Here is a 55,247-nt window from a genome sequence, read left to right on the forward strand (position 1 = left end):
ATGCTGCAATCTTGAGTTCCATGTCCTCCTCCGTGTGTGTTTATATTCATGTCTGACAGCAAAAATATAACACATGCGGGGAAGCATGGTTTCTTCAAGAGTTACAGGTCATAACTTGGGTTAGTATTATATTGGACGGTACAAAGCGCAGGTACATGCTTGGTGCCGAAGGCAATAAAGATTATACAGTAAAAACAATAAAATACAAAACCCTGTTGGTTGCCGGAACGAATCCGACCTTCGGCAACATTTTTTCATCCAGCATCATCCATAGCAGTTCAATAAAGCCCGCAACCTTAACTGGTTGGTGGGTTTTTCTTTGCCTTTTCTTCCGTTTTCGTCCAAAAAAGTGCGTTAACTTCCGAGCGGGTATCTGAGTTCACCGCTGTAAAGAAAGCCAGCCACCGCGAACGTCAATACTTTTCCGATCAATCGCAACATAGCATAAAATCTATTAAAGAGTTATTTGCTGCACTTCGCAGCACGTGCAAGCGTAAGCACATCTGGCACGAGAATCTCTGGGAAAACTCTTCCAACGGCATCAGGAGCAGCCTTGATGTCCTGAGATGCGATGAAATGGGTGATCTCAAAATGAGTGCGTTCGATTGCTGCCATGCGGGCAGCGCCTTCGCAGAGTGTTTTAGAATCCGCTGATACCTTGACCCAAGCGTAGTACTTTGGGAAAGCAAGGCCAGATTGAGTTGGGGCATCCCGCAACAACTTGTACTCGACAGAAGTGGCCGATGGTCTGCTGGATGCCCGAAAATAGGCCAACAAGTCGCGTTCGAGCAAGGGCCGGAATTCACTGGCGATCGGCACGTTGCCGTCTATATGGGATTGCTGAATGCTGAGTTGCGCGTGTGCCTGCGAGCAGCTTAACTCGAACGCCAGCCAAAAGGCCACGCACAGCATGGCTGTTCCATAGGTCGCCAAATTAGCCAGCCAGCTCCACTTTATCGCCGTGGATTTGTCGCACTTAATGATTTTTATGAAGATAAAACGTTCAATAAATACAGAAGCAATGCCAAAGAAAGGCAACATAAAAAGAATAGATGACGGAATCATCCAATACATATCTTCCTCAATTGGCATAAGCCATGCTTCCTTCATCGTCACCGCCAAAATTTTTCCCGACAATTGATTGAAATCGCCAATCATTCCGCCATCTGTCGCAAGCGCATCAAAGAGAACCAGCACAATCCATGTGACAGGAATGCCTATGAGCGTTGACCCAATATTTGCACAAATGGATGCAACAAGAGACTGCTGCCAAGATAGCGACGCAATACGCCGGGCAATGACCGTCTCTGCGCCTACAATGGGGATGAATGCGAACCACGAAAGAGGCCATACAACTGCCAGCATGGGAAGCCCCATGTCAGCGAGCGCGTTCGTGGCAAACAAGAGGCACAATACCGCTATGACGGCAGCCAAGCCGTATGATCTGATGTTTCTGTTCATATTTTCAGTACCGCATTTTCATTCCCAGAGACCGTTACCATGCCCCGCTCTCTTATATTTTTTGCCGTCAAATTTCAGAATAATGTATGTTACACCGTAAAAAGATCGCAGGCACTTTTTCCTGTAACTCGATGTTTGCATAATCTCAACAAAATCGCTCATTCCTTTATATAGCATCCTGTATTTATTTGAGGTATCCTCTGATACAATCCAATATGCCACAGCATGGGCACCAAAAAATGCGCCGCAGTCCCGGCTCGGAAAAACTAAAAATGACCGTCTGTTATGCGTATCAAGAGGAATTGTGACAGATGAAAAATACATATTTCGCTGTCTTTTAGTCAAATGAAGCTCAGAGCTGCAATCTTGCAGATCACGCTTGACAGCATTTTGCATGAAAATTTGAAGATTTATTGAAGCAACATTCTTGTCAGCATTTTCAGTCAATTCTTCAAGTCCATAAACTTGAGCCATTGCTGTTGAAACTGAAAGAATAGCAATTACAACGACACAGATTAATTTAATCATAAATGGAAAAAGATGCTCCGCAATGTCTACCCTGCAATTATCGCAGGGTAAATAGCACCTTCGTACCCTCAGCCTTTAAATGCCGTAAGAATATCACATCACTGATCGAAGGCGAATCGGTCAGCAGCATAACCAATGCCGGTCTCTGCGTCCATATCTTCGGACGCAGGCTTGGAACGTGCCAGATGAGGCATCGTAACGGCGCAGGGCGTTTTCTGTCAACAGGAAAACATGTTGGCCAGGCATGAGCATGAGCGCAACAGCTTCATGCTCATGATGCTGAGAGACTCATGTGCATGAGTGTCAGACGGCCATGTGCTGCGGCATGTTTTGCAGGCGGCCAAGGTAAAGAAACTGGATCGTGCTTGTGAGTTCAAGTCACAAGCACGATCCAGTTTGAGCCGCAAGCGCGGTTGAGCTGGGCGGCGGCAGAGGGAGTGAATCCTGTGAGTTACGTGTCCTTTGTTTCCTTACCTAAAAGATAACCAGCGATAGTGCCGAGCAGACCCATTACAGGCGCAATCTGAGTATCGGTATATCCAGCCACGACGAGAAACACAGCCATCACTACGATAAGTATCGTGCCAAAGATTCTGAGAACCGCCTCAGTATTCTTGCCTGAGCGAATCAAATATGTTGCGAGAAAAATAACCAACAAACCAAATAGCAAAACGATGCTGCTCATCGTCATGGCGTTGGTTGCGGACCACCATGATGCCCCTGTATCATTGTATTTGCTGGTTGTAGATACAGAAAGGGAGTTAATCTGCGCATCAGCTTGCTGAAGGCGTTGATTAACTTCTTCGAGTGTCACTTCTTAACCTCCTTCAGTTTATCTTCCAGCACCTTGATTTTCTCATTAAGGAGGTCTATTTTTTCATCCTGAGCCTTAACTAAGGAGTTCAGTCGAGATATTTCTTTTTGCAGTAAATATTCTGGTGTAAATTTAGGCTCGATTACTCTGTAAGTTAATGCCTTTTCTGCTGTAGCAGATTGTACCGATTCTGCTTCTGTCACATGAGTTCCAGAAGCGTCCTGTCCATAAATTCTTAAAGGAAGGAGAGTCCATACCAGTAGTGCAAATGCTATCCTATAGTACATGATAGTTTTCCTTTATCTTTAACAAGATATTTTTTATACCCTATTGTCTATCCCGCATCTCTGTAGGATAGACAAAGGGCTGACTGGCGTTATTTTACTGCAAACGTAGGTGTTATACAACCTACCTCCCTTCCGCCTTCAAATGCGGGAAGAGTATCACATCCCGGATAGACGGCGAATCTGTCAGCAGCATCACCAGCCGGTCTATGCCGATGCCTTCGCCAGCGGCTGAGGGCATCCCGTACTCCAAGGCGCGGACAAAGTCCTCGTCCATCTCCGGGTGTATCTCCTCGTCCTCGCCGCGCTCCTCGATCTGCTTGACGAAGCGTTCACGCTGATCAATCGGGTCGTTCAGCTCGGAGAAGGAGTTGGCGATCTCCCTGCCGGTGATGAACAGCTCGAAGCGGTCGGTGATGCTGGGGTCTGCCTCGTTACGGCGGGCCAGCGGCGATATCTCCGCCGGATAGGAGGTGATGAAGGTCGGGTTGATCAGCTTCTCCTCCACCAGCAGCTCGAAGAGGCCAGTGCGCGCCTTGCCCGGCCCGGAATCCGGCTGCAACTCCACCTTGTACTTCTTGGCCAGCTCCATCACCGCCACGTCATCAGCCACCACTGCCGCATCCAAGCCCGCCACTTCGCTCAGGGCCTCAGTCATGGTCATGCGCCGCCACGGCGGAGCCAGGTTGATCGGCGTGCCCTGATACGTGATCTGCATCGAGCCGTTGACCTGCTGGCAGATGGAGGAAATCATCTCCTCGGTGCAGTCCATCATGTCCTCGTAGGTGGCGTAGGCCTGATAGAACTCCAGCATGGTGAACTCCGGGTTGTGCCGGGTGGACAAGCCCTCGTTGCGGAAGTTGCGGTTGATCTCAAAGACGCGCTCGAAGCCGCCCACCAGCAGCCGCTTCAGGTACAGCTCCGGGGCGATGCGCAGGTACAGCTCCATGTCCAGCGCGTTGTGGTGGGTGACAAAGGGCTTGGCCGCCGCGCCACCAGGGATAGGATGCAGCATCGGCGTTTCCACTTCCAGGAAGCCACGATTGCTGAGGAAGGCGCGGATCAGGCGGATGATCTCCATGCGCTTGCGGAAGGTGCTGCGCACCTCCGGGTTGACGATCAGGTCAACGTAACGCTGGCGGTAGCGCGTCTCCACGTCGGTCAGGCCGTGAAACTTCTCCGGCAGCGGCCGCAGCGACTTGCAGATCAGATGCAGCTTGGTGGCCTCGATGGACGGCTCGCCGGTCTTGGTCTTGAACGGCCTGCCTACTACGCCGACAATGTCGCCAGCGTCCCACTTCTTGAAGTGGCTGAACTGCTCTTCGCCGAGCACATCCAGGCGGGCATAGACCTGAATGCGGGAGGACTCGTCCTGCAAATGAAAGAAGGCCGCCTTGCCGAACTTGCGCAGTATCATGACGCGGCCCGCGATGCGGCAGGACACGCCTTCCGGGGCGTGCGTCTCCGGCTCCAAGGCTTCGGCCTGCGGGAGAATGTCAGCAATATGCTGCGGGTGCTTGAAGTCGTTGCTGAACAGCTTCACGCCGTCATCGGCGAGGCTCTGCGCCTTTTCCCGGCGCTGCTTGAGGAGGTTGTTGAGATTGTCCATGATGATGAAAAGTGATGATCGTCGGGCAAAAGTGCTGCACCCTTTCCGTGAAAGGCTTCAGGAGCCTGCCGAAGGGCGTATTCAGATTGTATACTGCTTTGGCTCTGTAATTGCTTCGCCAATAATATTACCAAGCTTTACTAAAGCCCAGGAATCTTCAGGCCGCCGGTGAGTCTGGAGATTTCGCTGCGGCCCAGCTCGGAGGCCTTGCGCGCTCCGTCGGCCACAGCGGCCACGATCAGGTCTTGCAGCATCTCCGCGTCTTCCGGGCGGATGATCTCCTTTTCAATGGTCAGGCCGATCAGCTCGCCCTTGCCGTTCATTTTCGCAGTGACCATGCCGCCGCCTGCTGAACCGGTGACGCTCTTGGAAGCCAGATCTGACTGCACCGCGCCGATCTTTTCCTGAAACTCCTTGGCCTGCTTCATCATGTCGGACAAATTCATCATCGCTCTCCTTTGTTGGGTTTACGCCTCGTCGCCCTCGTCGGCTGCATGTTCAGCCGCTACCAGTGTTTTTTTATACTGCGGCCCGATGCGGATTTCACTGACTTGGCCTCGAAAAATCTCCGCCGCCATCAGCACCACCGGATCGTTGGCCAAGCCCTGCCGCTCCTTGCGCACCGTCTCCGCGCCGCCAGACTCCGTCGGCAGGACGCAGGCTTTTGGCTCATCGAAAACAATGCGCAGGCTTTCTTGAAAAAAATCCGCAGCCAGCGCGGTCAGCTCGGCCAGCGTTTCCTTGATTTTCAGGATGCTGCAATCCGCTGAATCATGGTAATTGAGGATCAGCTTGCCGTTTTCCCGTTTGGGCGAGGCGGCCCGCTCCAAGGCTGAAGCAATCCACGGCTTTTTGACCGATTTGATGAATTCCGGCCAGTCCTTGCGGATGTCCCGCTCTCCTGCCGCAGCTTTTGACGCAGGCTGAAATTGCTCCGCCGGATGCGGCGGCGATTCCGGCAGAGGCGGCGCATCCGGCAATTCCGCTGTTGTCTGCGTTGGCGCAGATTCAGGCTGCTTATTCTCAACAGCTACAGTTTTTTTTTTCTCGGAGAGCTGCGGCACTGCCGCCTGCGGCAGCGGCGTTCCGGCCAAAATACTATCCAAGCGGCCCAGCAGCTCCGTCACCGGCACGACATCTTCCGCCTGCACCGCGCGGATGAAGGCCATCTCCACAGCAAAGCGGGGCCGCGACGACCACGCCGCTTTCTCCAAGCTGTCCATCAGCAGATTGAAGAGCAGGAAAAGCGACTGTGGCGAATGGCTGGCGGCAGTTTCTTGCAGTGCCGCCAGCTCATCCGCAGGCAGATCAAGCAGTTGGGCAGGCTCTTTGCTCACCGAGCAAACCACGAGACTGCGGAACCAGGCCAGCAGCTCGTTGATGAACCGCTTAATATCCATGCCAGAACGGGTCACGGTCTCCAGCCGCTCCAAGGCTGCGGCGAGATCGTGGGCCAGCAGTGCTTTCGCAGTTCCGGCAATCACCTCGCTGCCAACCGTGCCCAGCACCTCAGCGGCATCAGCAGCCGTAACCTGCTCGCCGCAATACGAAAAGAGCTGGTCAAGCAGGCTGAGACCGTCGCGCACCGAGCCGCCAGCGGCCCGCACCACCATGTTCAGGGCGGCTGGCTCCATCGTGATGCCCTCGCTCTCCGCCAAACGGGCGAAATGCGCGGCCAGCTCTTTACTAGCCACCCGTTTCAGCTCATAACGCTGGCAGCGGGAAAGGATCGTCACCGGCACCTTGTGCAGCTCGGTGGTGGCGAACATGAAATAAACGTGAGCTGGCGGCTCCTCAAGCGTTTTCAGCAGGGCGTTGAAGGCCTCGGTGGTCAGCATGTGCACTTCGTCAATGATGATGATCTTGAAGCGCGACATCACCGGCATGAAGCGGATGTTCTCTTTCAGCTCGCGGATTTCCTGAATGCCCCGGTTGGACGCGCCATCAATCTCGTGCAGGTCAACCGAGCTGCCTGCGGCGATTTCCTTGCAGGAGCGGCAGGCGCAGCACGGCTCCGGCGGCTGGCCGCTTTCACAGTTGAGGGCTTTGGCCATGATCCGGGCCAAAGTGGTTTTGCCGGTGCCGCGCACTCCGCTGAAAATCAGGGCGTGCGGCACCCGGCTGCGCAGCAGGGCGTTCTGGAGTGTGCGGACGATGTGCTGCTGCCCGACAACCTGGGCGAAATTCTGAGGCCGGGATTTGCGGGCAAGGACGAGGTAGGACAAAATATTTCAGAGGGATTACAATTCAATATGCTTAGGAAATGCAGGAACAAGATTTGAATGTGCGATTTCTCCTGCGGCGGCAAAAAACTGCATCGTTCCATCTTGATCGCAAATCCAGACTTCTTCCGCGCCGCGCATGAAATATAGCCTTCTCTTTTCCAGCATTTCTTCCGCCGTGTTTGCTGCGGACAGCACTTCCACGCATATTTCCGGGGCAACGGAGCTTTCCGCCAGATTTTTGATCTGCTGCCACAGCGTATCAGAGCACCAGACCACATCAGCAACTTTGGTGCCTTTTGCTGTGGCGATGGCGAATTCAGGGAAGGCTTTTCCTCCGTCTATGAGCTGGGTTAAGTATCGGATGATTTCCCCCTGAAAGGCGGAATGATATAGGCGGACTGGACTCATCAGAATTTGTCCCCGTTCGTTGAGTTCAATTCTATACGGCAAATCATGCAAACACGGATCAGCGCAGATTTCCTGCCAGTTCATGTTTGTCTCCTCGTGAAGGTTGCTGAAATCATGCCGCTTCCCAATCCACGCCTGCCATCAGCCCGGCAACGGAAATATCTTCGTCAATCTCCGGCCAATGCAGACTGAGGCCGCCTCCGCCTATTTCATAATGCCTGCGCTGCTCAGGCTCGGCTTGATGGAGCAGCGGAAACCAGATGATCGGCACGCTGATGATCCGCCCGTCAGTCAGAGCAACGTGCATCATATCCGCATCAAAGCTGACTTCTTTGGCAAGGGCGGATGTTGGTCGGTATGCTTTCCGAAATTTGCCTTGCCGCTGTTTTGATTGCCGCTCAACCGAGATGCTCATGCCATGCCTCCAGCAGTTCTGTCTTATGTTCTTGAATGATTTTTTTCAGCTCGTTCAGCTCATAGCGGCCTATTTTGAATATGATCGGCATTATTTATGGCAGCAGCTTCGCCATAGACACCATGCTCTGGGCAAGCTGCTCTCTGGCAACCTTTGCGGAAAGCTCTTTTCTCGTGGCAATTTCCTCAAGAAACTGCCTGTCGGCATCATCAGTGCCGATGGTCATGATGTCAATCTGCGCCTGTTTGGCCTTATTTGCCGCAGCAAGCGCAGCTTCCCTGCTGTCAGGCATACCATCTGTCACAAGGCAGATAATTTTTTCGCCGGGACGATCGGTAAATTTCTCTGCTGCCAAATTTAGTGCGGCAGCCATATTGGTTGAACCGCCGGAATTCATGCGTTCAACAGCGGCGTTTAGACTACCAAGCTCTCTCTGTGGTTCGGAGATGTGTTCAGCATAAGAGGAAAACTGAATCAGGCCGACAGAATAGCCTTTTCGCTGCGATTCATTGGCAAAGCCAGAAGCTCCTCGCTTTGCCTGATTCATTTTGTCATAGTCCATGCTGGATGAACAATCAATGACAAGATACACAGTGCCGCCAAAAGATGGTTTGGCAGGAACTATCGGTTTTCCTGAAGCGGCCTCAAGTTTTTTAACCCAATCTTTTTGCCCAAACTGAGCCGCAATATTCTTCTTTCCTGAAGAGACAACGGATTTTTTCTGATCGCTCATCGCCTTTTCCTGTTCACTTGCGCAGTTTCATGAGGACCTCGTAGGCCCAGTTGATTTCTTTCATCCTGGTGTCGTCGTTGACAATGTTGCAGTCAGGATGATAGATTGCAGAAAGTTTTTTATATACTTTCTTGATTTGATCGGCAGTTGCGTTGAGAGGAACACCTAAGATGTGGCAGGATTTTTCTTCTTCGTTTTCTGTCGGTTCAAATGTTTCTTCTTCTTGCTGACTCTCCCAATCGTTATAGTTAGCCGCTGCTTCCTTGATTACCATCAGCTCTTCAAGGATGGCATTCACTGCATCATGAAAATTGCTCCAATCCTTATTTTGAAGGAGCATTTTCAGGTTTTCAGAGTTCAGATACACATGGAGAGCATCTAATTGTGTCAACAAGGCTGGACTGCCGATTCTGGTCACGTCCCGGACTGTTTTGGTGTAAAAATTTTTCGCAAGACTGTACAGGTCACTCGCCTTTTCGAGTTGCACCAAGTCTTCTTTTGCTCTGCGGATAATATCCGCAATTTTATCGTTCAGCGGCGTGACATCTCTAAGTAATGTCTGTGTGTTGCTATCAACGAACTTCTGAATTTCTGTTTTAAAGTCAGCAGGAAACGAGATGTTCAGTTTGGCATTGATCGCCTTGATTGAAGATTCAAGCGAATCAAGTTCATGCGTTCTTTCCAAAGAGGTGTTGATTCGGCTGATTAGCTCATTTACTCTTTCCTTAAGCAAAGTTTCCGAAGTCTTTTTGGGATGCAGAAAAAAAGCAATTGCTGCGACAATAGCCACAGAAGCAATCAAACCCACAAAAGAACCGGTATCAGGATGAACTATGCTTTTATTATCCCCAAACCAAAAAATCATACCTGAAAATGACATTTTGTCCTTCAGGAGGTTCAGCATGAGAATGGCTACAGTCCATCCTGCCGTAGGAATAATGATCGCTATATTTGAATGTTCAGAATTTGTGTATGACGCTACATTATTGTCAGTTATTGACCAGCTTAATGCGCCTCCGCTGAATCTAGCCTTAATATTCTTTAGAATATACAAATCTCTGCGTTCATTTTTGCGAAATTGATGTAGCTGTAAAATGGTAACCATCACTGCGCCAGCAGTCGCCCAAGCAGGCCAAGTAACCCATGCTGCTTGCAACAATACACCAATAACCCCTATCAATAAACCGATTATAACGATTGCAAGAATAAGTACAATCCACCCAGCCATATATTTCTCCTCTTGCACTCATAATCGCTTACGATTTAAACCGTTCCCTTTCCCTTGCACACAGGGCATTTAAATATTCCTGTGCCGCCGCAGTTCTCGCATTTCTTCGGAGTGGCAAACGGATAAGGACGGTATTCGCCCTTTCCTTTGCACTTTGGACAATCAACCATTCCCTTGCCGTCACATGGTTTGCATTTTGCCGCCATGATTGCTCCTCGTCTGCTGAATTAAAAGTTTCCGCCGCTGAATGGCGGCAAGCATCAAAACACGGCGTTTTTTTCGCGCCATAGATTACTTCTCATACCGAAAACTGCAACAAAAATTCAATGCTATTTTTCTCCTTCAAGCCGCTCAGGAATCACATACATGATTGACCCGCCAGTACACCAAAACATCAGCCTCTTTTTTTTCACCAGCCCATCAGCAATTTTTTTAATATCACGCCGCGAACGATCAGGATCGCATTCGTAAAAATTCATCAGGTAAAGCTGCGGCTTATGCCATTTTGCAGCCTTTTCAAGTATTGCTGCCTCAACTTCTTCAACACTCAGGGGCATAATAAAGAGGAGGATGAATGTCAGTAAAAATGTAAAAAAGCAGAGACCTTGCGGCCCCTGCCTTCTTTTCCTGCGCTTGACGAAAAAAACTCAGTTCACGCCTTCGGCGTTCTCTTCATTTTTAATCCGCTCAGGAATCGCGTACATGGTCGTGGAGCCGGACGACCAGAACATCAACTTGCCTTTTTTCACCAGACCGTTGGCAATATTTTTGATGTCACGCGGGCCGCGCTCCGTATCGCACTCGTAGAAATCTTTGATGTACAGCTGCGGCTTCGGCGACTTGGTCGCCTTCTCAATAATCGCGGCCTCAACTTCTTCAACACTCATTGCCATGATAGTTCCCTGTCGGCAGAGTTTTTGTCAGGAGAACGCCCGGCCAGAAAATCTGACCGGGCGCGCGCGGCGGCTTACTTGCTGGTGTAAGCGGCGGTGGCACTGGTGAACTTGAACTGGGTGCTGGTCCGCCACGTGTCATAGGCCAGCCGGTAGTCGTCAATGGACTTGTCGGTGAACGGAATGTCGCACTTCTCAAAGAACTTCTCCCAGCCGATGCGCTCCGCCCACTCGCCGATGCGCTCGTACTTGCGCGCATCCTTGGCGTAAACCTCGACGATCTTGCGGATCACCTGCACAGTCTCCGGCCAGCGCGGCGGGGTGTTCGGCAGGAAGGGCACGACCAGCTTGGAGAACTTCGGCATGGACTTGGAGTTGGAGACCTTACCGCCGACGAGGATGGCGATGCCGTCGCCGTCCGGGTCAGCCAGCGGCATGGCCGGACACATGGTGTAGCAGTTGCCGCAGAACATGCAGCGCTCGGCGTTAACCTGCACCGACTTTACTTCCTTGCCGTCCACCTGCGCCTTAGCAGGCTTAATCGCGCCCAGCGGGCAGGCGGAGATGGCCAGCGGAATCTCGCAGACACCGGTTATGCGGCCATGATCAATCATCGGCGGCTTGCGGTGAATGCCGAGGATGGCGATGTCCGACGCATGCACCGCGCCGCACATGTTCAGGCAGCAGGCCAAAGCGATGCGCACCTGCGCAGGCAGGGTCATGGAACCGAAATACTCGAACAGATCATCCATCACCGCCTTGACCGGGCCGGAAGCGTCGGTGGCCGGGGTGTGGCAGTGAATCCAGCCTTGGGTGTGAACGATGTTGGTGATGGACGCGCCGGTGCCACCGATCGGGAAGCGGGTGCCCTGGCTCTTGAGGAAGGCGATCAGCGCGTCGCATTTCTCTTTGGAGTCTGTCATGAACTCCACGTTGTTGCGGGTGGTGAAGCGCAGGTAGCCATCGCAGTACTTGTCGGCGATGTCGCACAGCTCGCGGATCTGCTCGATGGAGATCAGACGGGCGGAGCCGACGCGGACGGTGTAACACTTGTCGCCGCTCTCGGCCACATGCACCAGCACGCCCGGAGCGAGAATTTCATGGTAGTCCCACTTGCCTTTGTTGGCCGCGATGACCGGCGGCAGCATCTCGCTGTAGTGGCGCGGCCCAAGGTCGGTGATCCGGCCTTCCATCGGATTATTTGGATCGTAACCCATTGCAGACTCTCCTTATATATGAAAATAGTTCAGAATTCAGGACAAAACAGCGGTCATCAGGAGTTGTGCTTGCGGCGGAACTCAACCACATCGCGTTCCCAGCCGCCCTCAACCTCTTCCTCTTTCCAGAAGACGTAGGGGTTGGAGCGCGGCTCTTTGACATGCTGCGGCATGGCATTCACCTTCATCACGCGGAGGAAGGTCGGCAGACCGATGCGCTGCATGGTCTCGCCAACGCGCTCGCGGTTCTTGCCCGCCTCCATCCACCAATCCCAGACATTCTCGATCACCTCAATGACGTTCTCGTACTCGTTCTCTTTGGAGACCTCGATGAAGGGGATGACCATGGTCGCGAACTGGGCGCCGTCGAGAATCGGGGCCTTCGCGCCGATGCAGATGGTCGCGCCCTTCTCCTTGCCCGGTTTCAGGGCGCGGGGCATGACGTTGATGCAGTGCATGCAGCGGGTGCACTCGGCGTTGTCAATCTTCAGCTCGCCGTCTTCCATCCACATGCAGCTAGTCGGACAGAGGTCGATCACCTCTTTTTTGATGTCGAACTTGCCCCAGTCACGGCCTGCATGCGCACCAGCGTTGGCCGGGTAGTTGCCCGCGATGTACTCCTTCACTGCCGCCTGATCAATGCGGATGTCGTCCTTCCAAGTGCCGATGACAGCGAAGTCGGAACGGGCGATGGAGGCCACGCAGTCGTTCGGGCAGCCGGAGAATTTGAACTTGAACTTATAGGGGAAGGCCGGACGATGGATCTCGTCCTGATAGTGCATGGTCAGGTGATGGCAGATGTCCTGCGTGTCGTAGCAGGCCCACTCGCAGCGCGACTCGCCCAGGCAGCAGGACGGGGTGCGCAGGTTGGAGCCGGAGCCGCCCAGATCCTGCTCCAGATTGTGGGTCAGATCCCAGAACAGCGGCTCCAGATTTTCAGTGCGGGTGCCCAGGAAAATCATGTCGCCGGTGGAGCCGTGCATGTTGGTCATGCCGGAACCGTACTTGTCCCACAAATCCATCAGGGCGCGCAGGTTCTTGGTCGAGTAGTACAGACCGGAAGGCTGGGCGATGCGGACGGTGTGGAAGTGCTCAACGCCGGGGAAGAGGTGCGGCACATCCGAATAGCGGCCAACGATGCCGCCGCCGTAGCCGAACACGCCGACGATGCCGCCGTGCTTCCAGTGGGTGATTTTGTCCTTGTAGGACAGCTCCAGCTGGCCGAGGATGTCCCAGCATTCCGGGTGGGTTTCTGCCTGCCGCTTCATGTCGGTGACGAAACTCGGCCACGGGCCTTTCTCCAGTTCGTCCAGCAACGGCGTAGCGTGCTTTGCCATCGGGTGTACCTCCTCTAATGGGAATGAGATTAAATAAAAAAAATCAGAACAGTGACTGCTGTAAGCTGCGACAGGGGCGCGGCGGTCATCTCAGAGGAGGCCGGGCCGCCTGCTCAATTGCTGTTTTTCAGTAAGGGAACTTAAACGCATACCCTGTATTTGTCAAGGAAAAAGAAGGGCGGAACCGTGGCGGAAAATTTTTTCCCCAAGACCTCCAAGGCACTGCAAGCAAGAAGCCTGCACACTCCAGCAGCAAGGCCACTGGAACAACAAAAACGACCGCCCGGAGCGAACCGGGCGGCTGCCTGCTACTTTCTCTTCACCGTGCCAGGCACGCGGATGTCCTCCACCAGATGCTGGATGTGCTCCGGCGGCGGCGGCGTGATGCTGGAGACCGCGTAGGCGACAATGAAATTCACCAATGCGCCGATGGGGCCGAAGGCTTCGGGCGAGATGCCGAAGAGCCAGTTGTCGGCCACATCTTTGGCCATCTCGGTGCCGGGCATGAAGAACCAGCCCTTGAACCAGAAGATGTAGACCAAGGTCACGCCGATGCCGGAGAGCATTCCGGCGATGGCGCCCGCCTTGTTGATCCGCTTGAAGAAGATGCCCAGCATCAGCGCCGGGAAGATGGACGAGGCGGCCAGACCAAAGGCCAAGGCCACCACCTGAGCGGCGAAGCCCGGAGGATTCAGTCCGAAATAACCGGACAGGACGATTGCGCCAGCCATAGCGATGCGGCCTGCCAGCAGCTCGTTCTTGTCGCTCATGTTCTTGGCGAAGATGCCTTTGAGCAGGTCATGCGAGATGGAGGAGGAAATAGCCAAGAGCAGACCGGCGGCGGTGGAGAGCGCGGCGGCAATTGCGCCTGCGGCCACCAGGGCGATGACCCATGGCGAGAGATGGGCGATCTCCGGGTTTGCCAGCACCATGATGTCATTGTCCACCTTGACCATCTCGTTCTTCTCCGCATCCTTGAGGTACTGAATGCGGCCGTCGCCGTTCTTGTCCTTGAACTCCAGCAGCTTGGTCGCCTCCCACTTCTTGAACCACTCAGGCCGGTCTTCGTACTTGATCCACTCGCCGCCATTGGGCCGGATGGTCTCCATCAGGTTGAAGCGGGCCATTGCCCCGACCGCCGGAGCGGTGGTGTAGAGGGCGGCGATGAAGACCAGCGACCAGCCTACCGATGAGCGTGCATCGCGCACCTTGGGCACGGTGAAGAAGCGGGTGATGACGTGCGGCAGACCAGCGGTGCCGATCATCAGGCAGAGGGTGTAGAGGAAGATGTTCTGCATACTGCCTTGGCGGGCGGTGTACTCGCCAAAGCCGAGATCATGCAGCGTCGTGTTCAATTTGTCTAAGAAGTACAGGCCGGAGCCGTCGTTCATCTGGCCGCCGAGGCCGAGCTGCGGCAGCGGATTGCCGGTTAGCTGCAAGGAGATGAAGACCGCAGGCACGGTGTAGGCGAAGATCAGCACGCAGTACTGAGCTATTTGCGTGTAGGTGATGCCCTTCATGCCGCCCCAGACCGCATAGACAAAGACGATGATCATGCCGACCACCAAACCCCACTCATAGGACATCTCGAAGAAGCGGGAGAAGGTTACGCCAATGCCTTTCATCTGGCCGATGACGTAGGTCAGCGAGGCGATGATCAGGCAGATGACCGCGACGATACGCGCCGCGTCCGAGTAGTAGCGGTCGCCGATGAAGGCAGGCACAGTGAACTTGCCGTACTTGCGCAGATACGGTGCCAGCAGCATGGCCAACAGGCAGTAGCCGCCGGTCCAGCCCATGACGAAGACCGATGCGTCATAGCCCTTCATGGCGATCATGCCTGCCATCGAGATGAAGGAGGCGGCGGACATCCAGTCCGCGCCGGTGGCCATGCCGTTGAGCACTGGATGCACACCCTTGCCGGAAACGTAGAATTCACCGGTCGTGCCTGCCCGCGCTCTGACCGCGATCCAGAGATACAGGGCAAAGGTTGATCCCACCACCAGCCAGTTGACAGTTTGCTGACTCATTCTTCGCTCACGCCAAATTGCTTGTCCAACTGATTCATCCGCCAGGCATAGAAGAAGATCAGCGCGACAAAGCCGTAGATGGAACCTTGCTGGGCGAACCAGAAGCCAAGCGGATAGCCGCCCAGTATCCTGATGCGGTTCAGCGGCTCGGCCAGAAGAATGCCGCAGCCGTAAGAAATGAAGAACCAGACGGCCAGGCAGCCCAGCACCAGCCGGATATTGGCCTTCCAGTATGCCTGCGGATCGCTGCTGTTCATGTGTTTCCTCCCTTCATAGAAAAGGCCGGACAGAATTGCTCTGCCCGGCCTTCGCACTGCTTGTTCAGCCCTGAACAACCTCGCTCAGTGCGAGCTTGCTCCTTCCGCGCCGATGCCGATGTAGGTACGCACCTTCTCGGACTCAAACAGCTCTTCAGCTTGCTTTTCTCTGGTGATCAGAGAGACGAGTATGCCCAGCAGAAACGACAGGCCCATCGAGAAAACGCCTGGGTTCTTCATCTTGAACGGGGCAGGTGTCACTGCCGCATTCTTGACTTCCACATCCTTCTTGGCTGCGGCCAGTTCAGCGTCTTTGGCCTTCTTCACATCAGGAGTGATGTCAGTCGCCTTCAGTGCTTTTTCAATTCCTGCCACTTTATCTTTGGCAGCGACCAGCTCCTTCTTCGGCGCAGCCTGCATGACATCCTCATACACGGTCGGCGACAGCACAATCAGCGTCACCGCGACGATCATGCCGGTGAAGATGCTGGTCACTGCGCCAGCGGTGGTGAAGCGCTTCCAGACGATGGACAGCAGCAGTGCCGGGAAGTTGGCACTGGCGGCAACGGCAAAGGCCAGGCCGACCATGAAGGCCACGTTCTGCCCCTTGAACAGGATGCCGAGCAGGATGGCGATGATGCCGAGGCTGATGGTGGCAGCCTTGGCCACCTTCATCTCTTCCTTCTCATTCGCCTTGCCGCTGCGGAACACGCCCACGTAGAGGTCATGCGAGAGAGCCGAGGCTCCGGCCAGAGTCAGACCAGCGACGACCGCCAGAATGGTGGCAAAGGCGACTGCGGCCAAGAAGCCCAGCAGCAGGCTGCCGCCCAAATTCTCAGCCAAGACCATGGCGGCCATGTTGCCGCCCTTGTCAATCCCCATGATGATGTCTTTGCCCACCAGCACCGCCGCGCCAAAGCCGATGGTCACGGTGAGGATGTAAAAATAGCCGATGAAGCCTGTCGCGTAGAACACGGATTTGCGCGCTTCGCGGGCATCGGGCACGGTGTAGAAGCGCATCAGGATGTGGGGCAGACCGGCGGTGCCGAACATCAGGGCAAGGCCCAGCGAGAAGGCGTCGAGCGGATCAGAGACTAAGCCGCCCGGCTCCAAGAATCCGTTGCCGTATTTGGTTGCCGCTTGCTGAAACAGCTCGCCGTAGCTCCAGCCCACCTGGCTCAAGGTCAGCAGCACCAGCAAGGTGGCTCCGCCGAGCAGCAGGACAGCCTTGATGATCTGCACCCACGTGGTGGCGAGCATTCCGCCGAACAAAACATAGGCGATCATCAGGCCGCCAACGATAAACAGGGCCGATTCATAAGGCAGACCGAACATCAGCTTGATCAGCGTGCCTGCGCCGACCATCTGCGCGGTCAGATAAAAGAGCACCGTGACTAACGAACCGATGGCCGCAGCGGTTTTGATCGGCTTCTGCTTGAGGCGGAACGCCACCACGTCAGAGAAGGTGAACTTGCCGAGGTTGCGCAGCGGCTCAGAGATCAGGAACATGACGATGGGCCAGCCGACCAGCCAGCCGACCGAGTAAATCAGGCCGTCATAGCCCTTGGTGGAAACCAGACCAGCGATGCCCAAAAACGAGGCCGCGCTCATGTAGTCGCCAGCCAAGGCCAAGCCGTTCTGGAAGCCAGTAATGCCACCGCCAGCGGCGTAAAACTGGCTGGCGGTTTTGGTCTTCTTCGCCGCCCAGTAGGTGATGCCCAAGGTGGCAAGGACGAAGAGCAGGAAGCAAAGGATGGCAACCGGGTTCAGGGTGCCGATGACGGTCTGCGGTGCTTGCGTTGGCATTCTGCTCAACCTCCAAAGCGTTTTTTGATGCGTTTGACCTTCTCGTCATAGACGCTGTTGGCCCAGAAAATATAAATCCCAGTCAAAACCCAAGACAGGATAATCACGCCGACTGCAATCGGGATGCCGATGGTGGTTGCTGATCCCACGGCCACTTTGCTGGCCAAAAAGGGCTTGTTGTAGGCGATCAGACCGATGAAACCGAAATAGAGCACCAGCTCGGTAATGGTCAAAATCAAGGAAATCTTGTTCTTCTGGCGGGCTAATTCTTGAAACTCTGGATCTTCAAGAATTTGATGGACTGTTTTGCTCATAGCATTCCTCCCTGAGATTGAGAATGACGGGCCGTTGGCGTTTGTCTCATGCGCAGCTCCTTGGTTAAGTTTTTCTGATGCTTTCCATCAATATTTATCGTGCCACACTGTTGTATGGAACTGATTTGAGGCAGTCTATATCCATACCATAAAATACAAAAAATTGCCGCAACGAAATGCAGGCTGATTATTTTTTATACTTTGCCTGTTCGTCTCAATTCTGCCGCAGGAGCAGGGGCTGCCCGGCCTGATAGAGCTGGCGCAGGGTTTTGATCTCGCCGTTGTTCAATTTTTTTGCCAGAAAGAGGAACAGATAGGCGCATTGCAGGGCATCTTCGAGCGCGTCGTGCGGTTTGAAGCGCGGCAGGTTGAACTCCGTGATCAATTCATCCAAATTGCAGGAGAAGGACTGATCGCAGTAGCCGTAATCGCAGATGTAGCTGGTCTCCTTGTAGGCTTTGACCAAGCGCAGGGTGTCCACAGTGGGGTTGGCCAAGGTGCCGCCGAGAATTTTGCGGGCGGCGCGGTTGAGATAGCCCATGTCAATCTCAACAAAATGGCCGAGCAGCAGGGCATCGCCGCAAAATTCCACAAATTGCGGCAGCACCTCCTCCAAAGTCGGTGCCTCGCGGAGTTGCTCCGGGGTGATATGGTGAATGAAGGTGGCTTGGTTGGGGCTGAGATTGGCGGGCCGGACAAGCTGATTGAAAACATGATCCATTTCAATCTGCATCTTGCTGATTTTCACCGCGCCGATGGAGATGATTTCATCCCGCCTGCCCAAGCCGGTCAGTTCGGTGTCAAAGGCGACAAAGCGGCAGTCGGTCAGCGGTCTGCCTTGGTCAAACTCAGCAAAATAACGGCGGTTTTCCAGCAAGACCGGATGCAGCTCAGGCCGCTGGAGCAGCGTGTGGAGGAAGGCGAACATGCTGGCTCTCAGATGGAGGGGTAGAGCGTTTTCAGGGCGTTGTGCAGGCGGTCAATCAATTCAAAGGCATCACGGAGCAGCCGCCGGTCGAGGTCGGTCAAATCAGCCGGAGCGATATGATTGTCCGGTTCAGCTCCGGCCTCAATCTGATTGAGCTGATGCACCAAGCGCAGTTGCATCTGCATTTCATAGGCATCAACCGTCTCATTCCACAATTCGTCGCTGATACATTTTTCCTGCGCCAGCACATGCAGGCGAGCGAGGGTGTTGGTCTCGCGGATGCTGTTCTTCAAGGCCAAGATGCGGGCGAAGTTGACAAAGGGCGTGATGCCCTGCACCTTGATGTCGAGTTTGTTCTTGTGCTCGCCGTCCTTCTCAACGATGAAATTCTTGAAGAAGGAAAGCGGTGCCTTGGCGGAGAGGCACTGTCTGGCCAGATGAAAGAGATACAGCTCGCTTTTCCGCGTCAGCAGATGCAGATGCTGGCGCAGCTCGTCCGCCAAAGCCGCCTTGCCGAAACCGGCCCTGAAATCGAAGAAGATGGTGGCGTTGAGCACTTCCTCCGGCTCAGGCGTTGCTGTCCAGCGGGAGAAATAGTCTTTCCAAACCGACAGCGGCTGGCACCATTTCGGATTGACGGCCATGATCCCGCCCGGACAAAGCGGATAGCCGCATTGCACCAGATGATCAATGGCCTTGCGGGCAAAGCGGGAGAAATAGGCCTCGCAGTCCTTGGCCTGCGCCTCGTCCGCCGGGTCTTCGTAGATGATGGCGTTGTCCTGATCAGTGCGGAAGGTCTGCTCGCGCCGTCCCTCAGAACCCATCAGCAGCCAGCAGTAATCAACCGGCGGCGGCCCCAGCTCCTCTTCCAGCAGGGTGAGCAGCCGCTCCAAAATCTGGTCGTTGAGGATGGAGATCATCCGCGAGATATGTCCGGCCTTCGCCCCTTCGCGGATCAGGTTGCGGATCATCTCCGGGATTTTGCGCGAGAGCGGATGCAACCCTTCGATCTTCTGCTGGCGGCCTATCTCCTTGAACAGGGAATATGGCGCGTGGCCTTGCAGCAAAGCGATGTCATGCGAGGTGATCACGCCGATGATCCGCTCCGCCCGCTCCACAGCCAGATGATGAATGGAGGCGGACATCATCTTCAGCAGCGCGTCAAAGCAGGTGGATTCGGACAGCACAGCAGCCACCGGCGAGGACATCACCGCCCGGATCGGCTCGTTGTAGTCGCGGCCCGGTGCCAGCACCTTGTTGCGCAAGTCGCGGTCGGTGACGATGCCGATAATCTTTTCCTCGTCGCCCGGCTCGTGAATGAGCAGCGAAGCCACGCGGAATTCCGCCATCCTGCTCGCAGCCTCGCGGATGCTGGCATCAGCCACAATCTTGCGTGGGGCCTGCCGGATGATCTCGCCGACCTGGATGGAGAAAAGGTGCAGGTTGCTGTCGCTGCTCCGGCCCATGCGGTGCCGCCGCAGCTCGCTGTAGGCGGCGGCCACCACCTTTTCCGAAAAGCTCTTCAGGTAATACTGGGAGAAGCCGGGCTGGCTGCTGATCAGCTCAAGAAAGACCGCTTTTGGCAGGAGAAAGCAGAAGGTGTCCTCCACTGTCTCCACGTCAAGATTGGCGAGCGCGCCCCGGATGATGCCCAGTGCGCCGATGTAGTCGCCCTCGCCCCGGTAATCCTTGAGCGTCACCGCGCCTTCGTCGTCGATGATGAAGGACTTCACCCCGCCCTGCTGAATCAGGTAGAGATAATTGATCTCGCTTTTGCCTGCCTGGAGCAGCTTGGTGCCTTTGGGAAAGAAATCTATCTTGACCTGCCGGGCCACTTGCCGGATGGTCTCAGGATCAAGCTCCTTGAAGGGCATGATCTTTCCGAGAAACTCCGCCACCGTCTCCGGTGCCGCCGCCTGTCCGCCGCCTTTTTTCATTGTGTCCTCTCTGTTCAATCGGATGCCGCTCCGGCCCCCTATCATAGCGACATCCCCGGCCTCCGGCAAAGGGAAAAACGCGGCGGCGCAGGTCATTTCTGCCGGGCCGCGCTTTTTTTCTTGGCATGAGCAGGCTTTTTTGTGTATGATTTTACTTTTTAGTGTCCCGCAGCCGCGCTGCACGACTGGTGCCCATCGTGAAAGTTCCATTTGCAGAAATCCCCGCCAACGGAAGCTGTTACAGCATCACGGACGACGCATGGCTGGCTGAGGCCGGTCTGCGCCGGGCCGCTTCGGTGCAGGCCGAGCTGGAGCTGCACCGCAAAGGCGAGCAGCGGACTGAGGTGCGCGGCAGCCTGCACACCGGCCTACGCCTGACCTGCGACCGCTGTCTGAACGACTACGATTTTCCTGTGGACGTGGACTTCTGCCTGGTGCTGGAAGTCGCGGAGGAGGAAGACTGGAACGTCAAGGAGCTGGACGGCGGCACAGAATTGGACGTGGTGCAGGTGGACGAGCCTGCGGCTGACTTGGAGGACATTCTCCGCCAGCAGGCCCTGCTCTGCCTGCCGGTGAAGCAGCTCTGCTCGCCGCAGTGCCGTGGGCTGTGTCCTGGCTGCGGTGCTGACCTCAACTCCGGCGGCTGCGCCTGCGCGTCTGAAACAAGCAATTCCCCCTTTGCCGTGTTAGCGGCATTGAAGAAAAAATAACCCTTCCGGTCCTGCCTCAGGACGGAGACATCTGCTTCAAGGAGAACCATCATGGCCTTGCCAAAGAGAAGACATTCCTATTCCCGCACCCACAAGCGGCGGGCGCACGACTTCCTCACCGCGCCGTCCGTGGGCCGCTGCCCGAACTGCGACGAGCCGAAGATGCCGCATCAGCTCTGCTCCGGCTGCGGCAAGTACAAGGGCAAAACCATTTATCAGCTGGGCGAAGAGCTGTCGTAAAGGCCGCTGTGAGAATAGCCCTTGACGCGATGGGCGGCGACCGGGGTTCCGCGCCGCTGATTGACGGGGCCGTCCAGGCGGTCGAGCAATTTCCGGGCATTGAGGTGCTGCTGCTCGGCCCGGAAGAATTGCTGCGGGCCGAGCTGGCCCGGCGTGACAAAGGCGCGGAGACGCGCCTTTCTGTCGTTCATGCCCCGCAGACGGTCTCGATGGACGAGGCGGCGGTGGACTCGGTGCGCCGGAAAAAGGACTCCACCATCATGGTCGGCTTTGATCTGGTCAAGCAAGGCCGTGCTGACGCACTGGTCTCAGCCGGGCATTCCGGCGCGACCATGACTGCCGCCATCCTCCAGCTCGGACGGCTGAAAGGCATTTCCCGGCCCAGCATCGCCAGCGTCTTCCCCACGCTCAAAGAGCCGGTCTTGGTGACGGACATCGGGGCCAATGTGGACTGCCGCCCGCAGCATCTCTACCAGTTCGCGGTGATGGCCTCGGCCTGCTCCAACCTCCTGCTTCAGCGGGCCAATCCCCGTGTCGGCCTTCTCAGCATTGGTGAGGAGCCGGGCAAGGGCAACGCGGCGGTGAAGGAGGCTTATGATCTGCTCAAAGCAAGCAGCCTGAATTTCATCGGCAATGTCGAAGGCCGCGATGTGTTCAGCGGCGACGTGGACGTGGTGGTCTGCGACGGCTTTGTCGGCAATATCGTCTTAAAGATCAGCGAAGGACTGGCAGAAGCCATTCAGCAGATGCTCAAGACCGAGATTAAGAAGTCTTTGGGAGCCAGCCTTGCTTCCTTCTTCATCCGCCCGGCCTTCAAATCCTTCCGCAAGCGGGTGGACTACGCTGAATACGGCGGTGCGCCCTTGCTCGGCATCAACGGGGTGGGCATCATCTGTCACGGCAGCTCCTCCGCAGTTGCCATCTGCAATGCCATCAAAGAAGCGGCGAAGATGGCCGAATGCCAAATCAACGCGGCCATCACCCGTCATCTTCAGCAGGAAACGGTGCAGGCATGAGACGGGCGGCAGTGCTGGGCACCGGCTCTTGTCTGCCTGAACGCGCGCTGACCAACGCCGAGCTGGAGCGGATGGTGGAGACCTCGGACGAGTGGATCACTGCCCGCACCGGCATCCGCACCCGCCGCATCGCCGGGCCGGAGGAGCAGAACTACCAGCTTGCTGCACGGGCGGCCCGCCGCGCCTTGGAAGCCGCTGGAGTCACGTCAGATGAGCTGGGCCTGATCATTGTCGCCACCATCAGCCCGCACATGCTGATGCCCTCCTGCGCCTGCTTTGTTCAGGCGGAACTGGGCGCGGCCAAGGCTTTCGCCTTTGACCTCAACGCGGCCTGCTCCGGCTTTCTCTACGGCTTGGATGTGGCGGCTAAATACATCGCCGCTGATCCGAACCTGAAGGTGCTGGTGATCGGCTCGGAGACGCTCTCGGCGCGGGTTGATTGGGAAGACCGCAACACCTGCATCCTCTTTGGCGACGGTGCCGGGGCCTGCGTGGTCGGCAGCGCGGAAGGACGCGGCATCATTGATAGCTGCCTGCTTTCTGACGGCAGTCTGTGGAATCTGCTGTATATGGACAGTCCGGCCAGCACCAATCCTGACCTGCTTGACCCGAAGAGCAAAGGCTGCGTCATCCAGATGTCGGGCCGCGATGTCTTCAAATACGCTGTCCGGGCGATGGAGGATGTTGTCCGCCAATTGCTGGAGCGGCAGCGGCTCGCTGTCCAAGACCTCTCGCTCATCATTCCCCATCAGGCCAACATCCGCATTTTAGACAATCTCGCTGAACGGCTCGGCGCGTCGCCGGAGCAAATCTTCTGCAACGTGGACAAGTACGGCAACACCTCAGCAGCCAGCATTCCCATCGCCTTGGATGAGGCGGTGCGCGAAGGGCGGCTGCATTGCGGCGGCAAGCTGCTGCTCTGCTCATTCGGCGGCGGCTTCACTTGGGGTTCGATGCTGCTGGACTGGTAGCGCAAAGGTTTCATGCTCATGACTGTCCGGCAGTCATGTGCATGAGTCTCAGACAGTCATGAGCATGACTGTCTGTTACGGGCAAAGGAGAACACGGTGGACTATTTTCTGACTGAAGAACAGCGGATGATCCAAGAGACCGCCCGCGAGCTGGCCGAGGCGAAGATCATTCCTAAGCGGGCCGAGCTGGACGAGCGCAACGAGTTCGCCGGCGAGCTGCTGGCTGACATCGCCAAGGCTGATCTCTTCGCCGTGCTGGTGCCCGAAGCCTACGGCGGCATGGGCACAGGCATCTTTGACATCGTGCTTGCGTTGGAGGAGCTGGCGCGGGGCTGCGTCGGCGTGGCCACCAGCTTTGCCGCCTGCGGTCTGGGCATTTTGCCGATTCTCATTTCCGGCAGCGAGGAGCTGAAGGAGAAGTATCTGCCAGGTGTGGCTGAGGGCAAGAGTCTGGCCGCCTTCGGCCTGACTGAAGCCAACGCCGGTTCCGATGCCGCAGGCATCCGCACCACGGCTGTGGACGGCGGCGACTGCTGGATCCTCAACGGCACCAAGCAGTGGATCACCAACGGCGGCGAGGCGCAGATATACTCGGTCATCGCGCTGACCAACCCGGAGAAAGGCATACGCGGAGCCTCCATGTTTGTGGTTGAGGACGGCGATCCTGGCTTCTCCTACGGCAAGAAGGAAAACAAGATGGGCATCCGCTCGTCCGCCACTTGCGAGCTGGTGATGAAGGACTGCCGCATTCCCAAGGACAGGCTGATCGGGCGGAAAGGCACCGGCTTCATCACCGTGATGAAGACCTTGGATGTGTCCCGGCCCGGCATTGCCAGCTTGGGCGTGGGCTTGGCGCAGGCAGCCTTGGATGAAGCGGCCCGCTACGCCAAGCAGCGCGTGCAGTTTGGCAAGCCGATCATCAGCTTTCAGGCGGTGCAGCACATGCTGGCAGACATGGCCATTCAGACCGAGGCGGCGCGGGGCTTGGTCTATGGCGCGGCCCGGCATATTGACGCGCATCCTGAGGACGCAAGCAAGATTTCCTCCATGTGCAAGGTCTTTGCCACAGACACTGCCATGAAAGTGACCACCGATGCGGTGCAGGTCATGGGCGGTTATGGCTACATGAAGGAATATCCGGTGGAGAAAATGATGCGCGATGCCAAGATTTTGCAAATCTATGAAGGCACGAATCAGATTCAGCGCAATGTCATTGGTCAGGAACTGAACCGGGAATACGCATGAAGATCATAGTCTGCATCAAGCAGGTGCCGGATGCCAAGGATGTGCGTCTTGATCCCAAGACCAACACCTTGGCCCGCGAAGGCGTGGCTGCGATCATGAATCCTTTTGACCGCCATGCCTTGGAAGAGGCGGTGCGCTTGAAGGAGCAGCTCGGCGGCACGGTCACGGTGCTGTCTATGGGGCCGCCGCAGGCTAAGGAGGTGCTGCTGGAGGCGATTGCCTGCGGCGCAGACGAGGGCGTGCTGGTTTCTGACCGGGCCTTTGCGGGCGCGGACACCTGGGCGACTTCCTACACCCTTGCCAAGGCTGTGCAATGCTTGGGCGCGTTTGATCTGATCCTTTGCGGCAAGCAGGCCATTGACGGCGACACGGCGCAAGTGGGGCCGGGCATGGCGGCGCGGCTGAAGCTGCCGTATGTCACCTGCGTGCAGAAGACCCGCGAGGCATCGGCAGCCCTTCTGCGGGTGGAGCGGATGATGGATGACGGCTATGATGTGGTGCAGCTGCCGCTGCCTGCCTTGCTGACTGTGGTCAAGGACATCAACGAGCCACGGGTGCCCTCGCTGAAGGGCAAGATGAAGGCGAAGAAGGCGGAAATCCGGGTGCTCTCAGCTGCGGATATTCAGGCAGAGCCGCAGTGCATTGGCTTGGCTGGCTCGCCGACCAAAGTGGCGCGGGTCTTCTCGCCAGAGCCGCGCGGCAACCGGAGGATGTTCTCCGGCACAGCAGTGGAGCAGGTGGCGCAGCTAGTGGCGGAGATTAGGGGGTATTTGTGATGAAAGATGAGTATGATTTCACTGATGCGGAACTGGGAAAGTTTTACACACCGTTAGAAGAGTTAGAAATCTTTCAGGAACAACCTGATGCAATTGATCTTCTCTTAAAGAAGCCTTTAAAAATCCCTGAGTTCAAGCCGCTCGTAAGAGAAGAGATATATCGTAGTAGTATCTGATGCAGTAAAATTATTCGCTCCCGTACTGGAGCATGGAAACGAACGTAAAAAAGAGGGGATGAAAAATGCCAGAAGAAAAGAATAGCTATAATATTAGTTCTATTAGTTCTTCATCTATTAATAGCATTAATTGCTGCGGTGACGTATCTATCCTCTCTCCAGAGAATGTTTCTATAGCGGTTTCTTTGATTGGCGCAGCAGTAGGCGCAGGGACAGTTGCAGTAAAAGCTATGCAATTATGGATAGATGAGAGGAAATCGAGAAAAGTAAAAATTAAATACAAAGATATTGAAATTGAGGTGTCTGGCGTGGTCAGCGAAAAAGAACTCTCAAGACAGCTTAACTTGTTTAAAAAAATCGAAGAAGAAATAGAGAAAGAGAAGGTGGAGATTGTTCTTGTAGATGGGAATAAAAGTAACCGACTTAAATTAATTTAGTTTTTATAAAGATTAATTCCGTCCTGCCATGCTCATCGTTGACACCACCTTATGTATCGGCTGCGGAGTTTGCGAAGCCAACTGCGCCTTTGGAGCCATCATTCTCAAAAACGGCGTTGCCGTGGTCGGCGATGGCTGCAAGCTCTGCGGTTCCTGCGTGGACAACTGCGAACCCGGTGCCTTGCGCATTGAAACCGCTGCCAAAGCCGCGCCGAACGACCTGTCCGTGTGGTCTGGCCTTTGGGTCTTTGCTGAAGCGCGGCACGGCGTGGTTGCGCCCGTGGCCTTTGAGCTGCTGGGCATTGGCAGAAAGCTGGCAGATCAACGCGGCACTGCCCTGACCGCCGTGCTGCTGGGTGCCAATGTCGAGAGCAAGGCCGCCGAGCTGATCGCCGCAGGTGCGGACAAGGTGCTGCTCGTTGATGATCCCGCCCTTGCTCAGTACCGCGAAGATGTGTACGGCAAGGTCTTGGAGCACCTGATTGTGCAGCATAAACCAGAAGTGGTGCTGGCGGGGGCAACAGCTATTGGCCGTTCAGTCATTCCGCAGGTGGCGAATGTGCTGGGCGCAGGCCTGACTGCCGACTGCACCGCCTTGGCCATCCGTGCTGAAGACGGGGTTTTACTGCAAACCCGTCCGGCCTTTGGCGGCAACATCATGGCCACGATTGAATGCCCGCAGTCCCGTCCGCAGATGGCGACCGTGCGGCCTAATGTCATGGCTCCGGCTCAACCTGATTCGGCCCGCGTTGGCGAGGTGATCAAGGTTGCTCTTGCGCCAGAACTGCTTGTCTCCAACATCGAGGTGCTGGAAACCGTGTTCAGCCAAGAGCAGCAGGCGAACATTCAGGAAAAGGAAGTGCTGGTCAGCGGCGGGCGCGGCTTGGGGAATGAGAAGGGCTTTGCCCTGCTCCACGAGCTGGCCACCGAGTTGAACGGCGCAGTCTCTGCCTCGCGGGCCGCTGTGGACGCAGGCTGGATTGGCTATCCCTGTCAGGTCGGGCAAACCGGCAAGACGGTCAGCCCGAAGCTCTACATCGCTTGCGGCATTTCCGGCGCGGTGCAGCACACAGTCGGGATGCAGTCGGCAGAAACCATCGTCGCCATCAACCGCGACGAGAAAGCACCGATCTTTGACCTCGCCACTTATGGACTGGTGGGTGACCTTTTTGAAATCTTGCCCTTGTTGACAGAAAAAATACGGGAGCAGCGCAGGCTATGACACTTGCAGGAAAAACAGCGTTAGTCACTGGCGGCAGCCGGGGCATAGGCCGGGCAATCTGCCTGAAATTGGCGGCGCAGGGCGCGAATGTCGGTATCAACTACGTCAGCCGGGCCGCTGCTGCTGAAGAAGTCTTGGCGGAAATCACCGCTGCGGGCGGCAAGGGCTTTGTCATCGGCTTTGATGTGGCTGACAGCGCGGCAGTGCAGAACGCGGTAAAAACAATTTCCACAGACCGCGGCGGAATTGATATACTGGTCAACAACGCCGGCATCACCCGCGACGGCCTGATGGCCCGGATGAAGGACGAGGACTGGGACGCGGTGCTGAACACCAACCTCAAGGGCGCGTTTATCTGCTCGAAAGAGGCGATGCGCGGGATGATGAAGAAACGCTGGGGCCGGATCATCAACATCAGCTCGGTGATCGGCTGCGTCGGCAATGCAGGCCAAGTGAACTACGCGGCAGCAAAAGCTGGCTTGATCGGCCTGACCAAATCTATGGCCAAAGAGCTGGCCTCGCGTAAAATTACGGTCAACTGCGTTGCACCGGGGTATATTGTCACCGACATGACCACCGAGCTGCCGGAGGAGATCAAGGAAAGCATCCTTACCGCGATTCCGCTTGGCAGCATCGGTCAGCCGGAAGACGTTGCCGCTGCGGTGGCCTATCTTGCCGCCGAGGAAAGCGGCTATGTTACCGGCCAGACGCTGCATGTCAATGGCGGCATGTACATGGGCAATTGAGAATCACCGTTCGGAACGGCGGATTTCCGTCCGAAATATTTGCATACCCAACAACGAACTATCAGGAGAACGAGCATGGCAGCAGTTGCGGATAAGATGATTGATATTATTGTCGAGCAGCTCAGTGTGGACAAAGAGAAGGTGATTCCTGCCGCTTCCTTTGTGGACGATCTGGGCGCGGATTCTCTCGATCAAGTCGAGCTGATCATGGCGATGGAAGAGGCTTTTGACATCGAGATCCCGGACGAGGACGCGGAAGGCATCAAGACTGTCCAGAACGCGATTGACTACGTCGAGAAGCTTCAGTAAGACGCAAGGCAACAGGTCAGCAGGCGGCGCGTCCTGCTGACAGCCGCCGTTTGACTCATTTCAAGAGGATCAGGACGTGAAACAGCGACGGGTTGTTGTGACAGGGGTCGGTTTGGTGACTCCCTTAGGCACCGGCACGGACAAGACCTGGGAAGGGCTGCTCAATGGACGCAGCGGCATCGGCCCGATCACCCGCTTTGACGCATCCGCTCATGCCGCACGGATTGCCGCCGAGGTCAAGGATTTCGAGCCGGAACGCTGGTTCGAGCCGAAGCAGGTTAAAAATCTCGATCTCTTTGTCCAATACGGCGTAGCCGCTGCGGATTTGGCCATGCAGGACAGCGGCTTGGTGATCAGCGAGGAGCTGGCCGAGCGGGTCGGCGTGATCACCGGCTGCGGCATGGGCAGCCTGCCGACGATTGAGGAATACCACTCGGTGCTGCTGGCTAAAGGCCCGCGCCGGATCACGCCGTTCTTCATCCCCAGAGTGATTCCCAACATGCCTTCCGGCCATATTTCCATGCGCTTCGGGGCCAAAGGGCCGAACCTCGCCCTGTCAACGGCCTGCGCCGCTGGCACCCACGCGGTCGGCGAGGCATATAGGCACGTCCTGCTCGGCGATTGCGACGCAGCCATCACTGGCGGCGCGGAGGCGGTCATCTGCCCGATTGCTGTGGGCGGTTTTGCGGCGATGAAGGCCCTGTCCACCCGCAACGACGAGCCGGAACGCGCCTCGCGGCCTTTTGACCGCGATCGCGACGGCTTCATCATGGCCGAAGGCGCAGGCATGATCCTGATTGAGGAGCTGGAGGCCGCCAAACGGCGCGGAGCCAAAATTTATGCGGAATTAGTCGGTTACGGCCTGAGCAGCGATGCCTACCATATCGCCGCTCCGCCTGACAACGGCGAAGGCGCGGCCCGCTGCATGAAGATGGCCTTGCGCAGCGCGGGCATGAACCCAGACGAGATTGACTACATCAACGCCCACGGCACATCCACACCGCTCAACGACAGCTGCGAGACAGCGGCAATCAAAACGGTCTTCGACGATCACGCTTACAAGCTGGCGGTCAGCTCCACTAAATCGATGACTGGTCACATGCTGGGCGGCGCAGGCGGTATTGAGGCTGCCTTCACCGCTCTTGCCGTGCATCATCAATGCGCCCCGCCGACCACCAATTACGAAAATCCTGACCCGGCCTGCGATTTGGACTATGTGCCGAACACGGCCCGCAAGATGCAAATCCGGGCGGCGATGTCCAATTCTTTTGGCTTCGGCGGCACCAACGGAGTCATCATCATGAAGCGGTTTGAGGGCTGAACTCATGAAAATTGCAGTTGGCAGCGACCACGGCGGCTTTGAGCTGAAGCAGCAGGTGGTCGAATTTCTGAGCAAGGCCGGACATGAGGTTGAATCCGTGGGCTGCTTTGGTCTGGCTTCGGTGGATTATCCCGATTTTGCTGAAAAAGTCTGCGCCTTGGTGAAAGCCAGGACTTGCGAGCGGGGCATCCTTATCTGCGGCACCGGCATCGGCATGTCCATCGCCGCCAACCGGCACCGGGAAATCCGCGCCGCGCTCTGTCACGAAGCCTTCACCGCCCGCATGAGCCGCGAGCACAACAACGCCAACGTCCTCTGCCTCGGCGCACGGGTGATCGGCTCAGAGCTGGCCTTAGAGATTGTTTGCACATGGGTGACGGCGGAGTTCGCTGGCGGCAGGCACCAGCGTCGCCTGGATATGTTGAGCTGATCAATGAAAATTCCGCATCCTGTTCAGTATCAGGGCAGCAAGAGAAATCTTGCCCCTCTGATTTTGCAGCATTTTCCGGCAAAAGTTGCGCGGCTGGTTGAGCCGTTCGCCGGGACAGGGGCGGTGAGCATCGCCTGCGCCGCTGCTGGTCGGGCGGAGCGGTATTGGCTCAATGATTGCAACAAGCCGCTGGCTCAACTCTTGCAGCGCATCATCAGCATACCGGATGAGCTGGCTGATTTTTACGAAACGCTGTGGCTTGAGCAGCTTGCGGACAGCGAAGGGCATTATTATAAAGCGCGAAAGGATTTCAACAGCACGGGTGATCCCGGCATTTTTCTCTATCTGCTCTCCCGCTGCGTGAAAGGCGCGGTGCGCTACAACAGCGAGGGCGAATTCAATCAAAGCCCTGACAAACGAAGAAAAGGCGCAAAACCGGAGACGATGCGGAAGAACATCTGCGGCGTTTCCGCCTTGCTCAAAGACAGGACAGCAGTTTCTTCATTGCATTATCAGGAGATGCTGGCGGATATAGAGAAAACAGATTTGGTCTATATGGATCCTCCTTATCAAGGAGTCTGCGGCGAGCGCGACAGCAGATATTGTTCCGGCATAGACCATGATGAATTTGTTGATTTTCTGCATGAGCTGAATAAAAAAGAAGTGTCGTACCTCATCAGCTATGATGGCCGCTGCGGCAGCAGGACATATGGCAAAGAGCTGCCGGACAGCTTGAAATTGAAACGGCTGGAAATAGAAGCGGGCAGGTCATCGCAAGCCACGCTGCTGGGTAAAAAAGAAATCACCCGCGAATCGCTCTATCTTTCCGAGCTATTGTTGCATCACCAAGCAGCAGAGCCACAGAAATGCAAAAGGCCGCAGTGGGGGCAGCTGCCCCTCTTTGAGCAAAAGAAAGCGTATGTCCGGCTGTGATGAAAGAATTCTGGCCTTATGCCGGAAAGTCACTGCCAAACGCCCGCGCACAGTCATTGAGCACATTATTCAGCATGGCTTTGTCACCACAGAAGAGCTGAAAGAGCAGTACGGCTACAATCATCCGCCACGAGCGGTGCGCGATGTCCGGGAACATGGCATTCCGCTGGAAACGTTCCGTGTGACTGGTTCGGACGACAGAAAAATTGCTGCTTACCGCTTCGGCAGCTTTGAGCAGGCGAGAGCGGGAAAACTCTCTGGCAGAACGGTGTTGTCGAAAAAACTGAAAGAGGCCTTGCTTGAGAAACATGGCTGCCGCTGCTGCATCTACCGGGAAGAGCTTGCCGCCAGCGAGCTTCAGATTGACCATCGGATTCCGTTTGCAATTCAGGGTGACAAGGCTTCTGGCGAACTTAACCCAGATGATTTCATGCTGCTCTCCGCTTCGGCAAACCGGGCAAAATCATGGTGCTGCGAGCATTGCGACAACTGGATCAGTCTGAAAAATCCTGTGGTCTGCGCTGAATGCTACTGGGCATTCCCTGAGCAGTATTCGCATATTGCCATGCGCCAGCAGCGGCGGATTGATTTACTTTGGCAGGATGAGGAAATCGGTGAATATGAGCGGATGAAGGAACAGGCCGCAGGTGAACATAAGGATATGCCGGAGTTCATTAAAGAAATAATCAAAAAAGAATTATTGAGAATTTCTTGATACATCAATGAATCTCTGTTTTTCTGCCGTTTTCCACAAAAAGTTTCAAAATGCCAACAATCTTGCTGCCATCATCGAAGGGATAAGGATAGCTGTCAATGGTGGCGACGCTGTTTTCAAGCGAAAGGAATTGCCACAGCACGCCATCAGTGACGGCACCGTAAATCGGGGAAATTGGATTGCCATTCTGCTCATTGAAGATTCGCGCTGCTTCCATTTCCGCAATGCACTGCGCATATCCGCTGCCTAAATCAGACTTTTTCGCTTCCACCAGCACCACAACCGGCGATTGAATGTAGAGCTGATTTTCATTTCTGCTGATGATTGCATCAGGATTGCCTGTCAATCCTCTCTCAGTATCCACATTGAATATATTTTGAAGAAAAAAACTGATGCTGATATGCTGGCTTAATTCCATCAAGACATGATTGACAATCAAAGATTGTCTGGCGTGTTCTGTGTTGATTTGAATCGCTCTTGTGTAAGCGATTTTCATAGTTTCCTCGAACCATTGCGAGAGTTTGGCAGGAGGAATGTGTTTGTAAAGCTCGTTGCCGCTTTTGATACTGATTCCTAATATTTTATGTACCTGATCAAGTGTCTTGAAATCACTGTACGGCATTTCTTCCATCCTTTTTGAAAATAAAGTGCAGTTTCAAACAAATGCTATCATACCGCACGTCAGGCGTGAACGCAAGCCAAACCTGAGAGCAATTTTTTCCCATCACAAGTTGCGTATCATCACGAGAAGGCAAGAATTATGACTACCTTGAAAACAATTGACCAAGATGTGCATCAATATATTCAGTACGAGCTGGAGCGGCAGGCCAACCAGCTTGAGCTGATCGCCTCGGAGAACATCGTCTCTCCGGCGGTGCTGGAGGCGCAGGGGTCTATTTTCACGAACAAATACGCGGAAGGCTATCCCGGCAAACGCTACTACGGCGGCTGCGACTATGCCGACAAGATCGAGTCGCTGGCCATTGAGCGAGCGAAAGAAATTTTCGGGGCGGAGTACGTCAACGTCCAGCCGCATTCGGGCAGCCAAGCCAACATGGCGGTCTATTTTTCCTGCCTCAATCCGGGCGACAAGGTGCTGGGAATGGACTTGGCGCATGGCGGCCATCTGACCCACGGCGCGGCGGTTTCCTTTTCTGGCAAGCTCTTTAATTTCATGTCTTACGGCGTGAAGCGCGACACCGAGACCATTGACATGGCCGAGGTGGAGCGCATCGCCTTTGAGAACCGGCCCAAGCTGATCGTGGCCGGAGCCAGTGCCTATCCGCGCATCATTGATTTCGAGCATTTCCGCCATATTGCCGACCAGATCGGCGCACTCTTCATGGTGGACATGGCCCACATCGCCGGTCTGGTGGCTGCGGGCGTGCATCCCTCGCCGGTGCCCTACGCCGATTTTGTCACCACCACGACCCACAAGACCCTGCGTGGGCCGCGCGGCGGTTTGATTCTGGCGAAGAAAAAATACGCCAAGGGGTTGGATTCAAATATTTTCCCCGGCATTCAGGGCGGGCCGCTGGTGCATGTGATCGCGGCCAAGGCGGTCAGCTTCAAAGAGGCGATGACCGAGGAATATCGCCAGTATCAGCGGCAAGTTGTGACCAACGCCCAGATGCTGGCCGCGCAGCTCAAAGGACACGGCTTCCGTATTGTTTCCGGCGGCACGGACAACCACCTCATGCTGATTGATCTGAGCAGCAAAGGGCTGACCGGCAAAGAGGCCGAGCATCTGCTCGAAGAGGCGGGCCTGACCGTGAACAAAAACGCCATCCCCTTTGACACCCAGCCGCGCTTCGTCACCAGCGGCATCCGCATCGGCACGCCGTCCGTGACCACCAGAGGGCTGAAAGAGCCGGAGATGGTCAAAATCGCCGACTGGATCAACCGGGTGCTGACCTCGCGCAGCGCAGCGGTGATCGCGCAAGTGCGGCAGGAAGTACGCGAGCTGTGCGAGGAGCTGCCGCTTTATCCTGAGATGGCGCGGGAAGAGGCGTTTGCATGAATCTCATCGGTTTCATCCGCAGTCCGTTCAGCAGCTTGGAAGGAATGCCCATTCAGCCGACCGGCGCAGCCGGAGTGCGCGGCAAAGTGGAAATTCTGCCCGAATACCGGGCGGGCCTGAAGGATATCGAAGGCTTTTCGCATCTGATCCTGCTCTATCTCTTTCACCGCAGCGAAGGCTTCAAACTGGAGGTAGTGCCGTTTTTGGACAGCCAGCCGCGCGGCCTTTTCGCCACCCGCGCTCCTCGGCGGCCCAATCCCATCGGTCTTTCCATTGTCCGTTTGGATTCGGTCGAGGACGGTGTGCTGCATGTGCAGGATATTGACATCTTAGACGGCACGCCGCTCTTGGACATCAAGCCCTATGTGCCGGTTTTCGACCGTCGTGACGGAGCGAGGACGGGTTGGCTGGAGCTAACAGGTAACGCCGTTACGTCTCAAAAATCTGACTCCCGTTTTGTGGCACCATGAAATGCCCTTATTGCAGTCAGTTGGACAACCGGGTGATTGACTCCCGCCTGAGCCGCGACGGCACCATCACCCGGCGGCGGCGGCATTGCACCTCCTGCGAGCAGCGTTTCACCACCTATGAGCGAATCGAAGTGACCATGCCCATGCTGGTGAAAAAGGATGGCCGCCGTGAGCCGTGGGATCGGGGCAAAATGCTGCTTGGCTTGGAAAAAGCTTGCGAGAAGCTGCCGGTGAGCATGGAGCAGCTCGATGCCTTTGTGGATAAAATCGAGCGCAGGCTGCAAGATGTGGGCGGCAAAGAAATTCCCACCACCAAGCTCGGCGAATGGGTGATGGAAGCTCTGCCTGAGCTGGATGTGGTCGCCTATGTCCGTTTCGCCTCGGTCTATCGCCAGTTCACAGATGTGAATGAATTTATGGAAGAACTCAAGCACTTCCTTGGTAAAGGCAAGGGCAAATGAGCGAGGCCGCCGACCTGCATTTCATGCGGCTTGCGCTTGCCGAGGCGAAAAAGGGCAAAGGCCGGACTGCGCCTAATCCCTGTGTCGGCGCAGTGCTTGTCCTCAATGGCCAAATCATCGGCAGCGGCTGGCATAAAAAGACGGGCACGCCTCATGCCGAAATTCACGCCATCGCTGATGCAGGTGGCGCAGCCGCCTGCGCCGGTGCCACGCTTTACGTCACCCTTGAGCCGTGCAATCATACGGGCAGAACCTCGCCGTGCAGCCGTGCAGTTTTGGCCGCCGGGATCGCCCGCGTGGTCGTCGGCATGGCCGATCCGAATCCGGTTGCCGCAGGCGGGGCGGAATTCCTCCGCAGCCAAGGTGTTATTGTAGAAATGGGCATTTTGGAAGAGAAATGCCGCCAGCTCAACCGGCCTTTCATCAAGCATTCGAGCACCGCCCTGCCGTGGGTGGTTTTAAAGGCTGGCATGAGTTTAGACGGCAAAATCAGCCGGATGCGCGGCCAAGGCGGGGCAATCACTGGGCCGGAATCGCAGCGGCGGACGCACGAGCTGCGCGACGAGCTGGATGCCATTTTGATCGGCATCGGCACGGCCCTGATTGACAATCCTGCGCTCACCTGCCGCTTGGAGCAAGGCCGCGACCCGCTGCGGGTAATTTTAGACAGTCAGCTCCGCCTGCCGCCAGAAGCAAAAATGCTGCGACAGCAATCAGCCGCGCAGACGTGGATTTTTTGCCGAACTGATGCCTGCGCCGAAAAGCAGCGCAAACTGGAAGAGGCTGGCGCAGTGGTTCACCGCGTTGCTGCTAATGAAAACGGGCAGCTTGATCTGAAGCAGGTGCTGCGAATTCTCGGTCAAAGCAACATCACTTCAGTGCTCGTGGAAGGCGGCGCGGCAGTGCATGGAGCCTTTCTGCGGGCCGGGCTGGCGGATGAAGCCTGCCTCTTTGTTGCGCCCTGCTTCATCGGCGAAAACGGAACACCGCTGCTCACCGGCGATGCGCCAGAAGCCCTGCTGACAGAACTGACTGCGGAAAAATTGGGCGAAGACGTGCTGCTGCGCGGTTTATTGCGGAAGACAGATTGATTGCCCACCCGCCCGGAGTTCAAAGCGGGTGTTTGCTTCATCGTCCTACTTGCCGTTGTTGATCTTGCTGCGCAGAATGCCGGAGGGCTTGAAGGTCACAACCCGGCGGGCATCAAGAATCAGCTCGTCGCCGGTCTGCGGGTTACGCCCGCGCCGGGGCTTTTTGTCCTTCACATTGAACTTGCCGAAGCCGCTGAGAAGCAGATCTTCGCCCTTGATCAGGGACTCTTTGACGAGCTGAATGAAGGTCTCCACCGATTCGGCAGCCTGCGTCTTGGTCAGGCTGGGATGTTTTTTATAGACCGCTTGAATGAGATTGGCTTTAGTCAGGGTCATCGCTGTTCCTCGTTGGTTATCTGCGTTTGTCTGTTCTCAACTTCTCAGGATTATAAGAAAAGACAGCGGCAATGTCAATAATTATCAGAAAAAAACGAAGAAGGCGGCATAATTTCGCCTTCCCGCCGCCTCTGTCAGATATTTTTACCCATTGTGAATATTGGCAGATACATGGCAACGACTAGGCCGCCGATCATGCCGCCAAGGAAAACCATCATGAAGGGTTCAATCATGGCGGTCAAATTCTCAACTGCCTGATCCACCTCTTCATCATAGAAATCAGCTATTTTCGACAGCATCGTATCAAGAGCGCCGACTGATTCGCCGACGTTGATCATCTGCACAACCATCGACGGAAACACGCCGGATTCCTCCAGCGGTTCGGCAATCGGACGACCTTCGGCAATCGAACTGGCGACATGAAACACCGCCTGCTCAATAATTTTATTGCCTGCGGTCTTCGCCACAACTTGCAGCGCATCCAAGATCGGCACACCGCTTTCCAGCATGGTGCTGAGAGTGCGGGTGAATTTCGCCACCGCCACTTTGCGGATCAGCGGGCCTGCCACTGGCGCATGAAGCATCATGGCATCAACCTGCACTCTGCCTTTCTCTGTATTGTAATATTTTTTAAAAGCGGCAAACGCCAGCCAAGCTGCAAAAATCATATACATAAAATTTGCCTTGACGAATTCGCTCATATCAACAACGATTTGCGTCGGCGCAGGCAGCGCGCCGCCCATGCTGGCGAACATATCTTTGAAGACTGGGATAACAAAGATCAAGATGACCGACAAAATCAGAATGGAGATGCCGAGACAAATTACCGGATAGGTCATGGCACCTTTGATTTTTTTCGTCAAGGCCATGGATTTTTCTTTGAACGCCGCAAGTCGGGAGAGGATGGTGTCCAAGATGCCGCCGACCTCGCCCGCCTCAATCATGTTGGCGAAGAGTGAGTCAAATATTTTTGGATGCTTGCGCATGCCATCGGCCAGCGTCATGCCGGTCTCAACATCGTTGAGAATTTCCGCCAACGCCCGCTTAAAGGTGGGATTATCCTGCTGCTTGGAAAGTATCTGCAGGCTCTGCACCAAGGGCAGACCTGCGTCAATCATCGTGGACAGCTGCCGGACAAAGATGACGATGTCCTTGCCTGTGACCTTGGGCTGCATGAAGGCCACATTGGCAAACATGTCCTTCGGCTTTTCCTTCACCGTCGGATTCTGGATGCGCAGACGCTTGAGCTGGGCCAGCACGCCCGCCTCGTTCACCGCTTCAATTTCGCCCTTGATTTTGTTGCCGAGGGAATTTTTTCCTTTCCAGACGTAAACAGGCATCGCTCAGACCCCACCAGTGATATTTTTCAGCCGGAAAAATCGCATAAACAGTTGACAGCGAGCGCAATACCATTTATAAAATGGCAGCTTGGCGCAACCAGTTTTATTGTATTGTATGCAAGATTTCTTTCCAGTTCAAGGAAAACATCATATTTTTTCAGGAGGTTCGCAGAATGCAGACCAGCAGCGCAGGGAAATACAGCTCCGGCGGCTTTCAGCCGATCATTGACAAGTGCAGCGGCTGCGACCGCGTTGTTGCCGAAAACAGCAGCCAGTACTGCGGCACCTTCATGCAGCCGGCGGCGAAATGGCGGCTGGGCTTCTGCAACTTGGCCACCCATTCCAAGCCGGAAATCAAAGTGGTCACCATCAAAGTCAACCCGCTGAAAGCCGCCAAGCGCGCCTCAGGGGCCAAAAAGAAGTAAGCCGTCTGAACAAAAAAGCAGAGAGGGCTTTTTTCAAGTGCCCTCCCTGCCTTCGTTTCAACGTCTTCCAATCGCCACATAGCGGAATCCCTGCGCCTTCATCGCCGCAGGCTCATAGACATTGCGCAGGTCAATGAAGACCGGCTGCCGCAAGGCCTTTTTCAGCCGCTCCAAATCAAGGGCGCGGTACTGATTCCATTCCGTCATCAGCACCACTGCGTCCGCGCCTTCGCAGGCGGCGTAGGCATTCTCCACATAATCCACACCTTCGGGCAGATATTTTCGCGCCTCTTTCATGCCTTTCGGGTCATGCGCCCGGATTGACGCGCCTTTTTCCAGCAGGGCCGGAAGAATGGTGATTGCGGGCGCGTCGCGCATGTCATCGGTTTCCGGCTTGAAGGTCAGGCCGAGCACCGCGATGACCTTGCCCGCCTCCGAACCGCCCATTGCGTCGCGAATCTTCTTGACCATCCGCGCCTTCTGCGCCGCGTTCACTTCCACTGCCGCCTCAACGATGCGCAGGCTTTCGCCATATTCCTGCACCAAGCGCATCAGGGCGAGGGTGTCTTTCGGGAAGCAGGAGCCGCCATAGCCAGGGCCGGGATGAAGGAATTTGCTGCCGATCCGGCCATCCATGCCGATGCCTTTGGCCAAAGCGGCCACATCCGCGCCCACGGCCTCGCAGACTGAGGCAATTTCGTTGATGAAGCTGATTTTCACCGCCAGGAAGGCGTTGGCCGCGTATTTGATCAGCTCGGCAGTCTCGATGCTCGTGCTGACTATCGGCGTTTCGCGCAGATAGAGCGGTTTGTAGATTTCGCGCAGCACCTGCTCTGAACGGTCCGAATCCACGCCGATCACCACCCGGTCCGGGCGCATGAAGTCGGCTATCGCCGCGCCTTCGCGGAGAAATTCCGGGTTGGAGGCCACGTCGAATTCCGCCTGCGGATTCGCCTCGCGGATGATGCGGGCCACTTGCCGGGCTGTGCCCACCGGCACCGTGCTTTTGTCCACGATCACGGTGTAGCCGCGCAGGCAGGGGGCGATTTCCTTGGCTGCCGCATAGATGTAGCTGAGGTCGGCGTAGCCGTCGCCGCGCCGGGACGACGGCGTGCCCACCGCGATGAAGACCGCCTCCGCCTCCGGCACCGCCTCGTCCAATTTGGTGGTGAAGCGCAGCCGCCCTTCGGCCACGTTTTTGGCCACCATCACATCCAAGCCCGGCTCGTAGATCGGAATCTGCCCCTGCCGCAGGCGGACGATCTTCTCCTCAATTTTGTCCACGCAGACCACGTCATGGCCGAACTCCGCCAAGCAGGTGCCAGTGACAAGGCCGACGTAGCCGGTGCCGATCATTGCTATTTTCATTATCTTCCTTTTATATTACGACATCATGAGTTGGATATTTCGGTCTTTCGCCAAAAATCGCCGTGCCGATTCTGATCATCGTTGCGCCTTCTTCAATGGCGACGGTGAAATCTCCTGACAAGCCCATAGACAGCTCGACCGCGCTGTTGTCGTAAAACAAGCCCTCTTCAGTCAACTGCAATGAGAGCTGTTTAAGCGAACGGAACCACGGACGGCTTTCCTCAGGCTCGCGGCCCAGCGGCGGCATGGTCATCAGGCCCCGGACGCGCAGATGGACCAGCAGGCGCAGCTCCCGCAGCAGGCCTGCGGCATCTTCCGGCAGCACACCGGACTTCTGCGCTTCCCGGCCCACATTGACCTGCACCAGCACGTCCAGCGTTTTGCCCAGCCGTCCGGCGTGCTGGTTCAACGCGGCAGCGATTTTCAGCCGGTCAACAGTCTGGATGACCTGAAACAGCTCGGCGGCAGTCGCGGCTTTGTTGCTTTGCAAATGGCCGATAAAGTGCCATTCCAGCGGGCCATGCAGCTGGTTGATCTTGCCCGCCGCCTCTTGCAGATAATTCTCGCCAAAGATGGTCTGGCCGTGCACCTGCGCCTCAATGAGCCGTGCGGCGGCGACATGCTTGGACACCGCCACAATTTTGATTGCGTCAGGATTTCTGCCGCAGCGCAGGGCCGCTTCCCGGACAGCCGCCCGGATATGGGCAAGATTATCGCCGATCATTTTGAGAAAGCAAACAATTTTTCCGCATTGCAGGTGGTCTGCCGGGCGAGTTCATCCAACGGCACGCCTTTCAATTCGGCCACCGCCGCAGCGGTGTGGAGCAGATGTTCCGGGCGGCAGCATTTACCCCGAAACGGCACCGGCGCGAGGAATGGGCCATCGGTTTCCAGCAGCAGCCGGTCCAGCGGCAGGCCGCGCACGACTTCGCGCAGGCTTTCCGCTTTGGGAAACGTAATGATGCCCGGAATAGACAGGTAAAAGCCCAGCTCCAGCACCTGCTCGGCCAGCCTTCTGTCGCCGGTGAAGCAGTGCATCACGCCGCCGCGTGGGAACGACCCTTTTTCCCGCAGCAGGCGCAGGCAGTCCTCGTGCGCGTCGCGGTCGTGGATGATCAGCGGCAGGGCAAGTTCCTTGGCCAGCTCAAGCTGGTGGATGAAGACAGGTAGCTGCACCTCTTTGGCCGAATAATTCTTGGCATAATCAAGCCCAATTTCGCCAAAGCCAACCACCTTGGGCGCGGCGGCCAAATCGCGGAGCTGGCGGAAAGCCTCGTCGTCCGCCGTGGCCGCATCGTGCGGATGGATGCCGACAGCGGCATACACGTCCGCATATTGCCCGGCCAGCTCCACCGCCCGGCGCGAGCTGGCCAGATCAATGCCGATGGTGATGATCCGGCCCACGCCGCGCTGCCGGGCCGTGCTGATCACTGCGTCAAGATCGGCCTGATATTCAGGCATGTCCAAATGGCAGTGGGTGTCAACGAGGCGGCAGTCTTGAGAAAGCGCAGGGAAAGAGGGTGGTTTCATGAACTGGTTAACGGGTTTCTTCGATGAAGCGGCGGATTTCCGCGCTGAGGCCAAGGGCCGCGCCCAGCTCGTCCAGCCAGCGGCGTTCGCTTTCGGTGTCCACGGTGATGGCGGAAAGGGCCACCGCATACACCGTCTGCGCCAAACGGACCGAGCCGCTCAGACCTTCGGCCAGTTCGGCGATATTGCGCGGGTGATGCAGTTCCTCCAGCAGGAACATTTTTTCCTCCTGCGACAGCTCCGCGCCGCGCAAACGGTCGAGGATGTTTTTTTCCTCCTCCGCATCCAATGTGCCGTCAGCGTGGGCGGCGGCAATCATAACCCGAATCAGGCGGCGTGCCAATTCCTGCTCGTCAAATTTCGCCGCAGGAGGAGTGACTGGCGCAGACGACGGCGCAGGAATAACGCTGCCTCCTGCTGCTGGCGGCGGGGGAGGTGGAGGAACCGGAGCTGCGGCAGGCATGGGATTGCCGCCCCAGTTCGCCCCAGCCTGCGGCTGGCTTTGCTGCTGGCCGCCGCGGAAAATTTCATAGGCCCCTACGCCAAGCCCGATGGCGGTCATCAGCCCTTTGCCGGAGGTCAGTTGCTCGGTCAGACTGCCAAGCAGCGAGCCTGAACCGGACGAATGTCGGTTCTGACCGTGATGATACCCATGCGATGCCTGATTGCCGCCTCCCATCGCCTCCTGAAGCATTTTGCCGAGCAAATTCTCTATGTTCATGTCGTTTCTCCTGAATGGTAGTGGTGTTTATGCCAGCAGCGGCTTTCCTGCCTCACTGAATGTGGATGGATGGGAGACACCCGCTTATATGCCCTTCGACTTCGCTTAGGGAACCTTACTGTCTGCTATTCATCGTAATGGGTTTGAAGTTTCTTTAATAATTCAAGCCCACGCTTTTTATTGCCTTTGCCTGCCATAGCTTTAAAACGGTTTTCAGCATCAAATGCAGATAAAGCCATTATCGTGAATTCTTCATAGAGTTTATTGACACTCGTTTGTCTTGATGCCGCCAGCTCCTTGACTCTTCTGTGGGTATCATCTGGCAGTCTTACTGTAACTGTTCCCATAGTGCCTCCTCAATAAATTCATCAGGCGTGACAATCCGCAAGTTATCGAACAAAAGCTCCCCGCTTTTTAAATCTTTAATGTTCTTAGTAATGATGTAGCCAGCTCCTCCCGCGACAGCCAGTTCAATGATGTGATTGTCACCTTCATCCTGAAGGTTTGGCCTCCAAGTGTAGTAAATCCTGCACCAACGGCAACATTTCATGTAACTCTCCTCTTTCCACCTCATCTAAAACGCATGATTTGAATATATCCTGTCTGCCAGCAACCTCAATGTGTTCATTGAACAACGCCTCTCCCATAAGCGGAGTAATCTCGTCTTTAAAAACTTTTTCAATAATCTTTCTTGAGTAACTTCCATCGTTGCTTATCAATGCTGACACAATAATATTTGTATCAATTACGACTTTCGGCACCATGCTCAGTGTATGGTTTTATTTGAATGCTATCATATATACAGACAGAATGAAAGCAGGAAATTGAGAAAGCAAATGCAATTGGCAGGACAACAGGCTGTCCTGCGGGCGAGGAAGGGGGTTAAGTTTATTGATCTTATTTGAAGGATTCAGCAAAGAACTCTTCTTTCTTCAAGCTCTCCTGCCAAATTCTGTGCCGCTCAACAGATTCCATTCGCTTTGTTTTCGAGAGAGCAAGAAAACGAATTGCCTCCACTTCGCCGAGCTTCTCGATAAGTATTTCAACAGCTTTTCTGATATCAAGATACAATCTCATGCCTTTTTAAGCACCGTAGGGCGGGCAAGCGGCTTTTTCCCGCCAAGTATGTCGGTTTGCGTGGGCAAACGATAAAGCTGTTTGCCCAGCCTACTCGCTATTTTTTACTTATCTGTGTTATGCTTCTTAGCATCTTTGCTGTTACTTTTTCTCGTTTTGCTGTTTGTTTTTTCTTATTGGAGCAGCGATACTCAACATGAGCAAATGCACGTGTCCTTCTACCAGCTTCCGGTCGATGATAATGACAATAATTACTATTAATTTCAGCATCTCTACAACACTTGAGACATTTTCTTACCTTGTCAGTCATGGTTGGTTACCCCATATTTTAATAATAGTGTAAATCACACAGCACAATATTGATAAAACAAGAAAACATTGCGCACACAATAGACTTGCTATCTTTTTCTTGTTAACTATCTGAACTGTTAAATTAGTTTCCTTCCAAAAAGTACCCTGTTCAGCGAGATAACAATAAATACGATCGGAAGAGATTTCATCAGAATCTATTAGGTCTTTAACCAACGCACCCAACAGATCACCATAAGGAGCTTTCTGAACATCAAAAAGCCGCTGTGCCAATAATGCTGAAACAACGCTCAAGACAAGCAAAACTACAGAGGCTGTAAGCAAGCATTGTTCATAATAGTGAACAGGCTGTAACAAGGGATTGCGAATAAAAGCGAACATCCCTGCGAAAAAAATTCCAGACACCGTAACGATCCATTGAGCCTTTCCTTCCAAATTTTTCCATATATCCATTAGTTCTCGATATTCTTTCTGATAAGCATCTAAGGCATCACGTAAAAGTGCCTCTCTTAGATCCATCTTATGGATTCTCCTGTGAGTTATGTTTTCTAAGATACCTTAAAAACATAACTCACCTAAAAACGTTTGAGAGTAAAAAGAGTACTCTTGCCAGTGCCAGTACCACAACCCCTTTCCGCAACCTCGCAGTTGCGGAGGCACAAAAATCACTCCTACACCCTCACATCCAGAATATCCACCAGCCTGCCGTTATAGTCATTGCGGAGCATCTCCCAGAGCGCGGCGTAATTATTCACGGCGATCTCCAAGTTGCTCACAGCGGAACCAGCAAAACCCGGCAGAGTGTATGCCCCGTTCTGTGTCACCGGGATTTCATTTCCGCCCGCGCCATCCGCCTTCATATCAATCAGCGAAAAGAGCAGCCGCCCTGCTGGCAGGTCTTGAATCACCTGAATGCGCAGGCGTTCGTCCGCCGAAACCGAGCCGCCGGTGATTTTGACATGCGGCGCGGCTGCGCTGCCAGTGAGAATGCCGGTCTCAGGCGGATGCGGGTGTCCCATATTCGGGACTGCCAGCGGGCTGCGCAGCCTGCGCTCATAGGTGCCGGTGCGCGGGGTGCCGTGCTCAGTGTACTGAGTGGTCACGCTGATGGTGTGCTCATTGTTCCACGGGTGGGACTGGGCCGGGATGTCGGGCGCAAGCAGTATCTCAGAGTTGGAGACCGTGCCGAAAGTGCTTTGTTTTTTCTCGCCGCTCTCCGTGCCCCGGATCACGCAGCTGCAATGCGGGTCGTTCTCATCAAAATACAAATTGCTGCCGCTCAGACGCAGCAGGCCCGCCGGGTTGAGCACATCAGCCAGCTTGAGCTTGGTGTCTTCCGCTGAAGTGATGTTCGGGAGCTTCTTGTTCATGGTCAGACGTTCCAGCCGGGCTTCCGCACGCAGCCTGCGCATGAAGTCACGGGTGCCGCTGATGCTCACCTGAAGCATGTCCTCATCATCAGGCAGGGGCGCATCAGGGCTGTCCAAACGCCCTTGGGCGGAAACGCCGAAGATGAAGGCGTTGGGCAGCGTGACCTGATCGCCGTTGATCATCCTGTTCTGAATCCACTCCATCATCAGCGGGGCGAGCGAGCGCACCAGATCGGCGTTGTAATTGGGGTGCGCGGCGGAGATGTCAGCGGCCATTTCCTCATAGCCCGCAACGTTGCGGGGAATAATCTGGATGCGGTAGGAAACAGGTTTGGTGAGCGCGTTGACTGCCGGTCGCCATTGAAGCGTGGCCATGATGATTCTCCTGTGAAAAAGGCGGGATAAGCGAGGTGGGACACTGCTGCTTCCGGCAAAATACAGCGGTGCGCCATGCCTGTCAAGCAAAATATGACGCATCCGTGCTGAAGTATGGAAAAAGTTAGATGCAGGGGCGAAAAATTTTTCGCCTCTGCTGCATCGCACATATACTTGCATTGGAATGCAACAATGGATTGCAGCGGAGTGCGACCGCTCCTTGCACGAGAGTGCAATGATGGATACTTCTCTCGATCAATGGTGTGCACCTCTCCCGTGCAATGGCGCGTACATCTCTCATGCGACGGCAGCTTGCACGAGAGTGCTTTTTCAGAGAAGGCGCAGGAGAGACACTTTACAGCAGTGCATTGTTTTGCACATACGCCCGGATCAGCTCCGCCTGCGCATCCATCACCTCGCAGCGGCTTTCCAGCTTGGAAAGACCGGCCAGCGCAGGCGGCAGCTCCACTTCTTTGCCGATAGCTTGGCGCACTGCGTCGCCGAACTTGGCCGGATGCGCTGTGGCCAAGCAGACCACAGGACGTTCTTCCTTCAGCTCCAGCGCGGCCTTCACGCCGACCGCCGTGTGCGGATCGAGCAGATAGCCATGCTCCTGATGCGTTTGGCGGATGGTGGCGATGGTCTCTTCCTCGGAAACCGCACGGGCAGCGAAGTCGCGGCGCACTTCCTCAATGCAGCCGGACAAATCCATCCGCCCGGTCGCGGCAAAATGCTCCATTTCTGCCTTCACCCTGCCGCCGTCCTCATTGAGGAGATAATACAGATACCTCTCGAAATTGGAGGCGATCTGAATGTCCATCGAGGGGCTGAAGGTCGGCGACACGGCCCCGGCGATGGAATAATCACCCTGATTGACAAAGCGGGCCAAGATGTCGTTCGAGTTTGTGGCGAGAATCAAGCGGTTGATGCAGCCTGCTGGCAGCAGACGCTTGGCCACATAGCCAGCGAAGATGTCGCCGAAGTTGCCGGTCGGCACGGAAAAATCAACCGATTCGCAGCCGCTCTTGCGCAGTTTAAGGAAGGCGAAAACATAATACACCACCTGCGCCAGCACCCGCGCCCAGTTGATGGAGTTGATCGCGCCCAAGCGGTATTTGTCGCGGAAGTCCAGATCGTTGAACAGGGTCTTGACAATGGCCTGCGCATCGTCAAAGGTGCCGCGCACCGCGATGTTGAAGACGTTCGCGTCCGTGACTGTGGTCATTTGCAGGGCCTGAATCGGACTGGTGCGGCCATGCGGGTGGAGGATGAAAATGTTGATGCCTTTCCGGCCCCGCACACCATAAATCGCCGCGCTGCCGGTGTCGCCGGAGGTCGCGCCGATGATATTCATGAAGCCGCCGCTCTTGTTCAGCTCGTACTCGAAGAGATTGCCAAGCAGCTGAAGGGCCACGTCTTTGAAAGCGAGCGTCGGGCCGTGGAACAGCTCCAGAATGTGCAAATCGCCGACCTGGCGCAGCGGTGTCACCTGCGGGTGGCGGAAGCTGCTGCAGGCCCGCTCGATCATGTCTTCCAGATCGGCGCGAGGCATGTCGCCGGTGAAGAGCGAGAGCACTTCCAAAGCCAAATCTTGATAGGAAAGGGTCTGCCAAGCATTGAGCAAGGTTGGCTCAATCGTGGGCAGGCGTTCCGGCAGGAGCAGGCCGCCGTCCCGCGCCAGGCCCATCATCACGGCTTGGTCAAAAGGAACAGGCGTGATGCCGCCGCGTGTGCTGATGTAGTTCATGAACATTGAAAAAGATGAAATCAGAGTGCGCTTGCTGGTTATTTGCCCCAGCAGCATTGTTTATATTTTTTGCCGCTGTCGCAAGGGCAGAGATCATTTCTGCCGATTTTTCCGCTCGCCCTTTTCTTCTTCTTGGATGAAAAAAGACTGCGCGGAAACAGGCGCGGACGCGGCGTGGAGCGTTGCTCCCGGAGGCCGAATGACAACTCCACCTCTTCAAGGTCGCCGCAAATGGTTAAATCAACACAGCGTTCCTGATACGCCTGCCGGATGGTCGGCATGGTCTCAACCGCCTTGAGGGCAATCAGGTCGGCAACGATAAAGCCGTTGAGCGTGTGGTCATTTTCCTTGCGCCGGGCCGCCAGCTCGCGCTCCAGCCGGTTGACGCATTCCTGCCGGAGTTCAGGATGCTGCTGCGGCATCTGGGTCAAGGCTTCAGCAGCCCCTGACCGCGCATACATTGCGCGTTTCAAATCAGCAAGCTGCCACGTCAAGGGGCGCAGGGCTGGCTCGCCGATCATAGCCAAAACTTTGGGAAGTTCCTCCATTGCCCAGTCGTTCTCGTCGTCAAGGCCAAGCATATCCAGCAGCGGTTTGATGGCCTCCGCCGCCCGCAGCACGCCCAATATCCGCCACGCATGAACCGGCGCCCAAATTGCCGCGCTTTCTGAATCAGCCTGATTCAGCTCTTCATCGACGGCCATGCGGATCAAATCCGGCACATGCTCAAGAGAAAAGCCAAGCGGCTGATATTTCTTCTGCCAGTCAGCATCGTTCCAGTCCGGCTTGCCCAGCGTCAGCAGGGAGGCGGGAAGTCCTTCGTAGTGAATGTTCATGAAGTTATTCAGGTTAGAGTTTGCTGGATTCTTCCGGCATAACACAATCCCTGGCTCAATTGCACAGAGAAGATTGGGTTCAGCCTCTTCCTATTAAGCCCTCACTTCCCCTGCTGCTTCTCCGCCCATTCCAGCACTTGGTCGAATTTGCTTTGGCCGGGCGGCGGGGGCGCAAGCAGGCTGCCGAAGCGTTCCATGTCCGCTGGGGTGCGTTCCTTATGCACGATTTCAAGGCCCTGCACGTCCAATTCCCAGAGGAATTTTACGGCTTCGATGAAGGTGAAGTAAAGGGGCGTGGGTTTCTTAAAATCAGCGGACAAGAAAAGATGGTGAAAGCGCAAATCCCAGAGCCGCACGGTATTGTCATCGGAAGCCGAGACTATGATCTTGCCGTCCGGGCTGAACGACGCGCTGCGGACAGTCTTCTCATGTCCCTTGAAGACAGCCAAATCCTTGCCGTTGGATGTATCCAAAAGACGTATAGTACTGTTCATAGAAGTCGATACGGGGTCACCCGAAGCGGAGACAATGGTCTTGCCGTCTGGGCTGAACGACACGCTGTGGACAGGCGCGTCATGTCCCTTAAAGACAGATAGCTCCTTGCCGCTGGATGCGTCCCAGAGACGAACGGTATCGTCCTTTGAAATCGACAAGGGGTCACCCGAAGCGGAGACAATGGTCTTGCCGTCCGGGCTGAACGACGCGCTGTTGACATAATTCTCGTGTCCTTTGAAGACAGCCAGCTCCTTGCCGCTGGATGCGTCCCAGAGACGAACGGTATTGTCCTTTGAAAAAAACGACAAGTGATCACCCGAAGCGGAGACAATAGTCTTGCCGTCCGGGCTGAACGACGCGCTGTTGACATCATTCTCATGTCCTTTGAAGACAATCAGCTCCTTGCCGCTCCTTGCGTCCCAGAGACGAACAGTCTTGTCACCCGAAGCGGAGACAATAGTCTTGCCGTCCGGGCTGAACGACACGCTCTTGACATCATTCTCATGTCCTTTGAAGACAGCCAGCTCCTTGCCGCTGGATGCGTCCCAAAGACGAACAGTCTTGTCACCCGAAGCGGAGACAATGGTCTTGCCGTCCGGGCTGAACGACACGCTCTTGACATCATTCTCATGTCCTTTGAAGACAATCAGCTCCTTGCCACTGGATGCGTCCCAGAGACGAACAGTCTTGTCACCCGAAGCGGAGACAATGGTCTTGCCATCCGGGCTGAACGACGCGCTGTATACCCATTTCTCGTGCCCCTTGAAGATAGCCAGATTCTTGCCGCTGGATGCGTCCCAGAGACGAATGGTACTATCCTTAGAAGTCAATACGGGGTCACCCGAAGCGGAGACAATGGTCTTGCCGTCCGGGCTGAACGACGCGCTGAAGACATAATTCTCATGTCCTTTGAAGACAGCCAGCTCCTTGCCGCTGGATGCGTCCCAAAGACGAACAGTATTGTCACTCGAAGCGGAGACAATGGCCGTGCCGTCCGGGCTGAACGATGCGCTGAAGACATTCCCCTCATGCCCCTTGAAGACAGCCAGCTCCTTGCCGCTGGATGCGTCCCAGAGACGAACAGTGCTGTCCTCGGAAGCGGAGACAATGGTCTTGCCATCCGCGCTGAACGACGCGCTGTATACCCATTTATCATGCCCCTTGAAAACAGCCAGCTCCTTGCCGCTGGGTATGTCCCAGAGACGAACGGTTTTGTCATCGGAAGCCGAAACAATAGTCTTTCCGTCCGGGCTGAACGACGCGCTGAAGACAGTCCCTTCATGCCCCTTGAAGACAGCCAGCTCCTTGCCGCTGGATGCGTCCCAGAGACGAACAGTGCTGTCCTCGGAAGCGGAGACAATGGTCTTGCCATCCGCGCTGAACGACGCGCTGTTGACAGTCCTCTCATGCCCCTTGAGGACAGCCAGCTCTTTGCCGCTGGATGCGTCCCAAAGACGAACAGTATTGTCACTCGAAGCGGAGACAATGGCCGTGCCGTCCGGGCTGAACGACGCACTGTGGACATACCTCTCATGCCCCTTGAGGACAGCCAGCTCCTTGCCGCTGGATGCGTCCCAGAGACGAACGGTTTTATCCCAAGAAGCCGAGACGATGGTTTTGCCGTCCGGGCTGAACGACGCACTGTGGACAAGCTTCTCATGTCCTTTAAAAACAGTCAATTCCAGAAATCCGGCATGAAAGACGGCAGGTAAAAAAAGACTGCCTACAGAAGCAGCTTGTATGTTCGTTGCATCAGCTGGAGTTGTCTGCGTTAAGGCTGCGGCGGCAAAGAGTATAGCCTTTTTGTATTCCACATCGCCTTGTCCACTGGCGGCTTTCAGCGCGGTCAGTGCCTTTTCTTCAAACGCCTTGGCAAGATTATAATTGGCTGTAAAGGTCTGCTGTTCCGCCTTATCTTTCTCTTTTTGCGCCTCAACAGTCTTCTGCTCGGCCACCACCTTCTGCCGCTCTGCATCCTTCCACAGCACAAAAAACACCGCCATCACCGCTGCGGCAAGCAGCAGCCCCGCACCTGCGGCAATGCCTTTCCTCCTCCGCTGCTTCTTTCGCGCCGCCTCGCTCTCCCGGATGAACTCCAGCTCCTTCTCATCCAGATGCTCCGTATGACTGCCCCGCCACTGCAACGCCTCATCCAGCGGAAAACCGCGCAGCAAGGCTCCCTCATCATGGCCGCTCTCCTGCCACTGCCGCAGCAGCACCCGCAGCTTGTCCCGCCAGACGAGAAAGTCCCGCTCCGCATCCACCCATCTGCGCAAGGTCTGCCAATGCCGGATCAGGGCCTCATGCGCCACCTCCACCTGCGGCCCGGCCTCATCGCCGGACGTGACCAAGAGCCGCCGGTCAGCAAGCTGCTTGATCAGCCCGCGCTGCTCTTCCTGAAAATCCGCCAGAGCTGCCACCTGCCGGGTGTCTTCCGTGCCTTGGCCGGGCCGCACCAATTTGAGGAAAATCCGGCGGACTGCCTCCTGATCAAACTCCGCCAGCACCGTGTCTGCATGACGGGCTAAAGCCTGCCGCACGCCGCCGCCGCTCTTGTAGGCCGCATGGTTGATCTGCCGGAACGCCTGCTGCTCCCAAAGTTGGGTCAGGCAGAATTCCAACAGCGGCAGGCCGCCCGGTTCAGTGCCCACATCCGCAACAATCAGATCGGTCAAGCCTGCCTCAAAACGGGTGCCGAGCAATTCCGCAGGCCCCTCCACCGCCAAGCGCAGCCCGTGGCTGTCCATCGGCGACAGGTGCAGCGGCGGGCAGTCGTTCAGGGCCTTGGCAAAGTCCCCGTCACCGAGCGCGGCTTCGAGAAAATCCGCCCGCAGGGTGATGACCGCCCTGAATCCCTCGGACTGCGTCGCCAAAAGCTGGGCGACAAAGGCACGGGCCAAGGCTCTGTCCGCGTTCAGGGTGTAGAGTTCTTCAAATTGATCAACAAGAAGGAGGAAACGGCAGCAGTCGTTGCGCTCGGCAATGCGCTGAAGCAGGTCAGACAGGTGCAGCTCTCCAGAAAATAGGTCAGCGGCGCACTGCCTGCTTTTCTTCACCCGCTCCAGCTCGTCCTCGTAGAGGAAGGGAATCAGACTGGCGGCCAGCTCGTGAAAAGGCTGCTGCTTGGGACGGCAGGCGGCAAGCAGCCAGCCGCCGCTCTGGAGTAGGATGGGCAGCAGTCCGGCAAAAACTAAGGAAGATTTGCCGCTGCCACTCGCGCCGATTACCGCTGTGAAGGGCTGCTGTTCGATTTTCTGCCGCAGCGCGGCTGCGTCCGCCTCTCTGCCGAAATAGAATTGGGCATCTTTCTCCCGGAAGGCTTCCATGCCCCGGTAGGGATTGACCGGGCGGCTGCATCTGTCCAGCTCAGGAAAGGCTTGAATCAGCGTGGCGGCAGGAATCATATACGCGGTGTTGAGTTCTTTCCACACCGCCACCGCCATGCCGCAGACCGCATTTTCCTGCACCGACCAGACCGCTGTGCCGCTGAAACCGGGCGCAACCACGCCGCTGCCTTGGTGGTGCAGCTCAATCAGCCCCTGCGTGTTCAGTCCTTGCAAAGTCAGATTGGCGCAGGTGCCCGCAGGCACAGAAAAACCTTGCAGCCTGACCTGTCTGCCCCAATGCTCCTCGAACAGCACCAAGGGCGCGGGCTGCGCTCCGGCTGGCAGCGGCGCATCTTCCGGCAACTCCAGCACAGCGATGTCTTCCAGCTCGCCGACAGCGGCATTCTTCCGCGCCGGAAACCAGTGCAAGACTTTTGCCTGCATCAATGGCTGGCCGGGCAGCAAGGCGAAGTCGAGAGAAATGAGCCTGTCAGGATGCTCAGGCTCATATTCCCCGCGCCGCAGGGCGGTGTTGACCACATGGGCGCAGGTCAGCACATGGCGCGGCGCAGCCAGAAAACCAGTTCCGGCAGCGGCACGGCCTGCGCTGTCGTTGATCAGAATGCGGACAAAGGCGGATTCCAGCGTGGGGGCAGACATGACTGCATCACTTCTTGTTGCTCCACTTCAAGGAGACTTTGAAGGTGGCCTCGCTGTCAGCAGAGGCAATGATCACACCGGTTTTGGCATTGAACTTCAGGCCAAATTCCAGATTGATCTCATCCGGCGTGTTCATCTCCCGAAAGGCGTTCAGCACCACCTCAGCAGCAGGCTTGATTCGGGCCACTGCCTCAGCAAATCGGGCATCAGCCCTGATCGGCCCGCTGTCACCGCTGTGGCTGATGAGCTGCATTCCTTCTGCCTCGCTGACCTCGCCTTCCACATACACTGGCTGGCCGTCCAGCTCAAATTCAATCAGCTTTTTCATGGCACTGTCTCAGTGCTCTATCGTCAGCACAGCAACATACGAATTTAAATCAACAGGTTTTCCTGCTTCAGGATGCGGTTTCAGCTCTTTTAAGGTGAGCATGAAATCGTTGTAGCGATAGCTTTGCTGATATTGCGGGTTGGTGTTGAGAATCGCCGCTTGATTGCCGTCGCCAGTCAGTTCCAGCACGATTTCCGCATTGCCCGCCCATGTGCATTGCGTTCCGGTCGGGCAGCGCGAGTCGCTGGTGACAGAGGCGAAATTAATGACAGCGTCTCCCTCTTTCACGCTGGCATTATACCGCAATTCAATGGTCTTGGGCGGTTTCGCCTCTTCCGGCTTGGTGGTGGCGCAGGATGCGGTCAAGGCCAGCATAGTCAAGCAGCCGCAGCAGAACAAGATAGGTTTCATTTTTTTCTCCAAGAATTGTCAGGTTGCGCCGCGCATTCCGCAGCCGCCGCAGTCAGCTCACTATATTGACTTTCTATTGAGCGCACCAGCGCAAATTGCGTTCTGGCCCGAAAAAGGTTCTGCTCCGGGTGATCGGCTTTGAAATAGCGGCTGCCTGCAAGATAATCGCTGTAAAAACGCAGGCCCAGCTCTAAGCTGATCAGCCGTGCGCTGTCGGTCAGCAGGCGACGGTCGCCGGGTGTGAGCAGCCCTGCGGCGCACGAGCAGTAACCTGCCAGCACCGCAGCAAAAAAATCGTGGCGGAACACGACCTCATCCAAATTCCGCACCTCCTCGCCCAGCGGATTGCAGCAGGAGCGCAGGCAGTCGCCAAGGTCGTGCAGGAGCAGGCCGGGCTTGACCGTGTCCAAATCCACCAAGCTGACCGCCTGCTGTCCGTCCGGCGAAAAAAGAAAATTGCCGACTTTTGGATCGCCATGCACAGTTTGCACCGTGATTTCACCATGCTGCTTGGCATCTTCCAGCAGGCGCATATCTGCTCTGCGCTGGGCGATGAAGTCACGGCAGTCGGCGGCTTCCGGCTGGCAGGCCTGCGGCAGGATCGCGTCATACTGCGCCAAGTACAACGGAGTGTTATGAAAACCGGGCAGGGTGTCTGCCAGCGGCGGAGACGGCAGATCAGCCAGCAAACGGTGAAACAGGCCGAGCGTAGCCCCGATTGCACGCGCCTGCGCAGTGCTGCTGACCGAATCTAAGGCTGTTGTGCCGTCAAGATACGAGAGCAGCCGCCACCATGCGCCGCTGCTGTCTATCCACGCTGTTTCTCCCGTAGGACTGCGGAAAATTTGAAAAACTCTGAAGCCGCTTTCCGCAGGCAAATTGGCCCGCAGATGCGCTGTCACCCGGCAGAGATTGGCCTGCACGAAAGCGGGCTGCGGGAATACCGCCGGATTGAGCCGCTGGAGAACATATTTTCCTCCCGCAGCCGTGACCGCCAGCCAGGTGTCATTGACTCTGCCGCTGCCGAGCGGCGTGAGGGAGGTTAACTGCTCATTTGGACGGAAAAAGGCGCAGGCGGCGCGGCAGAATTCGGTCACTTCAGCGTCACCAGTTCGTAGTTCAGTGCGCTATCCACAAGATGAAGCAGCAACTCTTTATTCGCCGCATTGCCGGTCATCCAGCCAGCACGGCCATTCAGCAGAAATGCGTCGTCACCGCGATGCAGATGATGCTTGTTGGTCAGCATTTTGGCAGGAACAAGAGTTCCTCCTTGGGCATTGATGATCATTCCGTACACACCGTTGAAGATATTGCTTGTCCCTGCAAGCCATTCCTCCCAGAGCACTGCATATTTACCGCCGCCGATAGCGACAAGTTTAGGCCGTTCCGCATCGAGATTTGAACTGGCGGAATAGGTTGTCAGCCATTTTAATCGGTTAGTATAAGCCGTTCCTGAAGAGGTGACAGCCAGCGTATCAGGGAGACTTGGATCAACACCGCTGGTGCTGCTGTTGACCCGAACAATAGCCAGATTGCGTGGCCCATTGACCGTGCTGCTGATGGCAGCATTGCTTTCTGTTGCGAACAGGGCAAGATAGCGGTAAGTAGGATCATTATCAATCAAGGCGATGTTGCCCAACCGGGTATAGGTATTGTTTTCGCCCGTTGTTCCTTTGATTTGGAATAACGGGTAGCGAGTGTGATTTTTTGCGAACACGATATATCTCGGATAGGCATCACCAAGATGATACTCAACAATACCTGTTCCGTCGTACAGAAGCCTCTGATCAAAAGAGTGGCTGCACCAGATTGAAGATGTTTTAGTGATTGCTCCGGTCGAAGCATTCAGTCTGGTGGAAAGAGCTTTTTGATGGCGGACATTGTTGCTGTCAGGGCTGGTGTTGATGCCATACACCAAGGCGATTTCATTGCCACCGACCAGCAGACGGGAGGTCGCGGCAACCATTGGATTGATGATCATCTCCGCGCTGCTGTTAAACGCATAACGGGCTGGTAATAGTAAACCGTGAGTGATCAATGAAATAAAATACGCTCATTATGATTATGAATAAATCTCCAGACAGATGCAGTTAAGTTCTCTATGCTTCTCGAGAACGACAATGTCTTCCTGACTAATACCGACAATCTTTGTCTGAATGTTAAATTGAGCCTTTCGACATGACTTGTTTTTCCGCTTCCTTTGCCGACAGCTCTGTGCCTGTCAGCCGGAAATACTTTTGCGTAAGATGCCAGGCCATCCGTAAAAAATATTCCGTTCTTTTTGCATTCTTCAGAAAGGGAGTCCCACAGGGCGGCAGCTCCGGCATCATCTCTTTTTCCGACATGACATCCGACTATAAGACCTGTTCTCCTCTCGACAGCAAGCCATATCCATGTGTCTTTCTCCTTGCTTCCGACAAACGTCCACATCTCGTCAGCCTCTATGAATATTTTCCCTTTTCTTGATATCTGGAAAGCCTGCTTTCTGACTTCATCGCGTTTTTTTTAACATAGTCCTGGAGCCATCTTTTTGAGATTGAGACTGCTCTTGCAATTCCTGCCATGGATATTTTTTCAAGAAGAAGCCTGTCAACTATTCGCCATTCCGCATCAGTAATTTTTCTTCTTTCTGGATTTTCAACAAATTGACGCGAGCACTCCTTGCATGAAAATTTCTTCTTTCCATTTGCTATGGAACCGTTTCTTACAATATTCAAAGAGCCGCATTCTGGGCATTGAACAGCTTTCTTTTCCATAATTTAAAAAAATATAAAAATGATTTCAGCCCGCATCCGCTCCTTGCGGAAAACTGGCGACGGACATCAAAGCAAGACTGAGCCTTTCAGATATTATATTATTTTCATAATAAATTCAATGCCG

General features: G+C 55.5%; 63 protein-coding genes. 21 read left to right on the plus strand and 42 right to left on the minus strand.

Annotation, left to right across the window (positions count from 1 at the left end; translation table 11 throughout):
* Positions 1-155 precede the first annotated feature (155 nt).
* Entirely contained in the window at positions 156-377 is a 222-nt protein-coding gene (locus ACNKH6_RS05190; protein WP_417914484.1) for a hypothetical protein, read from the plus strand.
* A gap of 85 nt (positions 378-462) precedes the next feature.
* Here ACNKH6_RS05190 and ACNKH6_RS05195 read toward each other — a convergent pair whose 3' ends face one another.
* The 21 genes from ACNKH6_RS05195 to ACNKH6_RS05295 all read right to left on the minus strand — a co-directional run bounded on the left by ACNKH6_RS05195 (position 463) and on the right by ACNKH6_RS05295 (position 20,424).
* Complete coding sequence (locus ACNKH6_RS05195; RefSeq protein WP_417914485.1) at positions 463-1,461, minus strand: hypothetical protein; 999 nt, start codon at positions 1,459-1,461, stop codon at positions 463-465.
* Positions 1,462-1,479: 18 nt separating this feature from the next.
* A complete protein-coding gene (locus ACNKH6_RS05200) occupies positions 1,480-1,989 on the minus strand; it encodes a hypothetical protein (protein ID WP_417914486.1) in 510 nt (169 codons plus the stop codon).
* A gap of 451 nt (positions 1,990-2,440) precedes the next feature.
* Positions 2,441-2,803 carry a hypothetical protein gene (locus ACNKH6_RS05205; RefSeq protein ID WP_417914487.1) on the minus strand — a complete coding sequence of 121 codons (363 nt, stop codon included), beginning with the start codon at positions 2,801-2,803 and terminating at the stop codon, positions 2,441-2,443.
* Positions 2,800-3,090 carry a hypothetical protein gene (locus ACNKH6_RS05210; RefSeq protein ID WP_417914488.1) on the minus strand — a complete coding sequence of 97 codons (291 nt, stop codon included), beginning with the start codon at positions 3,088-3,090 and terminating at the stop codon, positions 2,800-2,802. Before ACNKH6_RS05210 ends, ACNKH6_RS05205 begins: the two co-directional genes overlap by 4 nt.
* A 121-nt stretch (positions 3,091-3,211) precedes the next feature.
* Positions 3,212-4,696 (minus strand): lysine--tRNA ligase, encoded by a 1,485-nt coding sequence (gene lysS / locus ACNKH6_RS05215; protein ID WP_417914489.1) that lies wholly within the window; start codon positions 4,694-4,696, stop codon positions 3,212-3,214.
* Positions 4,697-4,836: 140 nt separating this feature from the next.
* Positions 4,837-5,145 carry a YbaB/EbfC family nucleoid-associated protein gene (locus ACNKH6_RS05220; protein WP_417914490.1) on the minus strand — a complete coding sequence of 103 codons (309 nt, stop codon included), beginning with the start codon at positions 5,143-5,145 and terminating at the stop codon, positions 4,837-4,839.
* Positions 5,146-5,163: 18 nt separating this feature from the next.
* Entirely contained in the window at positions 5,164-6,921 is a 1,758-nt protein-coding gene (gene dnaX / locus ACNKH6_RS05225) for a DNA polymerase III subunit gamma/tau (protein WP_417914491.1), read from the minus strand.
* Between the two features lie 15 nt (positions 6,922-6,936).
* Positions 6,937-7,413 (minus strand): Uma2 family endonuclease, encoded by a 477-nt coding sequence (locus tag ACNKH6_RS05230; RefSeq protein ID WP_417914492.1) that lies wholly within the window; start codon positions 7,411-7,413, stop codon positions 6,937-6,939.
* A gap of 28 nt (positions 7,414-7,441) precedes the next feature.
* The gene (locus ACNKH6_RS05235; RefSeq protein ID WP_417914493.1) at positions 7,442-7,744 is read right to left on the minus strand and encodes a DUF2442 domain-containing protein; all 303 of its coding nucleotides are present in this window, start codon (positions 7,742-7,744) and stop codon (positions 7,442-7,444) included.
* Positions 7,745-7,838: 94 nt separating this feature from the next.
* The gene (locus ACNKH6_RS05240) at positions 7,839-8,477 is read right to left on the minus strand and encodes a vWA domain-containing protein (RefSeq protein WP_417914494.1); all 639 of its coding nucleotides are present in this window, start codon (positions 8,475-8,477) and stop codon (positions 7,839-7,841) included.
* Positions 8,478-8,490: 13 nt separating this feature from the next.
* A complete protein-coding gene (locus ACNKH6_RS05245; RefSeq protein WP_417914495.1) occupies positions 8,491-9,705 on the minus strand; it encodes a J domain-containing protein in 1,215 nt (404 codons plus the stop codon).
* 329 nt (positions 9,706-10,034) lie between these two features.
* A complete protein-coding gene (locus ACNKH6_RS05250) occupies positions 10,035-10,262 on the minus strand; it encodes a dissimilatory sulfite reductase D family protein (protein WP_417914496.1) in 228 nt (75 codons plus the stop codon).
* A 90-nt stretch (positions 10,263-10,352) separates the two neighbouring features.
* Positions 10,353-10,598: a dissimilatory sulfite reductase D family protein gene (locus ACNKH6_RS05255; protein WP_417914497.1), complete on the minus strand. Its 246-nt coding sequence runs from the start codon at positions 10,596-10,598 to the stop codon at positions 10,353-10,355.
* 74 nt (positions 10,599-10,672) lie between these two features.
* A complete protein-coding gene (gene dsrB, locus ACNKH6_RS05260) occupies positions 10,673-11,815 on the minus strand; it encodes a dissimilatory-type sulfite reductase subunit beta (protein ID WP_417914498.1) in 1,143 nt (380 codons plus the stop codon).
* A 56-nt stretch (positions 11,816-11,871) separates the two neighbouring features.
* A complete protein-coding gene (gene dsrA / locus ACNKH6_RS05265; protein ID WP_417914499.1) occupies positions 11,872-13,152 on the minus strand; it encodes a dissimilatory-type sulfite reductase subunit alpha in 1,281 nt (426 codons plus the stop codon).
* Positions 13,153-13,460: 308 nt separating this feature from the next.
* Entirely contained in the window at positions 13,461-15,182 is a 1,722-nt protein-coding gene (locus tag ACNKH6_RS05270) for a sodium:solute symporter family protein (RefSeq protein WP_417914500.1), read from the minus strand.
* Positions 15,179-15,439, minus strand: a complete 261-nt coding sequence (locus ACNKH6_RS05275; protein ID WP_417914501.1) for a DUF4212 domain-containing protein — start codon at positions 15,437-15,439, stop codon at positions 15,179-15,181. The genes ACNKH6_RS05270 and ACNKH6_RS05275 overlap by 4 nt, the downstream gene beginning before the upstream one ends.
* A gap of 84 nt (positions 15,440-15,523) precedes the next feature.
* Positions 15,524-17,245 carry a sodium:solute symporter family transporter gene (locus ACNKH6_RS05280; protein WP_417914502.1) on the minus strand — a complete coding sequence of 574 codons (1,722 nt, stop codon included), beginning with the start codon at positions 17,243-17,245 and terminating at the stop codon, positions 15,524-15,526.
* A 5-nt stretch (positions 17,246-17,250) separates the two neighbouring features.
* A complete protein-coding gene (locus tag ACNKH6_RS05285) occupies positions 17,251-17,559 on the minus strand; it encodes a DUF485 domain-containing protein (protein ID WP_417914503.1) in 309 nt (102 codons plus the stop codon).
* 214 nt (positions 17,560-17,773) lie between these two features.
* The gene (locus tag ACNKH6_RS05290; protein ID WP_417914504.1) at positions 17,774-18,487 is read right to left on the minus strand and encodes a PolC-type DNA polymerase III; all 714 of its coding nucleotides are present in this window, start codon (positions 18,485-18,487) and stop codon (positions 17,774-17,776) included.
* 8 nt (positions 18,488-18,495) lie between these two features.
* Positions 18,496-20,424 (minus strand): DUF294 nucleotidyltransferase-like domain-containing protein, encoded by a 1,929-nt coding sequence (locus tag ACNKH6_RS05295; RefSeq protein WP_417914505.1) that lies wholly within the window; start codon positions 20,422-20,424, stop codon positions 18,496-18,498.
* Positions 20,425-20,621: 197 nt separating this feature from the next.
* On the opposite strand from ACNKH6_RS05295, the gene ACNKH6_RS05300 reads away from it, so the two are divergent.
* The 15 genes from ACNKH6_RS05300 to ACNKH6_RS05370 all read left to right on the plus strand — a co-directional run bounded on the left by ACNKH6_RS05300 (position 20,622) and on the right by ACNKH6_RS05370 (position 31,671).
* Positions 20,622-21,134: a YceD family protein gene (locus tag ACNKH6_RS05300; RefSeq protein WP_417914506.1), complete on the plus strand. Its 513-nt coding sequence runs from the start codon at positions 20,622-20,624 to the stop codon at positions 21,132-21,134.
* 51 nt (positions 21,135-21,185) lie between these two features.
* Positions 21,186-21,374: a 50S ribosomal protein L32 gene (gene rpmF / locus ACNKH6_RS05305; RefSeq protein ID WP_417912694.1), complete on the plus strand. Its 189-nt coding sequence runs from the start codon at positions 21,186-21,188 to the stop codon at positions 21,372-21,374.
* Positions 21,375-21,382: 8 nt separating this feature from the next.
* A complete protein-coding gene (plsX, locus tag ACNKH6_RS05310) occupies positions 21,383-22,390 on the plus strand; it encodes a phosphate acyltransferase PlsX (RefSeq protein ID WP_417914507.1) in 1,008 nt (335 codons plus the stop codon).
* Entirely contained in the window at positions 22,387-23,361 is a 975-nt protein-coding gene (locus ACNKH6_RS05315; RefSeq protein WP_417914508.1) for a beta-ketoacyl-ACP synthase III, read from the plus strand. Before plsX ends, ACNKH6_RS05315 begins: the two co-directional genes overlap by 4 nt.
* A gap of 96 nt (positions 23,362-23,457) precedes the next feature.
* Positions 23,458-24,606, plus strand: a complete 1,149-nt coding sequence (locus ACNKH6_RS05320; RefSeq protein WP_417914509.1) for an acyl-CoA dehydrogenase family protein — start codon at positions 23,458-23,460, stop codon at positions 24,604-24,606.
* Positions 24,603-25,382 carry an electron transfer flavoprotein subunit beta/FixA family protein gene (locus tag ACNKH6_RS05325; RefSeq protein WP_417914510.1) on the plus strand — a complete coding sequence of 260 codons (780 nt, stop codon included), beginning with the start codon at positions 24,603-24,605 and terminating at the stop codon, positions 25,380-25,382. The genes ACNKH6_RS05320 and ACNKH6_RS05325 overlap by 4 nt, the downstream gene beginning before the upstream one ends.
* On the plus strand, positions 25,382-25,558 hold the full coding sequence (locus ACNKH6_RS05330; RefSeq protein ID WP_417914511.1) for a hypothetical protein: 177 nt from the start codon (positions 25,382-25,384) through the stop codon (positions 25,556-25,558). The genes ACNKH6_RS05325 and ACNKH6_RS05330 overlap by 1 nt, the downstream gene beginning before the upstream one ends.
* A 65-nt stretch (positions 25,559-25,623) precedes the next feature.
* Positions 25,624-25,995: a hypothetical protein gene (locus tag ACNKH6_RS05335; protein WP_417914512.1), complete on the plus strand. Its 372-nt coding sequence runs from the start codon at positions 25,624-25,626 to the stop codon at positions 25,993-25,995.
* A gap of 28 nt (positions 25,996-26,023) precedes the next feature.
* Positions 26,024-27,217 (plus strand): FAD-binding protein, encoded by a 1,194-nt coding sequence (locus tag ACNKH6_RS05340; protein ID WP_417914513.1) that lies wholly within the window; start codon positions 26,024-26,026, stop codon positions 27,215-27,217.
* The gene (fabG, locus tag ACNKH6_RS05345) at positions 27,214-27,963 is read left to right on the plus strand and encodes a 3-oxoacyl-ACP reductase FabG (protein ID WP_417914514.1); all 750 of its coding nucleotides are present in this window, start codon (positions 27,214-27,216) and stop codon (positions 27,961-27,963) included. Before ACNKH6_RS05340 ends, fabG begins: the two co-directional genes overlap by 4 nt.
* 75 nt (positions 27,964-28,038) lie before the next feature.
* Positions 28,039-28,272 carry an acyl carrier protein gene (acpP, locus tag ACNKH6_RS05350; RefSeq protein ID WP_417914515.1) on the plus strand — a complete coding sequence of 78 codons (234 nt, stop codon included), beginning with the start codon at positions 28,039-28,041 and terminating at the stop codon, positions 28,270-28,272.
* Between the two features lie 76 nt (positions 28,273-28,348).
* Positions 28,349-29,593, plus strand: a complete 1,245-nt coding sequence (fabF, locus tag ACNKH6_RS05355; RefSeq protein WP_417914516.1) for a beta-ketoacyl-ACP synthase II — start codon at positions 28,349-28,351, stop codon at positions 29,591-29,593.
* A 4-nt stretch (positions 29,594-29,597) separates the two neighbouring features.
* Complete coding sequence (rpiB, locus tag ACNKH6_RS05360) at positions 29,598-30,023, plus strand: ribose 5-phosphate isomerase B (RefSeq protein ID WP_417914517.1); 426 nt, start codon at positions 29,598-29,600, stop codon at positions 30,021-30,023.
* Between the two features lie 3 nt (positions 30,024-30,026).
* Complete coding sequence (locus ACNKH6_RS05365; protein WP_417914518.1) at positions 30,027-30,956, plus strand: Dam family site-specific DNA-(adenine-N6)-methyltransferase; 930 nt, start codon at positions 30,027-30,029, stop codon at positions 30,954-30,956.
* Positions 30,943-31,671 carry an HNH endonuclease gene (locus ACNKH6_RS05370; RefSeq protein WP_417914519.1) on the plus strand — a complete coding sequence of 243 codons (729 nt, stop codon included), beginning with the start codon at positions 30,943-30,945 and terminating at the stop codon, positions 31,669-31,671. Before ACNKH6_RS05365 ends, ACNKH6_RS05370 begins: the two co-directional genes overlap by 14 nt.
* Before the next feature lie 4 nt (positions 31,672-31,675).
* On the opposite strand, the gene ACNKH6_RS05375 is transcribed toward ACNKH6_RS05370, so the two are convergent.
* A complete protein-coding gene (locus ACNKH6_RS05375; protein ID WP_417914520.1) occupies positions 31,676-32,302 on the minus strand; it encodes a hypothetical protein in 627 nt (208 codons plus the stop codon).
* 129 nt (positions 32,303-32,431) lie between these two features.
* Here ACNKH6_RS05375 and glyA point away from each other — a divergent pair, with 129 nt between their 5' ends.
* From glyA to ribD, 4 genes are read left to right on the plus strand one after another with little or no spacing between them, the layout of a single operon-like run.
* Positions 32,432-33,691, plus strand: coding sequence for a serine hydroxymethyltransferase (glyA, locus tag ACNKH6_RS05380; RefSeq protein ID WP_417914521.1), 1,260 nt, complete (start codon positions 32,432-32,434; stop codon positions 33,689-33,691).
* Positions 33,688-34,161: a tRNA (N6-threonylcarbamoyladenosine(37)-N6)-methyltransferase TrmO gene (tsaA, locus tag ACNKH6_RS05385; protein WP_417914522.1), complete on the plus strand. Its 474-nt coding sequence runs from the start codon at positions 33,688-33,690 to the stop codon at positions 34,159-34,161. Before glyA ends, tsaA begins: the two co-directional genes overlap by 4 nt.
* Complete coding sequence (gene nrdR / locus ACNKH6_RS05390; protein WP_417914523.1) at positions 34,158-34,622, plus strand: transcriptional regulator NrdR; 465 nt, start codon at positions 34,158-34,160, stop codon at positions 34,620-34,622. Before tsaA ends, nrdR begins: the two co-directional genes overlap by 4 nt.
* On the plus strand, positions 34,619-35,713 hold the full coding sequence (gene ribD, locus ACNKH6_RS05395) for a bifunctional diaminohydroxyphosphoribosylaminopyrimidine deaminase/5-amino-6-(5-phosphoribosylamino)uracil reductase RibD (protein ID WP_417914524.1): 1,095 nt from the start codon (positions 34,619-34,621) through the stop codon (positions 35,711-35,713). Before nrdR ends, ribD begins: the two co-directional genes overlap by 4 nt.
* Positions 35,714-35,758: 45 nt before the next feature.
* Here ribD and ACNKH6_RS05400 read toward each other — a convergent pair whose 3' ends face one another.
* Together ACNKH6_RS05400 and ACNKH6_RS05405 are read right to left on the minus strand one after the other, a co-directional pair.
* A complete protein-coding gene (locus ACNKH6_RS05400) occupies positions 35,759-36,049 on the minus strand; it encodes an integration host factor subunit alpha (RefSeq protein ID WP_417914525.1) in 291 nt (96 codons plus the stop codon).
* 134 nt (positions 36,050-36,183) lie between these two features.
* Positions 36,184-37,389 carry a type II secretion system F family protein gene (locus tag ACNKH6_RS05405; protein WP_417914526.1) on the minus strand — a complete coding sequence of 402 codons (1,206 nt, stop codon included), beginning with the start codon at positions 37,387-37,389 and terminating at the stop codon, positions 36,184-36,186.
* Between the two features lie 173 nt (positions 37,390-37,562).
* Between ACNKH6_RS05405 and ACNKH6_RS05410 the strand changes: the two genes are divergently transcribed.
* Positions 37,563-37,814 carry a PxxKW family cysteine-rich protein gene (locus tag ACNKH6_RS05410; protein WP_417914527.1) on the plus strand — a complete coding sequence of 84 codons (252 nt, stop codon included), beginning with the start codon at positions 37,563-37,565 and terminating at the stop codon, positions 37,812-37,814.
* Between the two features lie 57 nt (positions 37,815-37,871).
* On the opposite strand, the gene ACNKH6_RS05415 is transcribed toward ACNKH6_RS05410, so the two are convergent.
* From ACNKH6_RS05415 to ACNKH6_RS05500, 18 genes are all read right to left on the minus strand, one after another.
* The gene (locus ACNKH6_RS05415; RefSeq protein ID WP_417914528.1) at positions 37,872-39,182 is read right to left on the minus strand and encodes a UDP-glucose dehydrogenase family protein; all 1,311 of its coding nucleotides are present in this window, start codon (positions 39,180-39,182) and stop codon (positions 37,872-37,874) included.
* A 10-nt stretch (positions 39,183-39,192) separates the two neighbouring features.
* Positions 39,193-39,906 carry a YggS family pyridoxal phosphate-dependent enzyme gene (locus ACNKH6_RS05420; protein WP_417914529.1) on the minus strand — a complete coding sequence of 238 codons (714 nt, stop codon included), beginning with the start codon at positions 39,904-39,906 and terminating at the stop codon, positions 39,193-39,195.
* Positions 39,903-40,712, minus strand: coding sequence for a TatD family hydrolase (locus tag ACNKH6_RS05425; RefSeq protein WP_417914530.1), 810 nt, complete (start codon positions 40,710-40,712; stop codon positions 39,903-39,905). The genes ACNKH6_RS05420 and ACNKH6_RS05425 overlap by 4 nt, the downstream gene beginning before the upstream one ends.
* Before the next feature lie 7 nt (positions 40,713-40,719).
* Positions 40,720-41,433, minus strand: coding sequence for a DUF533 domain-containing protein (locus ACNKH6_RS05430; protein ID WP_417914531.1), 714 nt, complete (start codon positions 41,431-41,433; stop codon positions 40,720-40,722).
* Positions 41,434-41,558: 125 nt separating this feature from the next.
* Positions 41,559-41,780, minus strand: a complete 222-nt coding sequence (locus tag ACNKH6_RS05435) for a toxin-antitoxin system HicB family antitoxin (protein WP_417914532.1) — start codon at positions 41,778-41,780, stop codon at positions 41,559-41,561.
* Entirely contained in the window at positions 41,762-42,007 is a 246-nt protein-coding gene (locus ACNKH6_RS05440; protein WP_417914533.1) for a PIN domain-containing protein, read from the minus strand. Before ACNKH6_RS05440 ends, ACNKH6_RS05435 begins: the two co-directional genes overlap by 19 nt.
* Positions 41,925-42,197, minus strand: coding sequence for a putative toxin-antitoxin system toxin component, PIN family (locus tag ACNKH6_RS05445; protein WP_417914534.1), 273 nt, complete (start codon positions 42,195-42,197; stop codon positions 41,925-41,927). The genes ACNKH6_RS05440 and ACNKH6_RS05445 overlap by 83 nt, the downstream gene beginning before the upstream one ends.
* 619 nt (positions 42,198-42,816) lie before the next feature.
* Entirely contained in the window at positions 42,817-43,338 is a 522-nt protein-coding gene (locus ACNKH6_RS05450) for a hypothetical protein (RefSeq protein WP_417914535.1), read from the minus strand.
* 152 nt (positions 43,339-43,490) lie between these two features.
* Complete coding sequence (locus tag ACNKH6_RS05455) at positions 43,491-44,564, minus strand: hypothetical protein (protein WP_417914536.1); 1,074 nt, start codon at positions 44,562-44,564, stop codon at positions 43,491-43,493.
* Positions 44,565-44,919: 355 nt separating this feature from the next.
* Positions 44,920-46,311, minus strand: coding sequence for a threonine synthase (thrC, locus tag ACNKH6_RS05460; RefSeq protein ID WP_417914537.1), 1,392 nt, complete (start codon positions 46,309-46,311; stop codon positions 44,920-44,922).
* A gap of 38 nt (positions 46,312-46,349) precedes the next feature.
* The gene (locus ACNKH6_RS05465) at positions 46,350-47,147 is read right to left on the minus strand and encodes a DUF1186 domain-containing protein (RefSeq protein ID WP_417914538.1); all 798 of its coding nucleotides are present in this window, start codon (positions 47,145-47,147) and stop codon (positions 46,350-46,352) included.
* 101 nt (positions 47,148-47,248) lie between these two features.
* Positions 47,249-51,628, minus strand: a complete 4,380-nt coding sequence (locus tag ACNKH6_RS05470) for an eIF2A-related protein (RefSeq protein WP_417914539.1) — start codon at positions 51,626-51,628, stop codon at positions 47,249-47,251.
* Between the two features lie 7 nt (positions 51,629-51,635).
* Positions 51,636-51,956 carry a CU044_2847 family protein gene (locus tag ACNKH6_RS05475; protein WP_417914540.1) on the minus strand — a complete coding sequence of 107 codons (321 nt, stop codon included), beginning with the start codon at positions 51,954-51,956 and terminating at the stop codon, positions 51,636-51,638.
* A 9-nt stretch (positions 51,957-51,965) separates the two neighbouring features.
* Positions 51,966-52,367 (minus strand): hypothetical protein, encoded by a 402-nt coding sequence (locus tag ACNKH6_RS05480; RefSeq protein ID WP_417914541.1) that lies wholly within the window; start codon positions 52,365-52,367, stop codon positions 51,966-51,968.
* Complete coding sequence (locus ACNKH6_RS05485) at positions 52,364-53,464, minus strand: phosphotransferase enzyme family protein (protein WP_417914542.1); 1,101 nt, start codon at positions 53,462-53,464, stop codon at positions 52,364-52,366. Before ACNKH6_RS05485 ends, ACNKH6_RS05480 begins: the two co-directional genes overlap by 4 nt.
* On the minus strand, positions 53,461-54,348 hold the full coding sequence (locus ACNKH6_RS05490; RefSeq protein WP_417914543.1) for a hypothetical protein: 888 nt from the start codon (positions 54,346-54,348) through the stop codon (positions 53,461-53,463). The genes ACNKH6_RS05485 and ACNKH6_RS05490 overlap by 4 nt, the downstream gene beginning before the upstream one ends.
* Before the next feature lie 53 nt (positions 54,349-54,401).
* Positions 54,402-54,797: an IS1 family transposase gene (locus ACNKH6_RS05495; protein WP_417914544.1), complete on the minus strand. Its 396-nt coding sequence runs from the start codon at positions 54,795-54,797 to the stop codon at positions 54,402-54,404.
* Positions 54,798-54,808: 11 nt separating this feature from the next.
* Entirely contained in the window at positions 54,809-55,123 is a 315-nt protein-coding gene (locus ACNKH6_RS05500; protein ID WP_417914545.1) for a transposase-like zinc-binding domain-containing protein, read from the minus strand.
* Between the last annotated feature and the right edge of the window lie 124 nt (positions 55,124-55,247).

The sequence above is a fragment of the Candidatus Electronema sp. JM genome (assembly GCF_048287415.1).
Classification (GTDB): domain Bacteria; phylum Desulfobacterota; class Desulfobulbia; order Desulfobulbales; family Desulfobulbaceae; genus Electronema.

Coding starts and splice junctions, on each gene's coding strand:
- ACNKH6_RS05190 (WP_417914484.1), top strand. CDS start 156: ATGCTTGGTGCCGAAGGCAATAAAGATTATACAGTAAAAACAATAAAA.
- ACNKH6_RS05195 (WP_417914485.1), bottom strand. CDS start 1,461: ATGAACAGAAACATCAGATCATACGGCTTGGCTGCCGTCATAGCGGTA.
- ACNKH6_RS05200 (WP_417914486.1), bottom strand. CDS start 1,989: ATGATTAAATTAATCTGTGTCGTTGTAATTGCTATTCTTTCAGTTTCA.
- ACNKH6_RS05210 (WP_417914488.1), bottom strand. CDS start 3,090: ATGTACTATAGGATAGCATTTGCACTACTGGTATGGACTCTCCTTCCT.
- lysS (WP_417914489.1), bottom strand. CDS start 4,696: ATGGACAATCTCAACAACCTCCTCAAGCAGCGCCGGGAAAAGGCGCAG.
- ACNKH6_RS05220 (WP_417914490.1), bottom strand. CDS start 5,145: ATGATGAATTTGTCCGACATGATGAAGCAGGCCAAGGAGTTTCAGGAA.
- ACNKH6_RS05230 (WP_417914492.1), bottom strand. CDS start 7,413: ATGAACTGGCAGGAAATCTGCGCTGATCCGTGTTTGCATGATTTGCCG.
- ACNKH6_RS05235 (WP_417914493.1), bottom strand. CDS start 7,744: ATGAGCATCTCGGTTGAGCGGCAATCAAAACAGCGGCAAGGCAAATTT.
- ACNKH6_RS05240 (WP_417914494.1), bottom strand. CDS start 8,477: ATGAGCGATCAGAAAAAATCCGTTGTCTCTTCAGGAAAGAAGAATATT.
- ACNKH6_RS05245 (WP_417914495.1), bottom strand. CDS start 9,705: ATGGCTGGGTGGATTGTACTTATTCTTGCAATCGTTATAATCGGTTTA.
- ACNKH6_RS05250 (WP_417914496.1), bottom strand. CDS start 10,262: ATGCCCCTGAGTGTTGAAGAAGTTGAGGCAGCAATACTTGAAAAGGCT.
- ACNKH6_RS05255 (WP_417914497.1), bottom strand. CDS start 10,598: ATGGCAATGAGTGTTGAAGAAGTTGAGGCCGCGATTATTGAGAAGGCG.
- dsrB (WP_417914498.1), bottom strand. CDS start 11,815: ATGGGTTACGATCCAAATAATCCGATGGAAGGCCGGATCACCGACCTT.
- dsrA (WP_417914499.1), bottom strand. CDS start 13,152: ATGGCAAAGCACGCTACGCCGTTGCTGGACGAACTGGAGAAAGGCCCG.
- ACNKH6_RS05270 (WP_417914500.1), bottom strand. CDS start 15,182: ATGAGTCAGCAAACTGTCAACTGGCTGGTGGTGGGATCAACCTTTGCC.
- ACNKH6_RS05275 (WP_417914501.1), bottom strand. CDS start 15,439: ATGAACAGCAGCGATCCGCAGGCATACTGGAAGGCCAATATCCGGCTG.
- ACNKH6_RS05280 (WP_417914502.1), bottom strand. CDS start 17,245: ATGCCAACGCAAGCACCGCAGACCGTCATCGGCACCCTGAACCCGGTT.
- ACNKH6_RS05285 (WP_417914503.1), bottom strand. CDS start 17,559: ATGAGCAAAACAGTCCATCAAATTCTTGAAGATCCAGAGTTTCAAGAA.
- ACNKH6_RS05290 (WP_417914504.1), bottom strand. CDS start 18,487: ATGTTCGCCTTCCTCCACACGCTGCTCCAGCGGCCTGAGCTGCATCCG.
- ACNKH6_RS05295 (WP_417914505.1), bottom strand. CDS start 20,424: ATGAAAAAAGGCGGCGGACAGGCGGCGGCACCGGAGACGGTGGCGGAG.
- rpmF (WP_417912694.1), top strand. CDS start 21,186: ATGGCCTTGCCAAAGAGAAGACATTCCTATTCCCGCACCCACAAGCGG.
- ACNKH6_RS05315 (WP_417914508.1), top strand. CDS start 22,387: ATGAGACGGGCGGCAGTGCTGGGCACCGGCTCTTGTCTGCCTGAACGC.
- ACNKH6_RS05325 (WP_417914510.1), top strand. CDS start 24,603: ATGAAGATCATAGTCTGCATCAAGCAGGTGCCGGATGCCAAGGATGTG.
- ACNKH6_RS05330 (WP_417914511.1), top strand. CDS start 25,382: ATGAAAGATGAGTATGATTTCACTGATGCGGAACTGGGAAAGTTTTAC.
- ACNKH6_RS05335 (WP_417914512.1), top strand. CDS start 25,624: ATGCCAGAAGAAAAGAATAGCTATAATATTAGTTCTATTAGTTCTTCA.
- ACNKH6_RS05340 (WP_417914513.1), top strand. CDS start 26,024: ATGCTCATCGTTGACACCACCTTATGTATCGGCTGCGGAGTTTGCGAA.
- fabG (WP_417914514.1), top strand. CDS start 27,214: ATGACACTTGCAGGAAAAACAGCGTTAGTCACTGGCGGCAGCCGGGGC.
- acpP (WP_417914515.1), top strand. CDS start 28,039: ATGGCAGCAGTTGCGGATAAGATGATTGATATTATTGTCGAGCAGCTC.
- rpiB (WP_417914517.1), top strand. CDS start 29,598: ATGAAAATTGCAGTTGGCAGCGACCACGGCGGCTTTGAGCTGAAGCAG.
- ACNKH6_RS05365 (WP_417914518.1), top strand. CDS start 30,027: ATGAAAATTCCGCATCCTGTTCAGTATCAGGGCAGCAAGAGAAATCTT.
- ACNKH6_RS05370 (WP_417914519.1), top strand. CDS start 30,943: ATGTCCGGCTGTGATGAAAGAATTCTGGCCTTATGCCGGAAAGTCACT.
- ACNKH6_RS05375 (WP_417914520.1), bottom strand. CDS start 32,302: ATGGAAGAAATGCCGTACAGTGATTTCAAGACACTTGATCAGGTACAT.
- glyA (WP_417914521.1), top strand. CDS start 32,432: ATGACTACCTTGAAAACAATTGACCAAGATGTGCATCAATATATTCAG.
- tsaA (WP_417914522.1), top strand. CDS start 33,688: ATGAATCTCATCGGTTTCATCCGCAGTCCGTTCAGCAGCTTGGAAGGA.
- nrdR (WP_417914523.1), top strand. CDS start 34,158: ATGAAATGCCCTTATTGCAGTCAGTTGGACAACCGGGTGATTGACTCC.
- ribD (WP_417914524.1), top strand. CDS start 34,619: ATGAGCGAGGCCGCCGACCTGCATTTCATGCGGCTTGCGCTTGCCGAG.
- ACNKH6_RS05400 (WP_417914525.1), bottom strand. CDS start 36,049: ATGACCCTGACTAAAGCCAATCTCATTCAAGCGGTCTATAAAAAACAT.
- ACNKH6_RS05405 (WP_417914526.1), bottom strand. CDS start 37,389: ATGCCTGTTTACGTCTGGAAAGGAAAAAATTCCCTCGGCAACAAAATC.
- ACNKH6_RS05410 (WP_417914527.1), top strand. CDS start 37,563: ATGCAGACCAGCAGCGCAGGGAAATACAGCTCCGGCGGCTTTCAGCCG.
- ACNKH6_RS05415 (WP_417914528.1), bottom strand. CDS start 39,182: ATGAAAATAGCAATGATCGGCACCGGCTACGTCGGCCTTGTCACTGGC.
- ACNKH6_RS05420 (WP_417914529.1), bottom strand. CDS start 39,906: ATGATCGGCGATAATCTTGCCCATATCCGGGCGGCTGTCCGGGAAGCG.
- ACNKH6_RS05425 (WP_417914530.1), bottom strand. CDS start 40,712: ATGAAACCACCCTCTTTCCCTGCGCTTTCTCAAGACTGCCGCCTCGTT.
- ACNKH6_RS05430 (WP_417914531.1), bottom strand. CDS start 41,433: ATGAACATAGAGAATTTGCTCGGCAAAATGCTTCAGGAGGCGATGGGA.
- ACNKH6_RS05435 (WP_417914532.1), bottom strand. CDS start 41,780: ATGGGAACAGTTACAGTAAGACTGCCAGATGATACCCACAGAAGAGTC.
- ACNKH6_RS05440 (WP_417914533.1), bottom strand. CDS start 42,007: ATGAGGTGGAAAGAGGAGAGTTACATGAAATGTTGCCGTTGGTGCAGG.
- ACNKH6_RS05445 (WP_417914534.1), bottom strand. CDS start 42,197: ATGGTGCCGAAAGTCGTAATTGATACAAATATTATTGTGTCAGCATTG.
- ACNKH6_RS05450 (WP_417914535.1), bottom strand. CDS start 43,338: ATGGATCTAAGAGAGGCACTTTTACGTGATGCCTTAGATGCTTATCAG.
- ACNKH6_RS05455 (WP_417914536.1), bottom strand. CDS start 44,564: ATGGCCACGCTTCAATGGCGACCGGCAGTCAACGCGCTCACCAAACCT.
- thrC (WP_417914537.1), bottom strand. CDS start 46,311: ATGAACTACATCAGCACACGCGGCGGCATCACGCCTGTTCCTTTTGAC.
- ACNKH6_RS05465 (WP_417914538.1), bottom strand. CDS start 47,147: ATGAACATTCACTACGAAGGACTTCCCGCCTCCCTGCTGACGCTGGGC.
- ACNKH6_RS05470 (WP_417914539.1), bottom strand. CDS start 51,628: ATGTCTGCCCCCACGCTGGAATCCGCCTTTGTCCGCATTCTGATCAAC.
- ACNKH6_RS05475 (WP_417914540.1), bottom strand. CDS start 51,956: ATGAAAAAGCTGATTGAATTTGAGCTGGACGGCCAGCCAGTGTATGTG.
- ACNKH6_RS05480 (WP_417914541.1), bottom strand. CDS start 52,367: ATGAAACCTATCTTGTTCTGCTGCGGCTGCTTGACTATGCTGGCCTTG.
- ACNKH6_RS05490 (WP_417914543.1), bottom strand. CDS start 54,348: ATGATCATCAATCCAATGGTTGCCGCGACCTCCCGTCTGCTGGTCGGT.
- ACNKH6_RS05495 (WP_417914544.1), bottom strand. CDS start 54,797: ATGTGGACGTTTGTCGGAAGCAAGGAGAAAGACACATGGATATGGCTT.
- ACNKH6_RS05500 (WP_417914545.1), bottom strand. CDS start 55,123: ATGGAAAAGAAAGCTGTTCAATGCCCAGAATGCGGCTCTTTGAATATT.